The sequence below is a fragment of the Brevibacillus sp. YAE8 genome, assembly GCF_057543335.1.
The window spans coordinates 1-57,671 of record NZ_BAAIYG010000008.1 but is presented as its reverse complement, the minus strand read 5'-3'; the positions used below and the strand labels follow the sequence as shown (position 1 = coordinate 57,671).

The following is a 57,671-nucleotide window of genomic DNA, read 5'->3' as shown; positions in this document are numbered from 1 at the left end:
TTTATTTTGGGGGTATCGGGCTCCGGAAAAAGCTTTACGGCAAAAAGAGAAATCGTCAATCAAATACTGGCCAGCGGCGATGACATTATTCTGATTGACCCGGAACGTGAATATTCCGCCCTAGTAGAAGCGCTAGGCGGAGAGACCATTCATATCTCGGCCACGTCACCTAATCATATCAATGCGATGGATATAAACCGGCAATACGGTGACGGAGCAAATCCGATCATTTTAAAATCCGAATTTGTTCTTTCGTTATGCGAGCAACTGATCGGCGGTTATCAGTTGGGAGCGAAGGAAAAGTCGATTATTGACCGTTGCACGGCCAGTGTGTATCGAAAATATCTGCAAAGCAATTACAAAGGGCAACCGCCTACCTTACAGGATTTTCGAGCGGAACTGCTCAAGCAATCCGAGCCGGAGGCGCAGGACATCGCGCTGGCGATTGAACTGTTTACCGCTGGCAGCTTGAATACGTTCGCCCAGCCGACTAACGTCAACGTTCATAACCGGCTGATCTGCTATGATATTTTGGATTTGGGCAAGCAACTGTTGCCGATTGGCATGCTGGTTGTATTGGACAGCATTCTGAATCGAATTACACAAAATCGCGCCAAGGGGAAAAACACGTTTATCTTCATCGATGAAATTTATCTGCTTTTCCAACACGAGTACAGCGCCAACTTTTTGTTCACGTTATGGAAACGTGTCCGAAAGTATGGCGCTTTTTGTACGGGGATTACGCAAAACGTGGATGATTTGTTGCAAAGTCATACGGCCCGAACGATGCTGGCCAATAGCGAATTTATCGTGATGCTGAATCAGGCCAGTACGGATCGCAAGGAGTTGGCGGAACTGCTTAATATTTCGGATCTCCAGCTTTCTTATATTACAAACGTCGATGCCGGGAATGGGCTGTTAAAGGTCGGCAGTTCTCTCGTGCCATTTACAGATAGCTTTCCACGGCATACAAAACTTTACCGTTTGATGACCACGAAGCCGGGAGAATCGCTGTAAACCCTTGGCAAGCGGCTGATGAGATGCTTCATCAGCTGCTTGCCAAGGTATGTAGATTCGACTGGTCACAGCCGTCTGAGACAAGTGGTACTTGCTGGCTAATTGAGTGATGGTTAATTGGAGATGGAAGTCATTCCGGCGTGCAGAAAAAGAATTGACCAGGGCTTAATATGAAGAGTAAAGGTATATTTTACTATTCTATCGCTAGCGCACGACTACAAGACTATTTAAATTACTCTAGTCCTACGACTGTCGGGTTAGTCTGTTTCCCATTGAGAGGAGTTGTTTCATTATCGGTCTTTCAAAATACGGATGGTAGCACCTAATCTGCATACATAACTGAACAACAGGGCTTGCTTCTCATCATGGTGTTGCCATGAGAGCGGGAGTTGATATTGTTGGTTAATATCAAGTCGCGTGCAGCTCGTGCTGCCAGAGAACAGGCCCTAACTAAATTCGCTATCAGGCTCATTGAAGATGTGCCGCTGACAGGATTGCCATGCTTGCGGAATGGTGTTGCACGTTCAGTGGATCAATATTCGAACCCTTTGTGTGTACTTTCGAAGGGTCTTTTTTGTTTTCCTTTATTACGCATTAAGTTTAAAGGCGACACAGGCTGCCGTTCGCCTCCTCCTTGTTTTGGCTTGCTTGGCAATCAAAACAAGGGAGAGGGATGAGAGTGAAAAAAATCAATCTTCGCGATATGTATCCTTTCTATCAAACGGATGTCTGGATCAAGGTGGATGAGGAGATCGTACAGGAGATGCGACGTTTCGAGTTGCTTGAAAGCGCTTATAAATTGCGCGCTCATCGTCATCGGGCATATTACTCTCTGGATCGAAACGATGGCATCGAAAACGATATTCTGTTTCCTTCTCGTTCTACTGAAACAGAGTATGAAGAAATGGCCTTTCGAAGAGAGCTTTACGCAGCGATGTGTCGATTACCGAAAAAGTCGTTTCGACGTATTTACTCACATTATTTTTTAGGGATGAGTAAGGTCGCTATCGCTCGTGTAGAGCAGGTGGATGAAAAGGCTGTACGCAAGTCCATCGAAAGCGGGCTGAAGAAGTTGAAGCAAATTCTCGGGAATAAGTGATTTTGAATCATAGGGTCCGATTTTATTCCCAAAATGAAAGGGCTATTAGAGGGTGATGTTCAAGGCGACGATTGGCGGTTATATGACTAATCGTCGCCTACTATGAAAGGAGTGCCAAAGTTATGTTTCCCGGTATGTTTCGTGATGTAGAACACGAAAAGTTTTACAGCGATATGCTGAGCCGTTTTTATCGCCAAGATGTCTATCATCGTGCGTTGTTTTACACGTTAGGCTTGACGCGAGAAACGAGGACGCATGTTCAGGACTTGTTTGACTTTTCAAACGACAGCATCCGACCGAAAGGTTTAAAGGCTTCCTAGCAAACAGGTACTTCCCTTCGAGCAAGCCGCTTGGCCTTTAATCTGTGGAACGGATGGGCAGAAGAACAGCAGGAACGGGATTCCACGCCGCACGAGTTGTTTGATTGTCGTTATGCGCCTTATTTCTTTGAGGCGATTCGCTTGCGTTATCCGGAATATTGCAGGAGCCATGACCGGGTTCCCCAACGTATGAACGGTCCAACCCGTTAATGGATATGCCAGGAGGGCAACTTTGATGAAGGATATAAAGACAAGGACACGGGTGAAGAACATTAAGAAGCTGGATCGCTTCTCCAACTTGATGGCAAAAGCAAAGTCTGTCGATGTACGTTCCAAACATAAGTCATCTAATCGCCATGATTCGGAATCTACAGGTTCCTCTGTGGTGTACGCGCAAAATCAATCCGTGAGGGCGGCAAAAACCACGCTGCGCAAGGGGATGCGCATCATTCCAGGTGTGAGCAAAGGAGCAATTCGTCTTCTTCGGAAAAAACGGGAGCGCTTGATAGGGACGGCGAAGGAGAAAGAAACCATGCCTCAGCAATCGGGGGAAACGGCGAGCGGTCGGCGTTCACGTAAGCGAAGCGGCATTCAAGTGAGCAAACGTTCGGTTGTTTCTGATAAACAACAAGCGCTGTCCGCCCATTCAACAGGTGCCATACAAGGAAGAGATAATCGTCAGGCTGTACATTCATTTTCCCAAACCAAGCGTCCATTGCGTTTGCGGAAGCCTGTTGGCGGGAAATATCCTTTGTTTTCCGAAACAGTGATAGGGAAGCAACGCTATATTCATCGAATGGTGCGGGCCAGGATTGTCAGTCGGAAACAAGCTCAACAACCCCAAGCTCAAGCTAAAAGTGAAACCCAGTCAAACCCGATGTCAAAACCTGTCGAGAAGCGTGTCACGACCACGAACACCCTATTCAAGACTACCGTGCGTTCTCGTGACAAACGTTCGAGTCTACAACCCGGCGAAATGACAATCGGGAGGAAACGAAATCCCGCCCCCGTTCGTTCTTCCGCTCATAAGCTGGTGAAGCCGCATGCAGGTGTATCCGGGCGTGTCAAAACGGGCGGCAAAGTCATCAAGGTGCTTTCCCATTCAGTAAAACCGATTCATCAGTCTAGCCAAGAAAAAGGACAGGTCCATAATCCAACAGATAGGATGAAACATAAAGCCAGGGAAGCGCAAAAAGCAGCCTTTCGATTGATGACCATGCACCGTTCAAAGCAGCGGCTGCAAGCTGTTGCCAGATGGAACATTCGCATGATTCGTGTAGCGGAGAAAATGACTGCGGTACTCGCCAAAGGCATGATCGCTCTTTTAGGTGTTAGCGGTACGGTGATCATCTTGCTATGCATCATGATGGCTGTTGCTGCGGTTGTATCATCTCCTTTTGGCATCTTTGTCTCCAGTGATAATACGGATAGCGATGTATTGCCGCTTTCTGACATCGTACAAGACATCGACAACGAATTTGCTGTCCGACTGGAGGACATACGTCGGGATGCAGGCTCAGTGGATCGTGTAGAAATCCATTATCTCGGAAGCGCTGATAATACTCGCATCGATAACTGGATGGACGTCATCGCGGTCTTTGCGGTTCGTACCGTAATGGACAGCGAAAACGGCATGGACGTAGCCACACTGGACGCCACTCGGGTGGATGTGATTCGCTCCGTCTTTTGGGACATGAATCAACTGGACTCTTACGTGGAAACGATTGAACACAGGGAAACGATTACGGTGGAACATGAAGATGGGAGCACGAGTAAGGAAACGATAACCTGGTATGAATCGGTATTGCACATTACAGTTGCCAGTCATACTGCTGGGCAGCAGGCCGACATCTACGACTTTACAATCGAACAAAGAGAGATCATGCATGAAATGTTGTCGGCGGAGTTCCGCCCGCTCATGTTCGCGCTTCTCGGTAAAGATATGGATGTTGGGTTAACGACTGAGCAGCTTGAAATCGTTTATCACGATCTGCCGAAAGGGGAATGGGGCGGTGAAGCTGTCCGCTTGGCATTGACTCGCTTGGGCGATCCATACAGTCAAGTTTTGGCCGGGCAAGACCGCTATACAGATTGCAGTTATCTTGTTCAATGGGTGTACCGGCAGTTGAGCATTCAGTTGCCGCGGACGGCGGCTGAACAAGCCAGACATTGTGTCGATAACGGGTGGACAATCCGTTTTGAAGATTTGGCTCCGGGCGATTTGGTCTTTTGGAGCTATGCCAGCAATGGTCGGTTTATGGACATTACCCATGTTGGCATCTATGCCGGAAACGGCAAGGTCGTCGATGCTTCATCCACTCGCGGACAAGTGGTTTACCGGAATTTGTTTGACGCCGATCAACAGGTGCTGTATGGGCGGCCGTTTCAAATGAACGTACAAAATGTTTATAGCTAAAAACAAAGTAACCCCGGGGAAAACTCTCCCGAGGTTACTTTGACCGATGCTTTCGGATTATAATTTCATTATAAACGATTATTGTCTCTACCGCTACTATTGTCTATTTCTAATGGTTCAAATAAATAGTTAGTATTTTACTTGGGCCGAGGTGCTAGTTGCGGTTTCTAAAATTCTGTTCCTCTCTTTGATAGTGGCTGTTGTCACCACTCTGTAGGTGTTGCCCGAGGTAACGTAATATTCTTTTTCAAAACTAATGACAATGTTTGTTCTGTAACGGGCATCCAATCCGCAAAAAGCGACTTCATAAGAATCAGAAAAGATAGTAACATAATAATTTTGATCTCTTCTGTTACATATTCTGATTTCAATCGTCATCATATAGTAGACAACATGATATTGCTTCAGTATCTTTTTCTGATAGCTATGAAATTTAATGGGAGGGAAGGGTTATGTAACTCAACTTTCGCAGCATGAAATGGGCAAACAGGCCTTGATGTAGCTGGGTAAAGTTGCAATCCATTGCTGGAGTTGACGTTGAATCAGAGCCGAAAGCTTTTTTCCTGCTTTCGTAGTGATTTCGTTGATCAGATCGAGCAGTTGCTGCAAGGCGATGGCCCAGTCCAATGTGCCAACTTCGTCGCACAACACATAAAACAGACCGCCGAACGAGCGAGCATCCGTACTTTGCCGATGCTGCCAGGCCAGCAAAATATAGCGGGAGAATACAATCGTCGTATGGCTGATCAGTAAATCATAGGAGCGGCCTTGAAACTCCTTCTGCAAACGAAGCAGCGACTTGGTGCACTTGAAGAAGACCTCGATGCCCCAGCGGATCCCGTAAATACGGATCACGTCCTCCACGGAGAGGGAAAGATCCGTCGTCAGCACCGCGAGCCATTCGTTCTTCTTCGTGCGATGACGGACGAATACCACGTGAACCGGTATGCCGGAGGCAAGCTCGGTTCGAATCGAACGAAGGATGCCTCGTTTCTTGCTTTGCACCGGAGACGCTGCGGTGTATAGTTCTTTGAGCGACAGCTTCCGGCCTTGAACAAGGAAACGCTTATTGTCGTTCTTGACCATGCCGATCACGTCGAGCCCGCGGGAGGCGATCTCGCCAATGAGGGGCGCGTGCGTGAACCAACTGTCCATCAAGACATAGGAGGCCGTGGCTCCGGCGGCAAGCGCGCGATCCAACATCGATACAATCACCTGCGGAGCCGACAGGAGTGCTTCTTGACGTCGCTTATACCCGTTCGTCCGTTTGTCGATCTTCTCGTTCATGCCGTTAATGGCAGATTTGCCGGAACTGAGCAGCGCGAAGTCCAGCGGCAGGAAGGTATGGCCGTCGGACCATCCCATGGTGAGCATACGAAATCCCTTGTAATAAGCGCCGGTGGCATGATCTTTGAACCTGGCCAGCAACTCAACGGCTTTGCTGCGGTTGCGTTCGAACATGGAATCGTCGACGATGAAGACGGTGTCCGATCTGCCGACGTAAGCACGCTGACCTTCTGCACCGTCGCGACGCTGAGCGACGTCAGAAAACGACGCCAGGCAAAGCCTGCATGGTTGAGGAAACGATAGACGGCATCCTTGCCGGGAAAGGAGTCGCCCTTGCTGCTCTCGAGCAGTCGAAACCAATTCTTCTGGTGAAACAGAAGGACAAAGACGAGTTGGAATAGCCGAGCACAGCTAAAGCCAAATCGCTTACGGAATCCGGCTTGTTGAAGATGTTTCATCACTTTCAGTTCTTGAAAAGCAGGCTTTAATTCGTTTGGCAGTTGATTCAGATCGGGCTGATGGTCTATCATGATGGTTCTGTCTGGTAGTGATGGCTTGACACTCTCACTTTACCAAACGAAGTGGTGTTTTTCTATTTTGGCAAGCTGGCTATTCAACAGACCGTAAGACCGTTCTACAACTGGTTTTACATTGATTTTCTAGGTGCAAAAGTTGAGTTATGTAACATAAAAGAAAATCAAGGAACTCCGTTGCCTACTGTAATCGCTTACTCTTTTGTTAAAACAAAAAATGTTAGGAGCTATTCCTGTAATGAATTATATTGAACTTTGAAAAAGAAGAGTACCTCCAGTATTATGGGGTTCGGTCGAGTAAGCACAAGGGATTCGGGATTTGTATGTCGAAATCATATGCAAAGGAATCTTCGGAAAACAGCCCAAAATCCTTGCAGAAGGAGCGATGAAAATGTTCAAGACGACAGCACACCTCGACAATCAATTGATCCTGCCTGGCGATTTCTTTCTTCCCTTCGGCGGAAAACTGGATGAAGGGAATCGCTGGGTTCAGTTGGCTCAGTTGGTGTCGTGGGCGGCGGCTGAACAGAAATACGGTCGTTTCTTCAAAGACACCTTCCGCGGTCAGCAAACGATCAGCCTGCGGATGGGCTCGGCGCGCTGATCATTCAGGAGCGCATGCAGTTGACCGATAGAGAAACCCTGGCGTCGATCAGCGAGAATCCCTATATGCAATACTTCATCGGTTTGCCCGGATTTGTCATGAAGCCGCCGTTCCACCATTCCATGATGACGCATTTCCGCAAACGTCTGACGGACGTGCTGGCCGAGCTGAACGAGATCATCGCCACCGAGGGCGCGAAGGAAATGAGAGACGATGACAACGATCCAAGCAACGTGATCGGCGGCGCCACCGGAAGCGTCCGAACTTGAGACCGATGAGGCCATCGATTCCACCGCGGCGTCGGAAACGCCAGAACAACCGAATCAAGGGACACTGTTGGTGGACGCCACCTGCGCCCCGGCGGATGTGGCGTATCCGACCGATCTGAATTTGCTGAATGAAGCGCGGGATAAAAATCGTTCAGCAAACCCGAATCAGGGCCCCAAATCGCGAATGCTGTAGAACAGTTATTCGAGTACGAGAAAAGAGGCACGGTGTGGCGAGCGGAAGGCATTGCGCCGGTCGACTTTAATATGAGTCCAAAATCGCCCTAATCTGTACAACTTGCTGCCTCGCTTTTATGACACAACGAAAGACAAAATCATCGTTTAAAAAAGCGAGCTCCCTTTCTCTACATGGGGCTCGCTTTTCGAGATTCGCAGCTGAGCAAAGTTCAACGATCGTTATCCGTGAGGAACTTAATGCTGCTACTGTCGCCTGAATATTTGCATCTCCTCGCCCCATGCTTTATTATATTTTCATCGACAAATTTGCAGGTCTAAACAAGGAGGTTCATTCGTCCATGTGCCCCCGTACCAAAGAACAAAATGAGCTGATCCGCATGCAGCGCAGAGAACAGATCCTGGACGCCGCCGCGCACGCCTACTTCCGCACGGGAGGCAGCTTTGATATTCGCGACGTCGCCCGCGAGGCCAAACTCGGTTACGGCACGGTATACCATTATTACCCCAACCGACATTTATTAATCGAAGATGTGCTGGATAGCGGCTTCGAGCGATGCGAGCAAGCCCTGGCAGAATGGGCGAATATCAGAGGCGGAAGCCCGAATGATAGTCAACTGTTGACGTATTGCAAGGCGTTGCTCCGGCTGTGGCAGTCGGATGCCCGCGCATATCTCGTCTACAAAATGGCGGCGGAACATTATGCAGGCTTGCCTGAGAAGGATCGGCACCCCGTCAAGAGACGATTCATGGAACGCTTGTACGTCCCGCTTCAATCGATCGCCCGGCGCGAAGACGACAGCGTCGACCATATGCTTGTCGTGCTGGTCGGCTGCAGCGGGCTACGCTACTATACGGGCGCTTCCGAGTTGGACGTCGATCGAATCGCCCAGCTCGCAATGCAAGCTATTACGAAGGAGTCCTGATACGAACATGATTATCCTAAAAAGCAAGCATGAAATTGAGGCCATCCGCAAGGCATGCCAAGTGGTGGCCGAATGCCATCGCACGATCGCCCCGCTCATCAAACCGGGCATCACGACGAACGAGATTGATCGCATATTCGAGGACATTATTTTGAAGCATGGCGCCAAGCCATACGAGAAGGGCTACAAGGGCTATCCATATGCGACGTGCGCCTCCGTCAACGACGTGATCGCGCATGGATTTCCTAGCGATAAGCCACTTGAGGAAGGCGATATCGTGACGATCGACACGGTTGCGGAGCTCGACGGCTGGCTCGGCGATTCGGCCTGGAGCTATGCGGTCGGGAAGATCTCGCCTACGGCCGAGAAGCTGATGCGCGTCACGAAGGAATGCCTTGACCTCGGCATCGCGCAGGCGCAGCCCGGCAATCGGCTCGGTGACGTGACAAGCGCGATCCAGCGGCATGCGGAGTCGCACGGCTTCGGCGTCGTGCGCGACCTTCTCGCCCATGGCATCGGTCGTGACCTGCACGAGGAGCCGACTTATGTGCATATCGGCAATCCCGGCAAAGGCCCCCGCATCAAGGAAGGCATGGTGTTCACGATCGAGCCCATGATCACCGAAGGCACCTATTACATGACAATCGATCCGGACGGCTGGACCGCGCGGACGCTGGACCGTAAGCTTGCCGCCCAATACGAGCATACGATCGCCATCACGGCTGAAGGTCCACAAATCCTGACGGCGCAATAGAATGATTAGTAGTCGACCAACGGGATGGTCGGCTGCGGAGGCTGCCACAGCTTTGCCTGCCAATGGATGGGTCGAGGAGGAGGTCGAGTTCCATACGCTCGACTCCGCTTGCTCCATTGTGCTCGGTTATGGAAGACAAGCGAAAGCGCTCATGCCCGCCGAGATGAGGGACGCGGTCCGGGCGGAAGCGCAAACCATGTGCCCGTTATACGATGAATCGTGCACGTGATTGGAACCCCAGCTGATCTCCCGTCAAGATCCGGCTTCTCCGATCATCTGCAGTTCAATTTGCTTCATTTCATAACCTTTTTAAAGGTTTCCCTTTTTTCTTCAACAGACGAATGAAGGTGCTCCCACTTGTTATCCAAACGTTTTACCTCTTGGTCGATCTCATCCATCTGAAGGGAGGAGTCACGAAAGGCCTTTTTCGTTTGTTCAATTCGCGGTTTTTGCCGATTCAACCGCTCAAGCCACTCTTTGTAGTAAAAACGGGAAAATTCAATAAGATGATGCTCCTCAAGAGGCGCCCCCTCCCATGTACGACCAATAAAACGAATCATCTCCTGCGGCAGATAACTCGTGTGCAAGCGCGGTTCGACAGGAAGATCCAACGCTTCGGGCAGCCGGCTAATCGAGTGTGTAATGTAGACTAAAAGTACCCCGAAAGAGCAAAGTGAAATCCCCGGAAAAAACAAGCAGAAATCCCCCAATAAATCGTGGGGGAATAGACCGCAACAGAAGACTCCTGTATCCTATTCATAGAGAGAAGCGAAAGGTTATGGGGACGGGGAGATGCTCAAGATGGGACAGATCGAGACGATCAAAGATTTATCCGGGTTTTATTTTTATATTCGACTAATTAAAACTGCTTACCAGTATTCGTTCACACACTGCTCAAGAAAAAATGAGCTCTGCGAAATTATCCAAGCGTAAGAAATCGCCGCCCAGCTCTCGTCAACGAAAGCGAGCGGCGACAACTCGGCTGACACGAGGTCTGTCAAAGAACTGCTGGTCATCCAGGAGCTTTATCGTCATCATCGCGCTGCTGCACGCTAGACCCGTCGTGCACGGCTAAAAAGCGAAATGTTCAGCATGCCCTGCTTAAACGATACGCGCCAATCCTCACCTGTCTCATACCTGTGCCCATGGTGTCTGGGCACTCGACCTCGCCATCGATTGTGGTGAATCAGAAATACGTGGGGTGCTGCACCGTTATCGTCAGGAACAACTGTTTATGCGGTCAGGGGTGAAACTGTCGCGTCAGTCGATAGCGAACTGGCTGATCGCAGACACGAGCAGCGGGTAGTGGCTCTCACCACTGTACGGCTAAATGGACGCCGAATGACTGAAACGGGATATCATGCAGTAGTTATCTTGCCAGATTACCACTACATTGATCTGTTCATTCACTCGTCCTCGGCCAGCCGCCAGTTGTCCATGTTTTCTCCAAGTATCCGACAACCGCCCACGCCATCAGACTGCTCACAATCGTGAACGGTGTTTCCGGGTACAGACTGATCAAAGTAAAACTGACCGTATTGTTCAAGGCATGCAACACCATCACAAGCAGGATGGAGCCTGATCGTTCAAAGATAAAATTGGTGATATAGTTCATGGCGACGATGGACGCTGTAAATCCAATCAGAGAAGGCACAAGAACAGCCAGCCCCGCGTCCACATACAAAATAAAGAGCAGCGGATAGTGCCATAATGCCCAGATGAAGCCCCCCTTCCATGCAGCGTGCCAGAAATCTTGTTCCCTTGTCTTCAAATAAGGATACAGATATCCGCGCCAACCAAACTCCTCGGTTCCGCTTGTCAGCACATTTGAAATGAAATATCCGATTACGGATAACGCAACCGCTTGCCATGTTGCATCCGCCAAACTGCTGAGCAGGATGCTGAGTACGAACATCGGAATTGCGATCACGATCGGAATAGATAATGCGAAACGGATATCAGCTCGACCCGGACGTCTGAACAGTATAACTCCCTCTCGGGTACGGACCGCAAGGAATCCGAGCAAAGGACCGAACACGCCTAGTGCGAATAACAGTTGAACAATGGAAAAATTTCCGGCAAGATGAAAAATCGTCATATCCGTTCGTAAAAAATGGTCTGTCGATCTGCTCCACCGATAAGCTGAAATCCAACACCCCCATGTCCAACCGAAAGAAATGATCAGATACACAATCAATGCTGATTTCCGAATCATGTTTATTTCTCCTTTTCTGTTCATCTACAATGAAAAGCTCTCAGGATCTTTTCCCAAGAGCTTCATTGCAATGGTCGTTACCGATGGCAGGAAAATCTCAACCTTTCGGAAATGATTTGTGTTGATTAAGTTATCATAACATGAGCGGAAACTGCGTCCAAGACGGAGGCTCCATGGCTAATTGTAATTCTTTTGGTATCATGGCTTTTCAATCAGGGTATTTGAGGTATGCCTTTTATCTGCTGGCGCTATCCCACAAAGCAAAGAACTTCAGGGGATGTTTCCTTATTGTGATCAGGAAAATTGTCCAGTAACGTTCGTTCTTCGATTTTAGCCTGGGTTAGTTACAGGTATCCAACCCGTTAGCAGCGCTCCGCCTTCCGAATGGTTGCCTGCGGAGAGCTCACCTCCGTGAAGCCTTACAATTCGTTGTGAAATGGTCAGCCCTAATCCGCTACCTCCAGTTGAACGATTTCTAGATGCTTCACCACGATATAGAGGTTCAAAAACTCGATGTAGTTCTTCCGAGGAGAAGCCCGGGCCGGTATCACGGATCATAAACTTTATTTTGTTACCTTCTTTATAACATTGAACAACAATTTCACCATACGAGGGTGTGTGTCTGACGGCATTATCCAACAAATTGTTCATCGCTCGTTCCAATAAATGCACATCACCGTTAATGAAGCAGTCGTCTTCAATATGGGTCGAAATCGAGAGGTTCTTTTGGCGAGCTAGCGGACTTAAACTGTCAATCGATTTCAGGATGATGAATTTAATATCAATCTTCTGATGATGAAGATCCATCTGCACATGCTCCATCTTTGTAAATGTGAACAGGTCCTCTACCAACCGGTCCAATTGCGCCGATTTTTCCTTACAAACGGCCAAATATTTGGTTATTTTATCCGGGGATTGGGCAATGCCTTGTTCCAGACCATCCAAGTAACCTCGTAAAGCGAACAATGGGGTACGCAAATCATGAGCGACAGCTGTAATGACGAATCGGCGCTCTTCTTCCAATTCCGCTTGTTTTTGAAAAGCTTTTTGCATTCCATTCACCATCATTTCGAATGCATCGCGTACCTCAGAGATTTCGGTGATATAGGATCCAGGCAACTCTACGTCCCAATCTCCTGCAGCGACTTTTCTGGCTGCAAAGCTCATCTTTTCGAGAGGCTTAAGAAGAAACCTTCGCATTTCAACACCGACAATAAAAAAAGCTAACAATAGCCCGGTAAATATCGAAATGAACTTAGCCGCATTTGACTTCGGAAGATAAATAATGACCTTTCCGAGCAAATGCCCGTCCTCTATAATGGAGAACCGTTCGGTAGAAGGCAATATGCCATGGCTCTGTGGATTAGAACGGTAAATTTCTTGATCTGATGCAGATAGAATAGCCGCTTCCATTTTCGCTTGTTGCAACTCATGATGCAATTGGTTTTGCCAATTCGGATCCCTCCATTTGTTCGAATTGGTTTCGATCAGCTGTACGATCTTCTCGATCCATTGTCCTTGCAGAATCTCGGCTTGAGCTCCGTTTTTTGCGAAGCTGAGCGTTTTTGTCTCTATGAAGTGTGTTGTCACATAAAAGATCCACGGCACTAACATTAAGAAGAAGAAAAGCAGTATAGTAAACGAACGAATACGAAGTGTTCTCATCTTAACCTCCCTCGAAGCGATACCCTATTCCCCATACGTTGACTAGGTATTGAGGATGGTTCGGATCGGATTCAATTTTCTCGCGAAGTCGACCGATGTGCACCCGAATCGTATGCCTGTCACCTACCCCATTCCAAAATTTCGAAAGTATCTGTTCATATGAAAAAACATGCCTGGGGTGTTCGGCAAATAATCGCAATAATTCATATTCCCTCGGGGTGAGCACTACACTCTTCCCATCCACGAATACTTCTCTTGTGGATAGATTTAGCTTGATGCGGCCAAAATCCAAGATTCTCTCACTCATTTGCAGTTGGGAAACAGAACGTCGTAGTACAGCTTTTATCCTGGCTACAATTTCACCGGGTGAAGCGGTTTTGACAATATAATCATCGCCGCCGAGCGTCAGGCCGCGAATCTTGTCCACATCGTCGCTGCGTGCGCTCAAGAAAAGGATCGGAACGTTACTCTTCTCCCGAATCCGGCGACATAACTCAAACCCGTTTTGACCCGGCATCATGATGTCAAGAACAATACAATGAATGGAATTCTGCTCAAACAATGTCCAAGCTTGAACAGAATCGCAAGCGGTTATAACGCGATAATTTTCATACTCTAAAAAGTCGCTCAATAGTTCAACAATGCTTTGATCATCGTCTACAACCAGTATGGTACTGATTTCACTCATGAATATCCCACCTTTGAAAACTAGTTTATCATTTAACCCCATGCAACAAACAGAACCACCTAATTTGTGATGATTTGTTTATTGTTTTGTGACCTTTATACAACTTCATTTGAGATACTCGTTTGTTACGATACTTCTTGCCGAGTCGGACAGCAAATATCGCGAGTTAGGGCCCGTTCTACGCAAAAACGGATGAAGGAGGTTGACAAACTTGGAATACGGAAGTTTCTCATTTTTTCCATTCGGTGCTCTATTTTGTCTTACGCTTTTTTCTTTTGTCGCAATTCGAATTTATCTGATTCGTCATCGCTACAGAGATTCCAATCCAAAAGACCGTGACATCGCATTGATTCTAAAAGGTCGGATGGCGAGTGGTGAAATCGACGAGAAGGAATATCACAGGCTGAAGGATCTTCTGACAAAATAACTTTTCCCTGATACGATCCGCAGGTTCGAGGATCAATCTATTGACTTTGAATATGAGGAGGTTTATGGATGTTAACGGTTCAAGTCGTGCTTTTTGATGGCTTTGACCTTCTGGATGCCATTGCACCTTACGAAGTTTTTTGTGCCGCGGCAATGTATGCTGAACACGCGTTAAGCGTAGAATTCGTTACCGCTGAAGGGCCGAGATCCGTCACCAGCGGCATCAACGGGTTAAAAATTGAAGCGAGTGGCAGACTGAACCCGGAACGAACAGGCATCATTCTTGTACCTGGCGCGTCGGGCGACGTCGAAGGAGATGGGCCGAATTCGCCCCCAGCCATTCTGTCGCGGGCACTGAATACCGAATTGGTTGAAATGATTGAGCAAGCACTCGGGCAAAATGACATCATCGTTGCCACGGTTTGCGGCGGTTCCCTGTTACTGGCCATGGGAGGGCTCTTGGAGGGCAGACCAGCGGTAACGCATCATCTGGGCATGGATGTACTTGGAGCAACCGGAGCCATTCCCGTTCCTGCACGCGTAGTGGATAGCGGCAACCTGGTCACTGGTGGCGGCGTTACTTCGGGACTCGATGTAGCGCTGTATCTGGTGGAACGCGAGCTTGGACCGCGCATCGCGCACGCGGTAGAGCAACTGTTCGAATACGAACGGAGAGGAACGGTCTGGCGGGAAGAAGGAAGGGCGCCTGGCTCTCACAAGGCAGAGACCGACGAAGAAACGAACGCGACGAACAATATGGGGATGATTTATGATACCCCGGATATAAAATTACCCGGAGAATCTGACTTCGACGGGGATTGGGATACAACAATTGCTACGCCTGTTGGAAAACTGGAGGTCAAGCTCTCCATTTCCATAAGGAATGGGTTGGTCCAAGGCCAGGCTACACAAGGGGATGAGACGGTCGAGTTTATAAATCCCTTACTTCAGGACAATAAGCTCACCTGGTCGCTGCGCGTCACGAAACCTATGCGGTTAAATCTAAAATTCGAAGTTACCGTGCGTGGAGATGACATGATTGGATTCGCCAGGGCCGGCATACTGCCTGCATCCAAATTAACAGGCAAGCGTGTTACCTAACCCATAAATGCGATTTGGCAATTAAAATGAGGGGATGGATCGCATGAAGGAGTGGAAAATATCATACGGCTTATTGGCCTGCATCAGTATTCTATTTATCCTTTACGCTTTGGTGGCCAATTTTATTATCGATCCCGAAGCAAAGGCGTTTATAAGCCATAAAATCGGCCTGAAGCGCGAACTTAATCTTCCGGTCTGGATCAACGTTATGCACGTTCATGTTGCGTTTGCCTGCATCGCCATGGCGACAGGGTTGCTCAACTTCTCCAACCGCGTCCTTGAAAAAAGCCGCAAGTTCCACCGTATAAACGGCTACGTTTATTTAGTATCCGTCCTTCTTGTCGTGATTACTTCCGGATATATGGCTCCTTATGCTACCGGAGGAAAAATAAGCAGTATGGGGTTCAACGCTCTTAATCTAATATGGCTGTTTATCACCATTACGGCGCTTGTACAAATCAAAAAGAAACGCATCATTCGGCACCGGAACTGGATGATCCGAAGTTACGCCTTTTGTTTTACGAACATGACAATTCATCTCATCACCTCCCTTTTTTATCAGGGATTTGGTCTCAACTACGCTACCAGCTATACAATAGGGGTTTACGGCTCTATTGTGCTGCTGTTGATCATTCCTAACATCATTATCAGAAATATCAATCGATCCAGAAAGGCAGTGGTAGGATGAAAAAAATTATAGGAGTACTCATGTCGTTTGTACTAGTTCTATGTCTAGTTACCTCTGCAGCAAGTGCGAATTCAAAAAAAAATAATGATCCATTCAAAGACAAAAGGATGCATGTTCAAATCGTCTTGTTCGATGGTTTCGATCTGCTGGACGCATTAGCACCATACGAAGTATTTGCTGCTGCGGGAATGTACTCAAACGGAGCAGTTACTGTGGAATTGGTTTCCGCGGAAGGCAAGCGTTCTGTCCCGAGCGGTCTGAACGGGCCGGCTCTCGAAGCGCAAGCTGCATTAGACCCCAAGCGTCCTGGAATCATTTTGGTGCCCGGGGCTTCGGGCAAGCCAGCAGGAAATTCGGAAGATACCATTCCGAATATTTTAAAGAAGGCCATGATGACGGGCTTGTCGGAGAAATTGAAACAAGCTTTTAACAATGAGGAAGTTATTGTAGCTACAGTATGCGGTGGTACACTGCTGCCTGCGATGGGAGGTTTGTTGAAAGATAGACATGCGGTTACCAATCAAATAGGCATGGAAGCGTTAGGAGCTCTCGGTGCAATTCCGATTGAAGCAAGAGTCGTTGAAGATGGTCCTCGCTTCGTAAGCGGGGGAGGCGTGACTTCGGGTCTTGATGTGGCCTTGTATTTGGTTGATCGTGAGTTAGGTCCTCAAATCGCAAATGCTGTAGAACAGTTATTCGAGTACGAGAAAAGAGGCACGGTGTGGCGAGCGGAAGGCATTGCGCCGATCCATTTTGACGAAAACTAATACCGATCCGATAAGAGCAACAGCGGCAGACTAGGATGATGCAAAACACCCTGGCCTGTCCGCTGTTGTTGGCTCGATCACAGGCCAAAAGAATACAACTGGCCTGGGTTTGGCTAAATTTTCTTGGGACTGACTTGCATCTTATCCAAAACAAAGTTATCATAGATACATGAAGTCTTTAATTCGAATGGAGGAGTGCTATGAAAACTCACAAGCCACTGATTATGCGTTTGAGGTGATGTTCCATTTACTGGCAACAACGCCGGACAAGATTACTAGACCCATCTTATGACAAATTAAAGATATTATATATCCATAGTATATTTAATCGAAAGGAAGATCACGATGGCTATTCAACATGCGAAAGATTCTACTTTTAATGAGATGGTGCAAACGGAAGGTATAACAGTAGTGAATTTTTGGGCCGCTTGGTGCGGTCCATGCAGAATGTTTGCACCTGTATTAGAGGAGTTTGAAAGGGAAGCAAATGATTCCATTAAAGTCGTTAAAGTTAATGTAGACGAAAATCCGGTAACCTCTTCACAATTTCAGATTATGAGCATCCCGACAACCATTATATTCAAAGATGGACAGCCTCTATATAAAGAAATAGGCATATTGTCGAAAGGTGAACTGCAGCAGCTTGTTGGCTCCAAATAAATCAACAAAAAAGGGGAGATTCTTTTGATTTATGATTGTGCTATTATCGGCGGAGGCCCGGCAGGACTCAATGCGGCTCTGGTACTTGGGCGGGCCAGACGCAGTGTTGCGTTATTTGATAACAGCCAGCCCCGAAATGCGGTTACACATGCCTCTCATGGATTTATAACAAGAGACGGTGTGACACCCGCCGAGTTTAGGCGTATTGCATATGAGGAGGTTCTGGGGTATCCCTCCGTTGAACTTTTACCTTGGGAGGTAACCGAGATTCACCGGACTGATCACAGGTTCGTCGCCGTGGCGTCAACCGGAAAACGGATTGAAGCACGCAAATTACTGATCACCACTGGACTTAGGGAGATTTTCCCGGATATTCCAGGTTTGCGTGATTGTTATGGAACAAGTTTGTTCAGTTGTCCCTACTGCGATGGTTGGGAGCTTCGAGATCAGCCGCTAATTGTTGTTTCCGAGAACTCTGGAGTGTTTCATATGGCCAAGCTGCTCTATACCTGGAGTAAAGATCTTGTGGTTTGTACAAATGGGCATGCGGTTCTGGACAACGATCAAAAACAACTGTTGAAATCCAGAAACATCGAAGTGGTTGAACAAGCAGTAACGATGTTTATCGGTCATGAGGGGAAATTGCGGCAGGTGGAATTTGCAGATGGCACGCGAATCGAGAGAACGGGAGGATTCATTACACCGGAATGGAAACCGAAGGCGTCTTTTCAGGGTTCGCTTGGTTATGAGGTAAATGAGTTTGGCGGTATCGCCACAAATGAGTGGGGCAAAAGCTCGGTTCCAGGTGTGTATGCCGCCGGGGATGCAGCTTACGTCATGCCTTCCCAGTTGATTTATGCCGCAGCAGGCGGAAGCAAAGCGGCGATTGGCATCAACATGGAGCTGACCGAAGAGGATTTCGTTTAGCTCTAAGTGGACATGTCCTTCTCTTGGGGAAAAGTTTCTTAGAGAGAAGGACTTTTTTCAAAAGTCATAAGTGTAATGACTGCATCAAACAGAAAGGGATGAAGAGGATGATGACGAACGATTTTTTTAATGATGCCGTTTGGGAAGCAGCTTGGAAGAAGGATCCAGATACAGCGATTAGCAAAATGAAAAAAGTTGGAATTGATCCAGCACATACTTTTGACCATAGGGCAAAGTCATTTAACGAGCAGGCGTTTAGCGAAGAAGGCAGGCGAAGAACAAAACGGATAATGAATTGGCTGGAAAGTCAGGGTGTGACATTTAAAGATACCTCCATATTAGACATTGGAGCGGCCTCAGGCGGATTTACAGTGCCGTTTGCGGAGAGAGGGGCTAGTGTTACTTCTGTGGAGCCTAGTCTTCCATTAGTTGAGCTCTTGAAAAGTAATATAACGGGATTAAAGAACGGGAATGTAGAGATTGTGGCTGAGCCTTTTGAAGACATTGATATTCAAGCAAAGGGGTGGGAAAAAGCCTTTGATTTCGTATTTGTCTCCATGTGCCCGGTTATTGCCGACTGGGAGAGTGTGGAGAAAGTGCTGAGCTGCGCACGACAGTATTGCTATATCAGCCTGTCTGTCGGCTCCAGGGAGCACAGTCTGGTAAAAGAGATTTGGCCTTTGGTCACTGATCAGCCCATGAAAACGGAACATTTGGAAATGGCTTATTTGCTCCATTTACTGTATCTCAAAGGGTATTCCTATCAGTCGCTCGTAACCCGGGAAATGAAATCTACAGAGGTACCTAGAGACACGGCGCTCCAGGAGGTGATGGAATGGCTGAGAATCTTCGGTTTGCCTGCGGACGACCAGAACAGGAAAATCATAGCCAATTATTTGGAACGGACCTATCCGACGGATAAGGTTGTCATCCAGCAGGGTGGGCGTTTTGGCAAGGTGCTTATTCAGTTGAAGGATCAGAGCATGTACACCGGTGTCCAAGAATTTTCCCATAAGTAATTTCTTTAACTATATAATGGACAAAAAATATCTGTAATATCTACAAACTGGAGTGTCTGTAGTAAATTGAGGAACGTTATGAAAAGAAAACCTGTAATCATTGTCGCATCTCTAATCGTCGCGAATTTTTTGGCACAACTCATGCAAACCATGCTGAACACGGCTTTGCCACAAATGATGCTTGACCTTGGAATCCAGGTCAATCGGGCGCAATGGCTGATCACCGTCTATCTTCTGGTTTCTGGAATTGTCATCCCTGTGACGGGATTCCTGATCGGAAAATACTCGACGCGAACCCTGTTTTTCGCATCCGCTGGGGCCTTTACGACAGGGACGCTAATTGCCGGCTTCTCCGTCGACTTCACATTGATCCTAAGCGGACGAATTATTCAGGGGATTGGCGCCGGATTGCTGGTACCGGTGTTCCTGAATACGATTATCCTAGTGTTCCCAAAGGAAAAACTCGGGGCAGCGATGGGACTGGCCAGTCTCATTGTGGGACTCGCCCCTGCACTGGGGCCGACGATTTCCGGCTTCGTGATTCAACATCATTCTTGGAGAATCTTATTCTATGGGGTGGCGCCCATAGCGATCGCGAACCTGTTTGTCGCCTATTATTGCTTGGAAAACGTTTGGGATACGCATAAAGCGAAATTGGACTGGAGATCGATTCTTTATTCAAGTTTGGGCTTCGGCAGTCTGTTGTATGGATTTAGTATCCTTAGCGATCAGGGAAAAGGGATTCAGCTTGCGCTGACCTTCCTTATCGTGGGATTCGCACTGTCGTTTCTGTTTGTGAAGCGCCAATTCAAACTGGCCGTCCCTTTGCTTGATTTCAACGTATTTCGTTACCCGAGATTTACTTATGCATCGATTATAGGCGTAGTCCTGTTCATTGTGATGGCCGGGGTGGAACTGCTGCTCCCGATATATGCACAAAATGTCAGGGGACTACTGCCTAGAGAATCGGGGCTAATGCTGCTCCCAGGTGCATTGCTGATGGGGGTGTCCGGAGTGGTATCGGGTAAAATCTACGACCGTTATGGCGGTCGCTATTTGATTCGGATCGGCTTCTTCGGGATAGCCGCCGTAACGGCTCTATTAACGATAGCGCTATCGATTCACGCTCCGTATGGTCTGTTGGTAGGGTTATATGCGTTGCTTATGACCGGGGTCGGTTTTATGATGACCCCAATTACTGCTTTTGCCATGGCGAGCTTGCCGAATTCGATGATGAATTACGCTTCGCCGATGACCACGGCCATACGTACATTGGGCATGTCAATGGGCGGGGCACTGCTCATCACCCTGGTGACAATTACCGCAGATTATAGCTCATTCTCTTTTCCGATCAATATGCATCAAGGAATTCAAGCCGCGTTTTGGTCACTAGCCCTCGTTGCAGCGAGTGGTTTTCTTCTTACTTTCTTTGTTCCATATGGTAAAGGTTCAGTGGAATCGTAGGTCTTGGAGTGTTGCCAGTTACAACGAATAAAGGAGTAATAAGGGAGGCGATATTTGACATAAGCCAATATAAAAAGTTATTATGGGCACATAAAGTCCATAATTGAGGTGAACATCACGTTATGAAATTTTCTAAAGCGACAAACTATGCTCTTCATACGATGCTCTTTCTTGCCGCATTCCCGCCGAACAAACTTATCGGCGTACAGCAATTGGCGGAGAGACAAGAGGTTTCTCCAACGTATTTATCCAAAATCCTTACCAAGCTGGTCAAGGCAGGAATGATTGAATCGACTTCAGGAGCCAATGGTGGATATCGCTTAAAACGGAATTGGGAAGAAATCTCGTTTCTCGACGTGATTCATGCCATTGAAGGCTCCGCCTCCTTATTCGACTGTGAAATGAATCATGGATCAGAGTGTTTAGTTCAGAAGGTGATGGTATCGGCTGAAGAGAAAATGGAGGACTTTTTAAAAAACCAAAAATTATCTGAGATTGCTAAGAAAATGACGGTAGTTCTTTGAAGAAAAACTGTTTTTATGAGAATGGTTTATTTTATTAAACCGTTTGGGAAAAGCATGAAAGGAAGATATACAAACGGCATTGAACAAGATTGTGCTGCGTTAGATTGATACCATTGTCCTCTCGACCGCATCGATGTCGCGAAGAAGAGCTCTCGATATACCTTAATGGTGAATCGAGAGCTCTTCTTTTGCATATTCGGAAACTTGTCGAATGCAGGAGCCTGGAGGGTCTGGTTTAATTCGTGAAATGATGGGTCAGGAATCGGGATGATGGACTGAAAAATAAAGTATTAGACGGGAAAGCACTCGTCCCTATTCTTCCTCCGCAGGATAAATTGCCGACGTTCGGACAATATCGTTACTGGTTCAAGACTTGGAAGATACCTTAAAAAGGCGGATTAGTTTGCGTTCTCAATTGACAAATATAATAGTATTTGTTACCGTGGATTTTTCTCGGGAAGTCATCACCAGTTCAAGCACCCAACCCAAAAGGGACGAACAACCGTCAAACATCCTGACAAAGACATTCCCGTTCCTACGCTCAAAAGCATTGAACGGCGGTCGGGGTTAAAGTTTGAATAGCCCCGGCTCCCTCCCGACCATTCAAAGGAGGTATCCGACATGAAGAAGCCGGAGCGATATTTCTACCCTGCCGTTTTCACTTATGACCCCGGCAAGGAAATCGCTGTTGTTTTCCCTGATCTGGATTGCGCGACAAGCGGAACGGACGATCACGATGCGCTTTTGTCCGCGCGGGAACTGCTCGGCATTGTCCTGTACGGGCTGGAAGAAGATGGCGAACCTATTCCCGCTCCAACGCCGCTTTCCCAGATTCAAACCACGCAAGCGAACGAACGCGCTGTGCTGATTGATGTCTATATGCCATCTATCCGCAGGCGCAAGTGAACCGTTCTGTCAATCGGACGGTCACGCTTCCGGCTTGGCTGAACGCCGCCGCGCTGGAGAAGGGCATTAACTTTTCACAGGCACTGCAATCCAAGCTGATGCAGGAATTGGGCATTGATCGCGTGAACGATGCGAAGTGCTTCCTACACAGTCACATTCGCACTCCCGGCGCAACCTTTCCCGGCTTGGACGTTTTCTTGAATGTCTCGTATGGATTTCACCTCACGATAATTTGCAACAGCATAACTGCCAATGGAATAAGAATCCACCCAATAGGAAACAATGATAATGATGAGATGTGAGAATCTGGAGGTTCGTCGATGGCAGGAAAAAAACAAAATCTATTGATTAAGAATGATTTTTTCGGAGACATTCAATCAGCCCTCGGGTTCCCTCCAGACTTGGTCTGCCGATCCTTGTTTGCCCAAGGGGAACAAACCGTGCAGTGCCTGTATCTGGAATCGATGGTCAATAAAAAATCGATTGACGAATACATTTTGAAATCGTTCACGGAACATACGTTTTCCGAAGGGGAAGCGTCTCGTTCCGCCGAGAGCGGTTTTTTGCGTGAATTTTCCTTTTTCGATCCATATGAACAGTTGCGGGAACATGCCGTACAAGCTCTCCTTGCAGGCCATTGCGCACTAACCGATTTTGCAAGGGAGCGCGTTTGTCTCATCAATGTGACTGAACCCAAACAACGCTCCGTTGAAGAACCGAAGACGGAATCGACCATTCGCGGCCCGCACGAAGGGTTTACGGAAAGCATTCTGACCAATGTGGGGCTTGTCCGCAAACGAATCCGCAACCCATTCCTCCGATTTGATAAAATGAACATCGGCAATCAGACCAAGACGACTTTGCTTATGGTGTACTTGGAGAACCTCGCCCCGGAATCGCTGGTCCGGGAAGTGCGCGGCAGATTGTCAGCCATCCGGACGGACAGTGTGCTGGAAAGCGCTTATGTGGAGGAATTCATCCAGGACCGGATTTGGTCTCCTTTTCCGACGCTGACCAACACCGAACGCCCAGATATGGTAGCTGCCCAGTTACTGGATGGTAAAGTGGCCGTGATGGTGGACGGAACACCCAACGTCCTGATTGCCCCCATGACGTTTTTCGAGTTTTTCAGTTCTCCTGAAGATTATTATCAACGGGCGGACATCGCCACGTTTATTCGCTGGATTCGGCTGATTTCCTTTTTTACGGCCGTGTTCGTCCCTTCCTTGTATGTCGCGGCCACGACGTTCCATCAGGAACTGATCCCGACCCAGCTCCTGATCAGTTTGTCCGCCCAGCGGGAAGGGGTTCCCTTTCCCGCTTTCTTCGAAGTGTTGTTAATGGAAGTCGTGTTTGAAATTATCCGGGAAGCGGGGCTGCGCATGCCGCGGGCGGTCGGACAGGCGCTTTCGATCGTGGGGGCGATTGTACTGGGGCAGGCGGCGGTGGAAGCCGGTCTCATTTCCGCCGCGATTGTCATTGTTGTAGCCATAACCGGCATCACCAATTTTGTCGTTCCGGTTTACAGCTTTGGCATGTCACAACGCCTGCTTCGTTTTTCGTTCGTGCTGTTGGCCGGCTTTATGGGCCTTTTCGGCATTTTATGCGGTGCCCTGTTTCTGGTTGCCCATCTGGTGTCGCTTAAGTCCTTTGGCGTTCCTTACTTCACTCCCGCTTCCCCGTACATAGGAACCGATTGGAAAGATGTGTTGGTGCGGCTGCCCCGGCCCTGGCTGAATCCGAACGGTCTGCCCGGATATATTCGGAATATGAAGAGAAAAAGGTAATTTGGAGGATCAAACATGACCAACCGGTATGCAGCGGGTCTGTTCATCCTGATGATGTTTACCGCCCTGCTTACGGCTTGCTGGGACAGAACGGAAATGAACGAACTGGCGCTGGTCAGTATGATGGGGGTGGACAGCGATCCGGAGAGCGACAAAATAACCGTGTATTACCAGATCATCAACCCGCTCAGCGGCACTTCCGCCAAAGGTACGTCGGGAGGCGAACAAGCCCCTGTATACACTTACGAAATCAGTGGATCGTCTTTTGGAGAAATCAAATCTACGATTTACAAAATGTTGCCGCGCAAGTTATTTATGGCCCACTGCAAGGTGCTGCTCGTTTCCCAGCGGGCCGCCAAACAAGACATGCGCGATATTGTCAACTTTATCGAAATGCAACCCAACGGCCGCTCGTCGGTCCCGATGCTGATCGTCGACGGACCGTTATCTCAGGTCATGAGAACATTAACTCCCCTGGAGCGGGTGCCGTCTGACACAATCGATTCCAGGGTCGACCTGCTGATCCGGAATTCGCTCCTAGTGGGAAAACAGATCAAGGTCAGTGATGTGATTGAACGGATGGAAAAGTTGGATACGATCGTATTACCGTTGATCACCGGAATGACAGAGGCACCTTCTTCCAACAGCGGGGAAAGGTCGGCGGATATCGACGCCAATCAAAACAACTTTATCATCCGAGGCGGGGCGGTTTTCCGTGATTATCGCATGGCGGGCAAACTGAATGATACGCAGCTGGTCTGGTACCATTTGCTAAATGGCGATCGAGGTCGCCACGTGCGACAGTTTCAGGTGGAAGGAAAACAGGTATCCGTGGAATTGAGACTGGTTCGCATAAAACGTGAGGTCTTCTGGAAATCCGATCAACCTGTCGTTCGGATCCGCTTGGACCTCGAACTTTCCACTGCCTATACAATCGAGTTCGTCCCGAAGTCTCGGAACGAGGTGGAGAGACTTGAAAACAGACTGAATCAGATCATAGCAGACGAGTCGCTTGCTTTCTATCAAATGATAAGGGAGCGTGGCTGGGATCTGTTAAGCATCAACGACTTGTTGCGCAAACAAACGCCAAATCATCCGGATATCGACCAAGCGGCGAAAAATGCGCAAATTGAGATTCGTGCAAATACCCGGCTGCTCCGAACGGGAAGCATGAGTCAACCTTATGGAGGAACAGGATGAAGCCAATGATTTCCCGATTCCAGTTTTATCTGCTGACAATCAATTATATCCTCGGAACCACCCTTTTCGTGCTGATCGGGCGGCTGGTCGTACAGGCGGGACAGGATGCCTGGCTCATGCCCTTGTGGGCAGGAAGTTTTGGCATACTCGTCGGTCTGTTCTGGATTTTTCTTTTCCGATATTACCCGGGCAAAAGTCTGGTGCAAATCCCGCTGGAAGCTTGGGGACGTTCTCTGGGAACGCTTGTTTCCGTCCTGTATTTTCTTTATTTCTGTATTTTGGCTGGATGGGCTCTTCGAAATTTAAGCGATTTTTTAAATGGAACCATCATGCCGGAGACGCCGAAAACCGTTTTTCACGTCATGTTTTTGCTTGTCGCCTTTTACACGGTCGCTCAGGGGACGGAAGCCATCGGACGATTAAATCAAATCATCACTCCGTTTTTGTTCTTCCCGTTCTGGTTTGTTCTGTTGCTGGCAATGGTGAACTGGGATTGGGGAAGACTTCAGCCAGCTTTCCATTCCGACCTGGGAGCCATCCTGCAATACCATTCCTTTTTGGGCTTTCCCTATATGGAAACTATTGCGCTCACGATATTGTTTCCGCTGGTCAAACAGGGGGCAACACGCCCCTTTTTGCTTGGGTTGATGACCGCTTCCCTTTCTCTTAGCATGACCTTGTTTATGATTATCGGTTTATTAGGAGTGGAGAGGGCGTCACAACTTACCTTTCCAGTGTATACGACCGTGCAGGAAATTTCCATCGGAGAGGTGATCGTCAACATCCATTCCATTATCTCCGTTATTTTACTGATTCTGATTTTTATCAAGCTGTTGGTACTCGTTTACGGAGCTTCCGAAACGCTGCGTCAAGTATTTCGTCCAAAAACCCGGTGGCCTCATTTTCTGGGTTTGACGATTTTGTTGTCGGCGACCGCCTTGTCCATCTATGAAAACCCGATCCAAAACGAGGAATGGGATGAAAAATATACATTCATATATGACAGTTTCTTTGTTCTACTGATCCCCTTTTTGTTGCTAGTGACAACATGGGTCAAACGCACGTTCGAGAAGCGAAAAGGAGGATGAATTGAACATGTTGATGCTTCACATCCTGCTGGCGCCTTTGATAGGTTTGCCGATGTTGGGATTGCTTCGAAAGAGACTTTATCGGGATGCAGCAGTTTTTGGGGCTGTATCTGTTATTGGATACGGATTATGGATTTGTATCGTGAATCATCGTCCTTTTATCATTACGATTTTTATTGAAAGAATGATTGAAATGTTAAAATCCATTTCAACGACGATGATATGAACGCAGAAGGGGCAGTTTCGCGGGTTCTTCCCGGTTCTGTACTACTATGATCCGCCAATCCTTGTGAATAGTCAACATCATAACTTTTCCGCGTTGTGTAACCAGGGATAGCCCCGCCAAAATAAAAGATTTTTGGTAAAATGGTAAGGAAAATGTTCATTCCTGATGCTTATAGTCAAAGGGAGGGGCTAACCATGATCATAGCCACGAAACTTCATATTCCCCGATCGCGAAGCTCGCTTGTTGCGCGTTCCCGTCTCACCCGGCTTTTGCATGAAGGGTTGGATCGCACGCTTACGTTGATCACAGCTCCAGCCGGCTATGGCAAAACGACATTGCTCGGCGAGTGGGTGATGACGCTGGAAAATCCCGTCGCCTGGGTCTCGCTTGATCAAGGGGATAATGATCGCATGCGCTTCTGGGCACATACCCTTGCAGCGTTAAAACAAGCTTATCCGTCTTTTAACGAACAGGCCGTGCTTCGTCATGCCGTGGAAGATCCATCGGGAGTTTCACTGATTGCCGCGCTCGTCAACGGGCTTCATCGTATCTCGCAAACAACGGTGCTCGTTTGGGATGACTTTCATCATATCGAAGAAGAATCAATCTTGAAGGGGGTCACTTATCTGCTGGAACGTTTGCCGCCACATGTCCATCTCTATCTCGCAAGCCGAAATCCTCCAGCGCTTCCTCTTTCCAGACTACGAGCAGAAAATAGGCTGATCTCGTTGGATGCGAGCGATCTCCGGTTTGCGCCGGACGAAACGACCGAATTTTTTGCGAAGTGCGGTGGCATACAATTATCCAATGAAGACGCGGCTGTCGTACAAAAAAAGACGGAGGGATGGGCAGCTGCGATGCGACTGGCGATCTTGTCGTTACATGAACATGCTGATCCCGCGTCGCTGGTCTGGAAGATGGCGGGAACGGAACGTGATATATCGGATTACTTCTTCGATGAAGTGTTTTCCCTTCAATCCGAAACGATGCAGCATTTTTTACTCTATACATCGATTTTGGATCGGATGACGGGCGAACTTTGTCAAGCGGTAACCGGTATAGCCGAAAGTGATGCGTATCTGCAACAATTAGACAAGGAAAGCTTGTTTCTTGTCGCTTTGGACCAGCGGAGGGACTCGATCTCTTTCTCGGCCAATATTTTTTTCCATTCTTCCGAGCAGCTTTTGTCAGTGATAATCATGGACGCATCCACGAGAGGACAATAGTCTGAAGTATTCGATTTTTTCCAGCGGAGGAGGGGAAGCGATTGATGTAGCTTTGAAATGCGCCCGGTACGCGACGAAACGAAAAAAAATCGTCTCCGTCAAATTTGCTTATCACGGTCATACCGGATTGGCTGTGTCGCTGGGGAATGAGCGTTATTCCCGGCCGTTTTTGGGAGAAGGAGCGCCGGGGGAATTTATCCATGTGCCGTTTAATGATGTCCAGGCTATGGAAGCCGCGCTTTCCCGTGAAGATGTCGCCTGCGTCATTATGGAAACCATTCCGGCCACATACGGCTTCCCGCTGCCGGAAAAAGGCTATCTGTATGCGGTGAAGCAGCTCTGCGAAAAGTACGGCTCCTTGTACATAGCCGACGAGGTGCAGACGGGCTTGCTGCGTACAGGAAAGCTGTGGGGGATAGAGCACTATGGCGTAGAGCCGGATATTTTGGTCACGGCAAAAGGGTTTGGCGGCGGGATTTATCCGATTGCAGCTACGGTCGTGAGTGAAAGGGCAGGACAATGGATGAACGAAGACGGCTTTGCCCACATCTCGACATTCGGCGGCTCCGAGCTGGGCTGTATCGTAGCGATGAAAGTATTGGAAATCTCCCAACGAAAAGAAGTCATCGAAAACGTCGACTACGTATCCCGGTATTTGCGTGCAGGGCTGGAAACGATCAAAAAGCAAAATGCCGACTTTTTCGTCGGGATTCGTCAGTTGGGCGTAGTGATGGGGCTGGAGTTTGCGCAGCCTGAGGGAGCAAAACAGGTCATGCGCGCGCTCTATAACAATGGCGTATGGGCGATCTACTCGATGCTCGACACGAAAGTGCTGCAATTCAAGCCAGGGCTGCTGTGCGACCAGAACTATTGCGACGAACTATTGTCCCGTTGCGAGTTGAGCATCAGACAAGCTGCGCGTGCTTTGGTGTAAAAGGTTTGGTTTGTCCGTTATCATCCCATTTTAGGAAGGGGCAGTGCAGGAAGATGAGCCATTCAAGTGCAGAGCTGTGGAAAGAGCATGTGGAAGTTTTTCATCAGGTTGCCAAACATGCCATTCACTCCTATCCGAACTTGTCGCAAGCGACGGTCGATCTGTTGAATTACTCAGAGAACGCTACCTATTTGGTAAAAAACGTCCCCACTGCCGAAAAATACGTATTGCGCGTATGTCGCCCCGGCTACCACACGAAAGCAGAGATCGAGGGGGAGGTTCACTGGATCAGCTCGATCTATCAGGATACTTCCGTCGAGGTATCTCTGCCGATCGCAGGAAAAAACGGCGAATACATTCAGACGGTGCAACTGGACAGCGACTCCCAGGAATATTGCTGCGTGCTGTTTACCTTTCTGGAAGGCGAGGCGCCGGACGCGCATAACGAGACAGAGCTGGTCAAACAATTTGAGCTGATCGGTGAAATTTCAGCGCATTTTCATCAGCATGCGATCGACAACTGGGCTGCATTTCGCGAGATCAAGCGTCCTACGTGGGATTACGAAACAATTCTGGGAGAACGGCCGATCTGGGGCAGATGGCAGGATGGGGTAGCGATTACGCCAGAAAGACTGCACCTGTTTCAACAAGTAGCGGATATCATCAAGCCCCGGCTCGACCGTTTTGGAAAAGACGCAAACCGTTTCGGCCTGATTCATGCCGATTTGCGCAACACGAACCTGCTTGTCCTGGACGAACAAGTGAAAGTGATTGATTTTGACGACAGCGGGTTCGGGTGGTATCTTTTTGATTTGGCATCGTCCTTGACTTTTATCGAGCATAAACCGTACGTGCCTGACCTGATTCAAGCCTGGCTCAAAGGATATCGCAAAGTTCGAGCGCTGTCGAAAGAAGAAGAGCTGGAAATCCCTACGTTTATCATGATGCGCAGACTGCAACTGATCGCCTGGATCGGCAGTCGGGAAAATGAAACGACGAGGGAGCTGGGGGGTGAATACACGGAGCAGACGGACGCTTTGGCAAGACAATATTTGGAATATTCAAAAAGATTCTTTTGATTTTCGAGTCACATTAACCTTGCAACAACTTCTTGAACAAGAATGTGAGGGAGATGACGGTATGAGCAAGCAATTGGAACTGAAAAAGACGTTGTCCGCTTTTCATCTGTGGGTAATCGGGGTCGGCATCGTCATTTCCGGAAACTATTTCGGCTGGAATTTCGGTTTGGCGGCTTCGGGGTACATCGGAATGCTGATCGCGATTGGCGTGATGGCTGTGATGTATTTGTTCATGTGCTTTGGCATCTCCGAGCTGTCCACGGCTTTGCCGTATGCAGGCGGACCTTACTCGTTTGCCAGGCGGGCCATGGGGCCATTCGCCGGCTTTTTGACAGGCATCGGTGTGATTTTGGAGTATTTTATTGCCGCGCCCGTAGTGGCGATCGGGATTGGGGCTTATATCAACTTCCTGTTTCCGACGATCAATCCGATTTTGGCAGCCGCCTTCATGTACTTATTTTTTATGATCGTCCACATTATCGGAGTAAAGGAATATGCGAGTCTGGAAACGATCCTCGTCTTTATTGCGCTGGGCTTGATTGTCCTGATGTATTTTGTCGGCCTGCCGCAGATTTCTATGGAAAACTTGTTCGGCGCCGAAGGAACGCCGCTGATTCCGGGCGGGATCGAGGGAATCTGGGCGGCTTTGCCGTATGCGATGTGGCTGTTTCTCGCCATCGAAATGTTGCCGATGCTGTCTGAAGAATGCCGCGATGCCAAAAGGGATATGCCAAAAGGAATTTTGTCAGGAATCGTGACTTTGCTGATTTTGTCGGTTTTGACGACTACGGTTGCGATCGGCTTGAGCGGAATCGACCAGTTGAGCACCGCGAGTGATCCGTTGCCGACTGCTGTTGCCGCGACCTTTGGCAATACGTATTGGTTAGCGCAAATTTTAGCCTCGATTGGTTTGGTTGGATTGATCGCAAGCTTTTCCGGTGTCATTCTCGCTTATTCCCGTCAAATTTTCGCCTTATCCAGAGCAGGATATCTTCCGGCTTTTCTCTCCCACCTGCATCCTACACGCAGGACTCCGTATGCAGCGATCATTTTGCCAGGGATCATCGGTTTGCTGCTGGTCGTCTTGTTCAACCCGAATGATCTGATTCTGATTTCTACCTTCGGAGCGCTTGTGTCTTACATTTCCATGAACTTGTCTGTCATCATCTTGCGCAAAAAAGAGCCGGATCTCGTTCGTCCGTACAAAACCCCGTTGTATCCATTCATTCCGATCGTCTCGCTTGTATTGGCTGTCATTGCCTTGTTTGCCAGCTTCTTTGCGAATTTGACGTTCTTCTGGGTCAGTATCTCGGTGTTTGGCGTAGCGATCATTTACTATTTTGCCTGGGCGAAAAATCATATTAACGTCAACGCGCCGGAAGAACAGTTCAGTCAGGAGAGCAGACAACATCCGGCGAATGTGGAGCTGCAAAAATGAATAAAGAGATCGAACTCGTTTCAATCAAGGAAGGGAGGGGAGCACCGATGCCCGTTTTCGGGGAAGATATCCAGACGTTTTTGTTCGATAAAGACGGAACCTTGATCGACCTGCCGTCGATTTGGATTCCTTGGGCTTACGATATTCACCGACATCTCGCCGAGGTCATGCCCAATTGCCCGTTCAGTCTGGCGGAATTTGGAGATGCCGTAGGGATTTGGGGAGAGGATGAGGTCGACCCGAAAAGTCCGTTAGCGATTGCGAGCCTGGGGGAAATGCAGGCGGTGATCGCGTTCCTCCTGTATGAAAAGGGAGTGGCTTGGGATTCGGCCGTGCTTTTCGCCCGGGACAGCATCCAGTATGCGGACGAAAAGCAGAACAGCTCGGCGGCGATCCGACCCGTCCACGGCGTACGCGAGCTTTTGACAGAGTTGAAGAAAGCAGAGCGGGTGCTTGGCGTCGTGACGGCGGATGATACGGAAAAAGCACGGGTGCAGCTAGAACGAGTGGGCCTGGCAGAATACTTCGATTTTGTGATCGGCAGCGATCAGGTTCAGAACGGAAAGCCGTATCCGGACATGGCGTATCTGGCGAGAGATCGTCATGGCATCGCGCTTGGCCAGACGGTAATCGTAGGCGATACGAATGCCGACATGCAACTGGGCAAGAGCGCAGGCTTAAAGGCGACGATCGGAATTGCTGCGAACAGCAGAAACGAAACCGCTCATTTGGCAGAGGCGGATTTGATTGTTACCAGCTATAGCGAATTGCTGGACATGATGAGGACGAGGAGGTGAGGAGATGGATTCGGTTTTGGTAGAAAAGATCACCAGGCTCGTTCTTGCCAAGCTGGAAGAGCGCCCGACTACGCAGCCACTTACGCCGGAAGAGCTCAGACGCTGGCAGGACATCTCGGCTTCTATACAGGGAACAAAAGCGGCAAACCCTGCTGACGACGCTGCGCCTCGTCCGCTTTCGCGGGAAGAGCTCAAACGCTGGAACGAGATTACAGCATCCATGCAAGGGACAAAAGCGGGAGGACAGGTCACTTTTTACAGATACAATCAGTAGACGGATTCGCAGGTGGAAAGAAGGGAGGGTTTCCTATTCGCGCATTTGATCGTGATTTGGCGTCGATACAAGAGATGCGGGAAGCGGTGAGCCGGGCAAAGGAAGCGCACGCCAGGTTTCGCGCGTTTTCCCAGGAACAGGTTGATCGCATTGTGAAAAGCATTGCGGAGGCCGCCTACAAAGAAGCCGCGTCTTTGGCCCGGCTCGCGGTGGAAGAAACGGGAATAGGCGTTGTCGAGCATAAAAAGCTCAAAAACGAGTTAGGCTCCATGGGCGTGTACGAATCGATCAAGGATGAGAAGACGGTGGGAATCATCCGCAAAAACAGCAAAGACAAAATCGTGGAAATCGCCTATCCGTTTGGCGTCATTGCCGCGATTTGCCCGACGACCAATCCTACCTCGACCGCGATTTTTAAAACGTTGATTGCCTTAAAAGCGCAAAACGCAATCGTGGCGAGTCCCCATCCTTCAGCGGTAACGTGTACGATTGCCGCGTTGAAAATTTGTCATGACGCGGCTGTCGAGGCCGGCGCCCCGGAAGGGCTGATCGGCTGGATTCCCCAGCCATCGATTGAAACGACGCTCCAACTGATGAAGCATCGGGATGTCAGTCTGATTTTGGCAACAGGGGGAGGGGCGTTGGTCAAAGCCGCCTATAGCTCCGGTAAGCCGGCATACGGGGTAGGACCGGGAAACGGCCCCGTCTACCTGGAGAAGACGGCGAATGTGAAGCAGGCAGTCAAGCTGATTGTCGATTCCAAAACATTCGATAACGGCACGCTCTGCTCGTCGGAACAAGCCATGGTCGTTCATCGGAACATCAAGGAAATGACGATCCGGGAGCTTTTGCACAACGGCGGGTATATGTTGAACCCGGCAGAAAAAGCGAGGGTGGAGAGCGTCATTTCGCCGACAAAGGGGAAGCTGAACCCGGCGATTGTAGGGCGCTCCGCGGACGCGATTGCGGAAATGGCCGGTATTCAGGTGCCGGCGGGAACCCGGCTGCTGGTCGCAGAGGAAGATCGGGTCGGAAAGGATGTTCCCTTTTCGATTGAGAAGCTCGCCCCGATCTTGCCTCTCTATACGGCAAACAGCGAGGAAGAAGCGAAGCAGATTTGCATCCAACTGTTGAATCTGGGCGGGCGGGGCCACAGTTGTTCGATTCACACAAGCGATGAAGAGGCCAGTTACCGGTTTGGGCTGGATATGCCCGTGTCCCGTATTTTGGTGAACACGCTCGCTTCCATAGGGGCGGCAGGGGCGACGACTGGTTTGCGCCCGTCGCTGACCTTGGGATGCGGATCGTACGGCGGAAATATTTCCTCCGACAACATTACGGCTCATCATTTGTACAACATCAAACGAATTGCGTACGGAATCAAAGAGGTTGCCATCCCCGTGCCACAGCAAGCGCATAGGGGACGCACGGAGCAAGCTGACAGTAACGATGTGGAAAAGCTGGTGCGCCAGGTGCTCAAGGAAGTCGAAAAGACGGCTCATTCCTGGAATCCTGCTGACGTTTCCAAAATCGTAGAAAACATGGTCGGCCAAATCTTGACCAAACAATGAACAGGGGGAGTAGCACATGGCTGGAGCGATTAATGGCGCGCTCGGAATGATCGAAACGAGAGGATTGGTAGCTTCCCTGGAAGCGGCAGATGCGATGGTAAAGGCAGCGAGCGTTACTCTGGTAGGAAAAGTCCATGTCGGTGGCGGCATTGTCACGGTTTTGGTCACGGGCGACGTCGGTGCTGTCAAGGCGGCGACAGAAGCAGGCAGCGCAGCCGCCCAACGCGTAGGCGAGCTGCTTTCCGCCCATGTCATTCCGCGCCCCCACAATGAACTGGAAATCATTTTGCCATAGGAAATCGCGCGTTCGCAAAAACATCCGGGAGGGCATGTGGATGCTGGTTGGCAAAGTGATTGGAAGCGTTTGGGCGACGCGTAAAGAAGACGGGTTGACAGGATTGAAGCTTCTGATCGTGCAACCAGGATTAACAGAGACGGATCGGCCAGGTCAACCAGCTTTTGTTGCCGTTGATCGAATCGGGGCAGGGGTCGGCGATCACGTCATGGTGACGACGGGAAGTTCTGCCGCTTCTATCCTGGAAGGGAAGCGACTGCCGATTGATGCACTGATTATCGGCATTATTGATTCGGTCGATACAGGAAGTGGGTAATGCACGTGACCAAATCATTGGGGATGATTGAAACGCGGGGGCTGGCGACCTCGGTTGCAGTCGTGGATGCCATGCTGAAGGCGGCGGATGTTCGGCTGGTCAATCAGGAAACAGTCGATATGGCGCTGGTGACGGTTTTCATCGAAGGAGACAGCAGCGCCGTCCGCATCGCAGTCGAATCTGGCGCACAGGTGGCGAAACAAACGGGAGCGTTGATCGCGTGTTCAGTCGTTCCCCGTCCGGATAGCGGCACAAGGAAGCTGGCGGAGACACAAGTGAAAAATTGGCGGATGTCCTGATGGCGAGTGCGGCGTCAGGACATGCCGGAATGGCAGGGAGGAATAGCAGATGGCAATGGAGCTGACTGCTTTAGGAATGATTGAAACTAGGGGACTGGTCGCTTCGGTCGAGGCGGCGGATGCGATGGTCAAGGCGGCAAATGTGCATCTGGTGGGCAAAGTTCACGTCGGAGGCGGCATTGTCACGGTGTTGGTTCGCGGTGACGTGGGAGCGGTCAAGGCGGCGACAGATGCCGGAGCAGCCGCCGCCCAGCGCGTAGGGGAGCTGCTTTCCGTACACGTCATCCCGCGCCCGCATGCGGAAATCGAAAGCATTTTGCCGCAAATAAAACCGCAGCTTTAATCCGCGGTTTTTCAAGTGAGGGATGACAAAATGAATGAAAACGTGATCCAATCCATCGTGGAAGAAGTGGTCAGCCAGTTTTCGAAACAGCCGCCAGCGGAAAAAGGGATTCCGCTTGCCGTTTCTGCGCGGCATTGTCATTTGAGCAGACGCGATCTGGACGCGCTGTTTGGAAGCGGGTATGAATTAACCCCGAAAAAAGCGCTCTCCCAGCCAGGGCAATTTGCCGCTCAGGAAACCGTCATGATTGCCGGGCCAAGGGGAGGCATCGAAAACGTGCGGGTGCTTGGTCCGGCAAGAAACTTGACGCAGGTGGAAGTCAGCAAAACCGATTCCATCAAATTGGGCTTGCAGCCTCCCCTGCGGAAGTCAGGCGATATTAAAGGGTCTTCTCCGGTTACGATCATCGGCCCAAAAGGAAGTATTTATTTGCAGGAGGGACTGATTATCGCACAAGCCCATGTGCACATGAGCCCGGCGGATGCGGCTGCTTTTCATGTGAGTGACGGGGAATACGTGCGCATAACAGTGGAGAGTGGACGCGCGCTTTCTTTTGAAAATGTGCTGATCCGCGTTTCGCCTGACTATCGGCTGGAGATGCATCTGGATACCGATGAGGCAAACGCCGGTTTCATCGCAACCGGAGCAACGGGAAACTTGATAAAGTACACGGGTCTAGCATGATGGACTATGCCACAATCGAAGCGATAGTCAGAGAGATTTTGCGCAAATGGGAGCCGGAGTCTGCCAATAGACCAGACCTTCTCGTGCTGAATGCTTCCGCTGACGGCAGGCTGGACCAACTGGAAAAGCACTGGAATCTCATCAAACTGCCGTTGACGCCGACCCCGATTCCGGAAAATGTGCGCGATGCGGTCTTCCTGGATGCAACACAAGATTTGCTTGTCAAAGGCGCATTGGGCATTGCCGATACGCCGGAGAGCCAAATGTTGTCGACACTCCTTTTACGAGGCTTGCGCATCACGCTCATCCCGTCCGCTGAGTTGGAATGGATGCTGGATGTTTCCGCGGACAAGGCCGCGAATCCAGCGTATGCCCATCACCTTGGCAGCTATAAAAAGACGCTGGAGGGCTTTGGGGTGCGAATCGCTCCATTGGCTGCTCTCGCCGCGAGCGCCTCCCGCGAGCGGATCACTTTTCGGGGAAAACTGTTGACGCAAAGAGATATCGAGCAGATCAAGGAAGAAAAAATCTGGATTCGCAAAACGACGATTGTCACGCCGTTGGCCCGTGATGCCGCACGCGAAAAAGGAAAGAGCATCTGTGTGATCGATGGAACTGACGAAAAATGAGGTGAAAAGCTTGGCCAAGGCATTGGGAATGATTGAGACACGGGGACTGATCGGTTCGGTCGAAGCGGCGGATGCCATGCTGAAAGCCGCAGATGTCCGTTTGGTGAAACAGGAGAAAGCAGATGCGGCGCTGGTCACGATCTATGTGGAAGGCGATGTCGGCGCTGTGCAGGCAGCCGTCGAATCCGGGCGGGAGGCAGCAGCGCGAGTAGGGGAACTGATCGCCTCCCATGTGATTCCGCACCCGGATGACGGAATAAAAAAACTTTTGCAAACGGAAGAAAGCAAGACAAGCGCGAAACCGTCGGGCAATCCGGCCAAAGGGGAAGCCAGGGAGAAAGCTGCAGGAAAAAAGGCAACGGGCAACCAGCAAGCGATAAAGGAGCAAGAACAGTCGCCGCCGGAGTCGGGGGCATAAACCATTTCCGGCCAGAGCGGTAAGCGGGAGGAAACGGCATGGCTTTTACACGCAGAAAAATTGCGGTCATCGGGGCAGGCTTTACCGGCGCGACGACTGCTCTGATGCTGGCGCAAAAGGAGCTTGGCGATATCGTATTGGTGGATATCCCCTCCATGGAAAAGGCGACAAAAGGAAAAGCGCTTGATATGCTGCAAGCAAGTCCGGTGCAGGCGCTCAATGTCCGTATAACAGGCACCTCTGATTATGAAGAGATACGCGGCTGCGATCTGGTCATCATCACAGCCGGAATTGCCAGAAAGCCCGGCATGACAAGAGACGATTTGGTCGCGACAAACGCGGGGATCATCCGCGACGTATCCGAAAAAATCGCCCGTTATGCAGCGGATAGTTACGTCATTGTGTTGAGCAACCCGGTGGATGCCATGACGTACGTCTGCTATCAGACGACCGGTTTTCCGAAAAATCGCGTGCTCGGCCAGTCGGGAGTTTTGGATACGGCGCGCTTCCAGACGTTTGTGGCCCAGGAGCTGAACGTATCGGTTGAAGACATTTCCGCATTTGTCCTCGGGGGACACGGGGATGAGATGGTTCCGCTGATCCAGTATTCCTCGGCAGGCGGCATTCCGCTGGACAAAATCATCCCTGCCGACCGGCTGGAGGCCATCGTCGAGCGCACGCGAAAAGGCGGAGGCGAAATCGTCGAACTGCTTGGAACCGGAAGCGCCTACTACGCCCCTGCGGCTTCCGTCGTGCAAATGGCAGAAGCGATCCTCAAGGACAAAAAACGCATCCTGCCATCCATCGCCTACCTGGAAGGCGAATACGGCTATCGGGACATGTATTTGGGCGTGCCGACCATTCTCGGCGGCAATGGCGTCGAATGCGTGATCGAGTTGCCGCTTTCTGCCACAGAAAAAGCAGCTTTGGATCGCTCGGCCCAGTCGGTGAAACGGACGCTGGGCATGCTGGCGGGGGTGTGAAATAGAAGAAGCTTTGCTCAAGGCGTTGTCCTTATTTTTTAGGGCGGCGTCTTTTTTGTATTAATAAGTATTGATAAGATTCTTATCCAGTATAAGTTATCATGAACGAGGACAGCCTCTGTACGTAACTTCGTAGGTTACTCTGGCTACACGAAAGACGTGTGTACTACACCTATAGAGCGCTGTCGTCGCGGTCTGCCTTTTCTTTGCCGGCCTCAAATGGCTGCAGCTATCTTTTGAATGAAGTTTTGCTATAGAAATACATCCCGTCGACTAGACAGATAAGCGGCCTTGGTCCTGAAATGCATAGATCAAGCGTTATACACTATTTACCAAAAGTGTTATATGATTAATTTTGACATCGTTCTACAAAAAACTAGGTACAGGATGCGTTTCGGTATGGATAATCGCTGAATGATGAAGAGGAGGCGGTAATCATGAAATTCATCGCGCATATTCGTGAAAGCGACAAACAGATACAAAGTGTCGCGGAGCATTTGCTGGGAGTAAAAGCATTGGCGGAATCGATCGGCGAGAAGATAGGCGTCAAGCATATCGCAGGTCTGGCGGGTATGCTTCATGACATGGGAAAGTACACCGAGGAGTTTAAAGACTACATCATAAAAGCTGTGGAAAATCCAGGAGAACCGCCGAAAAGAGGGAGCGTCGATCATTCGACTGCGGGGGGCAGACTATTATATCAGAAATTTCATACAGGGAATCCTTCCAGGGGAAGCTGGATTTTAGCTGAGGTTGTCGGAAATGCGATCATTTCTCACCACTCCTACCTCCATGACTTTTTAAATGCGGATTTGGAATCTCCTTACTTGCATCGTGTCCGGGATAAACCGTTGAAGGAATACGACAAGTCGATCCAGCGTTTTTTTGACGAAGTAATCAGCGAGCAAGCATTTCATCAATATGTGTTACGTGCAATCGATGAACTGGAAGCCTATCTCAACAAGCCTTCTGTAGAGAATAGCGAAAGCAAATTGATGTTTCTGACCAAGTTTGTGTTTAGTGCATTAATTGATGCAGATCGTACGAACACCAGGTTGTTTGAGGAAAACAAGCACGAGGAATCCACTCCATGTCGCCAAGACCTGTTTCATACATACTATGAGAGGCTGATGAAAAAGCTTCATTCTTACCAAGAGAAGGAAGAGGCAAAAACACGGATCAACGAACTGAGAAAGGAATTGTCAGACCAGTGCGACAAGTTTGCGGAGAAGCCGTCTGGTATCTATACGCTGTCCATTCCGACTGGTGGCGGAAAGACTTTGGCGAGTTTGCGGTATGCGCTCAAGCATGCCATTCGAGAAAACAAAAAGCACATTATTTATGTAGTACCGTTTACAACGATTATCGAACAGAACGCAGAGGAAGTTCGTAAAATTCTCATGGACGACGAGCATATTCTGGAGCATCATTCCAACGTCATAGACGACATGAGCGATGACGATGAGGACCAGGATGGCATTATCAATACACGGCAAAAATGGAAGCTGGCCAAGGATAACTGGGATTCACCCATTATTTTTACAACGATGGTTCAGTTTCTGAATGTGTTCTATGCCAGGGGAAGCAGAAATATACGAAGGCTTCACAACTTATGCGAGTCGGTCATTATTTTTGACGAGGTACAGAAAATTCCGGTTTCATGTGTATCGTTGTTTAATCATGCGCTGAACTTTTTGAAATCGCATGGTCATTCCAGCCTTATTCTTTGCACGGCTACCCAGCCGGCCCTTGATTTTGTAGAGCGCCGGTTGGAAATCAGTGCTGACTCTGAAATGATTCAAAACGTGGATCACGTCATTGAAGCTTTCAAACGGGTGGAAATTGTGGATAAAGCAACGGATGAAACCTTTGACACGGACAAGCTGGCTGATTTTATTACCGAGAAAATAGAAGAGGTCCAAAGTATTTTGGTTGTTCTCAATACAAAAACGGTTGTGAAGAGATTGTATCGTCAAATGGAGACGCTCGATATTCCGCTCTACCACCTGAGTACGTCGATGTGTCCGGCGCATCGAAACCACATCCTTGGGCAAGTGCGGGATCATTTGCAGCGTGAGGAAAAAGTGATATGCATTAGTACGCAGTTAATTGAAGCGGGTGTGGATGTCAGTTTTGATTGTGTGATTCGCTCGTTGGCCGGACTGGATTCGATCGCGCAGGCTGCCGGCAGATGCAATCGCCACGGGGAGAAGGAAATACAGCAAGTGTATGTCATCGATCATGCAGAGGAGAATTTGAATCATTTGCAGGAAATCAAGGCAGGCAAAAACCTGGCGAAACGAATGCTTCTCGACCTCAAAGCAGATCCCAGCCTGCATGGCGGCAATCTCTTGTCCGTTCAGGCGATGGACAAGTATTTTCAAGAGTTTTATACGGAGTTTGCTTCCCGTTTAGATTATTTTATTCGCGGGCTGGAGAAGCACATGACAGAGTTGTTGATGGCAAACAGGAACAACAGCTCCTATAACCTCGCGTACACACAATCCAAAAGGGAGAGTTTGCCGCTATTTATCGTGAACAGCTACAGGACGGCAGCCGATTTCTTTCAGGTGATCGATGACCAGACAACAACCGTTCTTGTTCCGTACGGAGAGGAAGGAAAAGAGATGATTGCACGACTAAATGGCGATGAAACCATTGAGAACCTGTCCAGGCTACTGCGAAAGGCACAACAGTATTCGATCAACCTGTTTTCGTATGAACGAGAGCAACTGGTCAAGAATGATGGGCTAGTAAGCTTGCTGGACGGAAAAATACTGGCGTTGAAGGAATCAGCCTACAGCGGGGAGTATGGTCTGGATATCGAGAATGACAGCCAGTTTGAAATGAGTATGTTTTGAACGTTCATATAATGGATATTACCCAGACTTACTAATCTGTTACAAAAATGGTATGATTGAACTATTGAATCGGATGAGAAAGGAGGTGATGCTATGCGGAACGCGATCGAATTCGAGGTTTTCGGGCAGTATGCCTTATTTACAGACCCGTTAACAAAACTTGGTGGAGAAAAGTTATCCTACCAACTGCCTACCTACCAGGCCCTGAAGGGTGTAGTCGAGTCCATTTACTGGAAACCTACGTTGCTCATGATCGTGGATGAAGTTCGGATTATGAACCCGATTCGCATGGAGTCCAAGGGCGTTCGTCCAATTGAATACGGCGGAGGGAATACGCTTGCCAATTATACGTATTTGCGAGACGTTCGCTACCAGGTTCGGGCCCATTTCGAGTTCAATCTGAACCGTCCGGATTTGGCTTATGATCGCAACGAGCATAAGCATCACAATATTTTGAAACGCTCACTTCAGGCTGGAGGGCGAAGAGACATCTTCCTTGGCACGCGGGAATGTCAGGCATATGTCGAGCCATGCGTGTTTGGCGAGGGGGACGGGTTTTATGACAACTACGGGGAGATTCACCTGGGAACGATGGTGCATGGCATCAATTATCCGGACGAAACCGGGCGGAATCAGATGGAAGTTCGCCTATGGAATCCTGTAATGAAGAACGGGATTATCCGCTTTCCTCGACCAGAGGAGTGTCCGCAAATCCGGACGGTTGCCAGCATGAAGCCAAAGCATTTCGACTCTGCTAACCTACTCTCCGTGGATGATCTGTTTGCCGAACTGGAAGAGGTGGATAATCGATGAGCTGGCTTTTGAATTTGTACGAGACATACGAAGCGAATCTGAATGTTGTCGGCAAGGTCGAGAGAAAGTCTAACGACCAGGAGTACATGCTGCTGCCCGTTTCGCATACGACACAAAACGCCCATATCGAAGTGGACATAACGGAAGACGGACACTTTCATTCAGCGACAGTCGTTGAGAAAAGCGATGCGAGTACAGTGATCCCGTGTACAGAAGATTCTGCCAGTCGATCAGGTACAAAGATCGCTCCTTATCCCTTGCATGACAAATTAAGCTACGTAGCGGGAGATTACAGAGCCTATGGTGGAGAAATCAAAAAGGAAGAGGCTTTTCCGCACTATATCAAGCAATTGGAAGAGTGGGCAAGCTCTCCATACGCTGTCGACAAAGTGAAAAGCATCTACCACTACCTACGCAAAGGGCGGTTGATTCAAGATTTAGTCGAGCATGGAATTTTATATGTAGACGAAGATCAGCGACTGCTTAGCAAATGGGATAAAAATGCCGAAGCGCGATACGGAGCGAAGCCGCCGATCTTTTCGGTAGTTGCTGGAGAGCAGACAAGCGCGTTTGTCAGATTTAATGTCTACTCGCCCACGAAGGTACTGACGAAGGTGTGGAACGATCAGCAGGTATACGATTCTTTCATTCAATTTTACAGCAGCAAGCTAGGTGGCGAAGATTTCTGCTATGTAACGGGTAAGAAGCTGCCTGCAACAGACAAGCATGCCAACAAAATCAGAAATGCGGCAGACAAAGCCAAACTGATTTCGGCGAATGACAACAGTGGCTTTACATTCAGAGGACGGTTTGCTCAGAGTCACGAGGCGGCAAGCATCAGTTACGAGGTGTCTCAGAAAGCGCATAATGCATTGAAGTGGCTCATCCACCGTCAAGGGAAGATCATCGATCAGAGAGTGTTTCTTGTCTGGAGCAATACTGAACTCGATATTCCCGGGGTTACCGAAGATTTGTTTTCGATCGACCCTACTCCGCCCCCCGTCAAAGACAAAATCGCCTATACCAATCGGGAATTGGCTGTAGAGGTAGCGAAAGCACTAGATGGGTATCGCAACAAATTGTCAGGTTTGCGCGACAGAAAAGACAATGTGAATATTCTGGTTCTCGATTCGGCAACAACGGGGCGTATGGCGGTATTGTATTACCGCAATATGGACAAAGAGCAGTATTTCGACAAGCTGGTGAACTGGCATTCGACTTGCACATGGTTGCATACATACCGCAAAAATGACAACGGGGAATTTGTGCAGTTTATTGGAGCGCCTGCCTTGAAAGATATTGCTTTTGCCGCATACGGACCACGGGCAAGCGACAAAGTGGTCAAAGGGGTCATGGAGCGAATGTTGCCTTGTGTGCTGGATGGCCGAAACATTCCATTGGATATCATAATGAGCTCCTGCCGGCGTGCAGCCAATCCCGTTTCCATGGAAAAATGGGAGTGGGAGAAGACGTTGAGCATCACGTGTGCGCTGATTAACAAACAGGAAGAACAGGAGGGATTCAAAGTGGCGTTGGATGAAAGCATAAATGACCGTGACTATTTATTTGGCCGTCTGTTGGCCGTGGCTGATGTTTTGGAACGACGAGCGTTGGGGGCTGACGACCGCGCCAGTAATGCGGTTCGCTACATGAATGAGTTTTCAAGACATCCGGAGCGAACCTGGCGGACGATTCAGGCGTGCTTGCAGCCTTATCAGGCAAGGCTGGGCAGACAAGCGTTCTATTTCAACCGTCTGATTGACGAAATAGGATCGCGTATTCCCATTGAACAATTCAATAACAAACCATTGTCCGGCAAATTTTTGCTCGGATTCTACAGTCAAAGGCACGACCTGTATACGAAAAAAAGCACGACCGATACAGAGGAAACGGAAACAACTCATTAAAAAGGAGAGAATCATATGACAACGCTCGATCATAAAATTGATTTTGCCGTCGTTTTATCGGTGACGAAAGCCAATCCGAACGGGGACCCGCTGAATGGCAATCGGCCACGGCAAAACTATGATGGCCATGGAGAAATTTCTGATGTCGCATTGAAACGGAAGATTCGAAATCGTTTGCAGGATATGGGCGAATCCATATTTGTACAGTCCAATGATCGCAAATCAGATTCTTATGGAAGCCTTCGAGAGCGTGCGGATGCGAATGCCGAGCTGGAGAAGGTATTAAAGTCCAAAAACGTATCAAGCGATGAGTTTGCCAGAATTGCTTGCCAGGAATGGATCGATGTTCGAAGCTTTGGTCAAGTATTTGCATTCAAAGCGGAAAAAGGAGCGGGTGTATCTGTCGGCGTAAGAGGGCCTGTTTCCATTCATACGGCGACCAGTTTAGATCCGATTGACATCTCCAGCGTCCAGATTACCAAAAGCGTGAACTCGGAGCCTGGAGCCTCTCGCGGCTCAGATACGATGGGAATGAAGCATCGAGTCGACTCAGGGGTGTATGTCTTTTACGGTAGTATCAATACGCAGCTCGCCGAAAAAACGGGATTTACGAACGAAGACGCCGAGAAAATCAAGAGGGCGTTAGTGACCTTGTTTGAGAACGATGCGTCTTCTGCCCGTCCGGAAGGAAGTATGGAAGTTCACAGGGTGTATTGGTGGGAGCATCCATCCAAGTTGGGCCACTATTCCTCTGCAAAGGTACATCGATCGTTATTGATTGAAAGACTTGTAGAAGAACCCAAGAAATTTGACGACTACATGTTCTCGGTGCAACCATTGGATGGGTTGAAAGTAGAGATTTTGGATGGAATTTAGTGAAGACGATCATTATTTACTTTTGTCCGGCATTCAGCATTTTCAGTTTTGCAAACGGCAGTGGGCATTGATTCACATTGAACAGCAGTGGGAGGAGAATGTCAGAACGATAGAGGGCGTACATCTTCATCGGAAGGCAGATCAACCGTTTGCCAGAGAAAAGCGAGGAGACAAACTGATCGTTCGAGCCATGCCTGTAAAATCGGAAAGCCTCAAGATCACAGGCGTTTGTGATGTGGTAGAGTTTGTGAAAAGCGATAACGGCGTTGAAATCAATGGGGCTTCCGGCAAATACACTGCGTATCCCATTGAATATAAACGCGGGAAGCCGAAAAGCGGAGAAGAGGATGTCGTACAATTAGTTGCCCAAGCCATTTGTTTGGAGGAAATGCTGTTGTGCGACATAGACCTCGGCTATATTTTTTACCATGAGATCAAGCATCGAGTCGAGGTCCCGCTAACGGCTGATTTGAAAGATAAGGTGAAGCTGATTGTGGCTGAAATGCAAGACTACTATCATCGCAGACATACCCCTAGAGTGAAGACGGGCTCCTTCTGTCGAAGTTGTTCCCTTCAAAATATTTGTTTGCCGGAGCTCATGAACAAACGAACCGTAAAAAGTTACGTTGAAGGGAAAATCAACGAATGAAGAAACTGCTAAATACGTTGTTTATTACACAGCCCGATGTGTATTTATCGCTTGATGGCGATAATATTGTTCTCCTCAAGGATCAGGAGAAGTTGGGGAGGCTGCCATTACACAATTTGGAATCGATCATCTCATTTGGCTACACCGGCGCCAGTCCAGCTTTGATGGGATATTGCGCTGAGCGAAACATTTCATTGACATTCTTCACCATGAACGGCCGATTTCTTGCCAGAGTGATTGGGGAAAGCAAGGGGAATGTCGTCCTGAGAAAAAAACAGTATTTGGTGTCAGAGGATGAGGCTCTTTCCGCAAGAATTGCTCGTAATTTTATAGTAGGCAAGATTTACAACCATAAATGGATGATCGAAAGAATGACCAGAGACTATCCTTTGCGGATTGATGTAGACCGATTTAAGGAAGCGTCCAAGCAGTTATCTTCTTTACTTTTGGACGTGAGGAATTGCGAAAATCTGGAGAGGCTAAGAGGTCTAGAAGGTCAGGCAGCTATTTGCTACAATCGGCTATTTGACTCCATGATTTTACAACAAAAGGAAAGTTTTTACTTTCGTGCACGCTCACGAAGACCGCCGCTGGATAACGTGAATGCGATGCTGTCATTCGCATATTCTCTATTGGCGATTGATATGGCAGCGGCATTGGAAGGTGTTGGATTAGACGCCTATGTTGGTTTTTTGCATCGAGATCGGCCGGGGCGCGCTTCCCTGGCCCTAGATGTGATGGAGGAGCTGCGAGGAGTTTTTGCTGATAGATTTGTGCTGTCGTTAATTAACAAAAAGATTGTGAGCAAGGAGGATTTTTTCCAAAAAGAGAATGGTGCCGTCATTATGGGAGATGAAGCGAGAAAGAAGTTCCTAACGGCATGGCAAAATAAAAAACAGGAGAAAATTACTCATCCATTTCTTGGGGAGAAAATTTCCTGGGGCCTAGTTCCGCACGTACAAGCTTTATTGTTAGCCCGTTTTTTACGTAATGATTTGGATGAGTATCCTCCCTTTTTGTGGAAGTAGGTGAATGGTGTGCTGGTATTGATCACGTATGATGTGAGCACAGTTAGCAGTGCAGGGCAAAAAAGACTTCGCCGCGTCTCGAAAATATGCCAAAATTACGGTCAACGTGTCCAAAATTCCGTGTTTGAATGCATTGTCGATTCCACACAGCTTACTTCATTGAAGCTGGAATTGCTCTCGATCATCGATCTGGATCAGGATAGCCTCCGTATTTATCAATTAGGCAATCATTACAAGAATAAGGTAGAGCATTTGGGTGTGAAAGAATCAATTGATTTAGAGGGGCCATTGATTGTCTAGTGCGAATGTGAAGCGCACACGAATTCCCTGGGGGATTCGCACCCGAAAAACGGGTTAAAATGCCGTTTTTTGTCTGCTTTCTCTAAATTATCTTAACGTATGAATGAATTTGAGCGTATTTTGATTACAAATATGAAAATGAAAGCATATTTGGGGTGAAAATTCGCTGTCGCATCCTACGCGGATGCGTGGATTGAAATTAATGTGTCGCTATAATCAAGTTAACAGGATGCGTCGCATCCTACGCGGATGCGTGGATTGAAATAAATCCAACCCTGTCAGGTTATACTGTTGATACGTCGCATCCTACGCGGATGCGTGGATTGAAATGGATTGAGTCAGTTCTCTTTGCGCTACTGCGTTTGGTCGCATCCTACGCGGATGCGTGGATTGAAATCCTTGCTTCAGGATAAGGAGTGGGAAGAGAAAAAGTCGCATCCTACGCGGATGCGTGGATTGAAATTTGGGCGATATAAGGCCCCTCAAGGTAAAACAAAACGTCGCATCCTACGCGGATGCGTGGATTGAAATCATCCGCCAACCGCCCCGGCCCGGCACGTACGGGATGTCGCATCCTACGCGGATGCGTGGATTGAAATTCTGTACGACGTTTATCTCAATGATAAGGGCTATGTGTCGCATCCTACGCGGATGCGTGGATTGAAATCGATAAGCCAAGTCGCACCCTCTCCAAATAGTCGTCGCATCCTACGCGGATGCGTGGATTGAAATCTTGTTAGCCACATCCAGATCAGTCACGTTTTCACGTCGCATCCTACGCGGATGCGTGGATTGAAATCATACCGCGCCATCTTTTTGATCCGGGGGGCTTTTGTCGCATCCTACGCGGATGCGTGGATTGAAATTACGCAAACGCTTTATGAACCTATCCCATTCCTTGGTCGCATCCTACGCGGATGCGTGGATTGAAATTAGGCTTATCCACTTCATTTTGCTCCATTTTTAAGTCGCATCCTACGCGGATGCGTGGATTGAAATCTCCAAACTATCGACTCTATCAAGTCACAAAATCGTCGCATCCTACGCGGATGCGTGGATTGAAATCAAGCCCAAAAGAGGTATAATCACACCCCACAGGGTCGCATCCTACGCGGATGCGTGGATTGAAATCAAACTGAAAGTGGCAAAGTTATTGCAACCTTCCGTCGCATCCTACGCGGATGCGTGGATTGAAATGCAAGGGTAGCGCTCTCGTACTCTTCTCCCTTTAGTCGCATCCTACGCGGATGCGTGGATTGAAATTGTACACGGGGCTGCGTGTGAGCGAGCTAATCAATCGTCGCATCCTACGCGGATGCGTGGATTGAAATTGGACTCAAACGATCAAACGGAGCGATCACAGGAACGTCGCATCCTACGCGGATGCGTGGATTGAAATTAATGTCGAAATGTCAATTTTAAATTCGGTTTTGGTCGCATCCTACGCGGATGCGTGGATTGAAATCCATATATGTAGTCGCTGATGTTTTGCTGGCTGGTACGTCGCATCCTACGCGGATGCGTGGATTGAAATCGTATCTGGTTGCTGCTTGTAAAGCTGCTATCGGTCGCATCCTACGCGGATGCGTGGATTGAAATTCGTTTTGCTCGTCCGCTGTCGTGTAACGCTTTGGTCGTCGCATCCTACGCGGATGCGTGGATTGAAATTTATAGGGGCGGCGGTGCCTGCCATGTGGGCGTCGTCGCATCCTACGCGGATGCGTGGATTGAAATTAAAATTACTAGAATACCTGTCCCATAACCACTTGTCGCATCCTACGCGGATGCGTGGATTGAAATCTTTGGATAAGCTTTTGGACTCGGTTAAACCAGCGTCGCATCCTACGCGGATGCGTGGATTGAAATCGCCTCACCTCGTAATGCAGGTGCGAGCCGGTCGGTCGCATCCTACGCGGATGCGTGGATTGAAATTCCTGCTCGAGCTGCGCAATCTTTTCGCGGTCGGGTCGCATCCTACGCGGATGCGTGGATTGAAATCTGTTCCGCCACACTCGCAGCACCAGTCGTAGTCGTCGCATCCTACGCGGATGCGTGGATTGAAATATCTTTTCCTTCGCGACATCAAGCGCTGTCACTTTGTCGCATCCTACGCGGATGCGTGGATTGAAATATCTTTGACATGAACATGCAGCAGGACAGGGAAGTCGCATCCTACGCGGATGCGTGGATTGAAATCGTTCGATCATGCCACGGTCGAACACAAGTATTATGTCGCATCCTACGCGGATGCGTGGATTGAAATCTGATGGGGGACTGCTTGCCATTTATCACTCTGCTGGTCGCATCCTACGCGGATGCGTGGATTGAAATTTCCGCGACAACTGCTCGTTTGATCCAATGCGGCGTCGCATCCTACGCGGATGCGTGGATTGAAATTTTCCACTCGACGTTATACCCAAGATCGCGCAGGTCGCATCCTACGCGGATGCGTGGATTGAAATCTCCTTATTCGTAAGCTGCGTATGTTACTGTGACCCGTCGCATCCTACGCGGATGCGTGGATTGAAATCCCATTGGGTTTATTGATAACAGTAGAGGAAGAGAAGTCGCATCCTACGCGGATGCGTGGATTGAAATATCCCAGCCAAGACACTGGCAGGTATGCGGTACGGGGTCGCATCCTACGCGGATGCGTGGATTGAAATCGTCTACATCCCCACTGCTGGGGATCGCCACGGTTCCGTCGCATCCTACGCGGATGCGTGGATTGAAATGGGAACAGAAGTACACCCGTAAAGCAAAGCAAGCGGTCGCATCCTACGCGGATGCGTGGATTGAAATCCCTTGGATAAGCTTTTGGACTCTGTTAAACCAGCGTCGCATCCTACGCGGATGCGTGGATTGAAATGCCTCAAAGTAGGCTGCAAGTCCGAGTCTACGAGTCGCATCCTACGCGGATGCGTGGATTGAAATCATGCCAAAAGTACACCCATCACAGTGACAGCAGTCGCATCCTACGCGGATGCGTGGATTGAAATCGGTGCCTCGTGTTGACGTTGGGACTGGTGAGGTTGTGTCGCATCCTACGCGGATGCGTGGATTGAAATGTTGGTATCCAGTGGTACGGGTCTTGTGCTGTTTTGTCGCATCCTACGCGGATGCGTGGATTGAAATGAGTTACGGATGCGGAAAAGGACTTGGTTGAGTTGTCGCATCCTACGCGGATGCGTGGATTGAAATCCCTTGACAAGCTCTTGGACTCTGTCAAGCCGGCGTCGCATCCTACGCGGATGCGTGGATTGAAATCGGTACCTCGCGTTGACGTTGGCACGGGTGAGGTTGTCGCATCCTACGCGGATGCGTGGATTGAAATGCCTTATGTTTTTGTTGATAGTGTGTCAGGGTCTGGTCGCATCCTACGCGGATGCGTGGATTGAAATCGGATAGCCCGTTTCGCACCGCCCCTACGGTGCCCGTCGCATCCTACGCGGATGCGTGGATTGAAATCGCCATTGCATACTCATCCAATTCGGGCTTACGGTCGCATCCTACGCGGATGCGTGGATTGAAATAGCATAATCCAAACCCATCAAAGAGATTATTTCCGTCGCATCCTACGCGGATGCGTGGATTGAAATTCCACCCGCAGACGCTGCTCTTCGGTAGCCAGCCCCGTCGCATCCTACGCGGATGCGTGGATTGAAATTGACCGAGGAAAGTATGCCCAAACTCACGAGATTGTCGCATCCTACGCGGATGCGTGGATTGAAATCATCCGCCACCTGTTGCCATCCACGTATCACTCCTGTCGCATCCTACGCGGATGCGTGGATTGAAATATTTACGCCTTCATGAAAGTCGTACCACTCCGCGTATGTCGCATCCTACGCGGATGCGTGGATTGAAATTTTCGTCAGCATAGCGTCTCCACCTCGCCTTTCCAGTCGCATCCTACGCGGATGCGTGGATTGAAATAAAGTCATGCTGGATGATAATATTGCCTTCGCGTATCGTCGCATCCTACGCGGATGCGTGGATTGAAATCATCTACTTTCTAACGAAATAGGACGGGAGGGAGCGGTCGCATCCTACGCGGATGCGTGGATTGAAATGCCGTGCCCGCGAGAATGTCCGATGCTTGCGCTGCCGTCGCATCCTACGCGGATGCGTGGATTGAAATCGTCGATGAACGCACGGATCGGCGCACGGTGCGCTGTCGCATCCTACGCGGATGCGTGGATTGAAATATGGCACCCTTCGTATCCGTCGCGGTAAATACGACAGTCGCATCCTACGCGGATGCGTGGATTGAAATCATGTCGGATATACGCGCACGTCCCGGACGCCAACGTCGCATCCTACGCGGATGCGTGGATTGAAATCGCACGTCCTCCGCCTCGGCCGCCACGCCGCGCTTGTCGCATCCTACGCGGATGCGTGGATTGAAATTTCAATTCCTCCAGGTCTACCCCAGAGCTTTTAAGTCGCATCCTACGCGGATGCGTGGATTGAAATGGGCGGACGGGGAACACAGCGTGATAGGGTCCCGTCGCATCCTACGCGGATGCGTGGATTGAAATCAAAACTTTTGCAAGGGCGACGCCGCCTGGTCAGGGTCGCATCCTACGCGGATGCGTGGATTGAAATATCATCGCACTGTGGCGCAGCAGGATTTGCTTCGTCGCATCCTACGCGGATGCGTGGATTGAAATTCCGCCGTTTTCGTACTCTGCCCTGATCTTTTCCGTCGCATCCTACGCGGATGCGTGGATTGAAATCGTCGATGAACGCACGGATCGGCGCACGGTGCGCTGTCGCATCCTACGCGGATGCGTGGATTGAAATATGGCACCCTTCGTATCCGTCGCGGTAAATACGACAGTCGCATCCTACGCGGATGCGTGGATTGAAATCATGTCGGATATACGCGCACGTCCCGGACGCCAACGTCGCATCCTACGCGGATGCGTGGATTGAAATCGCACGTCCTCCGCCTCGGCCGCCACGCCGCGCTTGTCGCATCCTACGCGGATGCGTGGATTGAAATTTCAATTCCTCCAGGTCTACCCCAGAGCTTTTAAGTCGCATCCTACGCGGATGCGTGGATTGAAATGGGCGGACGGGGAACACAGCGTGATAGGGTCCCGTCGCATCCTACGCGGATGCGTGGATTGAAATCAAAACTTTTGCAAGGGCGACGCCGCCTGGTCAGGGTCGCATCCTACGCGGATGCGTGGATTGAAATATCATCGCACTGTGGCGCAGCAGGATTTGCTTCGTCGCATCCTACGCGGATGCGTGGATTGAAATTCCGCCGTTTTCGTACTCTGCCCTGATCTTTTCCGTCGCATCCTACGCGGATGCGTGGATTGAAATGTCAGCAGTTCGAATGTTTCTGCGATCTCAGGATTGTCGCATCCTACGCGGATGCGTGGATTGAAATAAAGGGTCAAGGAGGAGCTTGAACCGACGGGCGCTGGTCGCATCCTACGCGGATGCGTGGATTGAAATTCCGTACGCCATTGTATCACCACCTTATGACTCCAGTCGCATCCTACGCGGATGCGTGGATTGAAATCTTGTGTATCGAGTGTGAAGCTGCGAATTCCCTTGGTCGCATCCTACGCGGATGCGTGGATTGAAATCGGCTGCTGCGCCAGTAAGGTTGTGATGACCATGTCGCATCCTACGCGGATGCGTGGATTGAAATGTTCTCACGTTCGCGGGATACGCCAGCGATGCGGTCGCATCCTACGCGGATGCGTGGATTGAAATCAGTTTGCTCGTTTCAAGCTGTTCGAGCAACAGATGTCGCATCCTACGCGGATGCGTGGATTGAAATATTTGCACGTCAGCAGCGATTAGCAAAGAGGTGGAGTCGCATCCTACGCGGATGCGTGGATTGAAATCTTTAGAAAGGAGGGGCCAATGAACGAGATTGTTTGTCGCATCCTACGCGGATGCGTGGATTGAAATAAGCAAGGGCGGAACAAGCCCGTTTGATGGCTTGTCGCATCCTACGCGGATGCGTGGATTGAAATATTTGATTACTTTATTTACAAAGTGTAATATTACTTGTCGCATCCTACGCGGATGCGTGGATTGAAATTAAAGCGCGAGAAAAGCCTTGTAGGGGCGATGTCAGGTCGCATCCTACGCGGATGCGTGGATTGAAATTAAACTAGGAGTTGAGGAAATGTGTTTGGTATCGTGTCGCATCCTACGCGGATGCGTGGATTGAAATACGATTGTACCAAATGTGTCGAGATTACACTGTAGAGTCGCATCCTACGCGGATGCGTGGATTGAAATACGCAAAAAGGATATCAAGTCCTTTTCCGCATCGTCGCATCCTACGCGGATGCGTGGATTGAAATAGCCTCTCAGGCTTGCTTTGGCAGCACCTGATCGCACGTCGCATCCTACGCGGATGCGTGGATTGAAATTGTCTTTGCACGACCTCGACAGCTACATCAACACGGTCGCATCCTACGCGGATGCGTGGATTGAAATTCCGGACGTGGCATGCCCGGATTTTCCGCCGCGTCGCATCCTACGCGGATGCGTGGATTGAAATACACAATCGCCCGGGTCAGATGCGCCATATTTACGGTCGCATCCTACGCGGATGCGTGGATTGAAATACGCGTCTACTCTCCTTTTCACAAGTAATGGTAGTCGCATCCTACGCGGATGCGTGGATTGAAATTCATAGGTCACATGAGCAGGATACTGAGTAGTAACAGTCGCATCCTACGCGGATGCGTGGATTGAAATAGCAACAGGATTTGGTCCACTACGGACTCGCGTTTGTCGCATCCTACGCGGATGCGTGGATTGAAATATCCAACGCTCGATCATTTCGACGGCGAACCAAGGCGGTCGCATCCTACGCGGATGCGTGGATTGAAATGCAGTTGCACCTCCGTCCTGTTCCACACCTCAACGTCGCATCCTACGCGGATGCGTGGATTGAAATAAGCATTTCGATGAGCCAGTCCAGTCGACCATCGTGTCGCATCCTACGCGGATGCGTGGATTGAAATGTATACCCTGACTTGCAGACGACTCTGAGGCGACCCGTCGCATCCTACGCGGATGCGTGGATTGAAATGCCGGGCCTCAAAATATAGACATGTGCCCACTTTGTCGCATCCTACGCGGATGCGTGGATTGAAATTGGTGAGGTCGCCAAACTCTACAACCAGATCGCGGGTCGCATCCTACGCGGATGCGTGGATTGAAATACACACTGAACCTATACATCAATAGCCCAGGCGGTTCGTCGCATCCTACGCGGATGCGTGGATTGAAATCGCGAGAATGCTACGATCACCATGCGTTATGCTGACGTCGCATCCTACGCGGATGCGTGGATTGAAATGCCGAGACTGAGTGTGAGCTTGCTGAAAGTGGTGTCGCGTCGCATCCTACGCGGATGCGTGGATTGAAATATCTACGCCAAGAGCCTTTGTACTGCGGCCGAGTCGCATCCTACGCGGATGCGTGGATTGAAATCGCATCGCAAAAGTTGTGCCGACTCCATAGTGCGTCGCATCCTACGCGGATGCGTGGATTGAAATTTCCCACTCCTGACATTTGAATACTCGGAACCGAATGGTCGCATCCTACGCGGATGCGTGGATTGAAATCGCAAGCACCCGCACCAACACCGATACCGGACACCGTCGCATCCTACGCGGATGCGTGGATTGAAATGCGGGTGCTGCGGGAGAGGAATCCACCAACATGCGTCGCATCCTACGCGGATGCGTGGATTGAAATCAAACTAAAGGAGGAACCAATCCATGTTGTTTACCGTCGCATCCTACGCGGATGCGTGGATTGAAATTTGCGGAGACACGGACGCGTACTACCCCGAGCAGGTGTCGCATCCTACGCGGATGCGTGGATTGAAATATCGACGACACGAGCACGCGGTCGCCCGGCTTGAGTCGCATCCTACGCGGATGCGTGGATTGAAATATCCAGCGCTCGACCATCTGTACCGCGTCCCACGGGTCGCATCCTACGCGGATGCGTGGATTGAAATGAGGGGTACGAAATCCTCGACCGAATTGCAGAGCGTCGCATCCTACGCGGATGCGTGGATTGAAATAAGACGCATGCTACCGTACATAAACCGCTTCCAACGTCGCATCCTACGCGGATGCGTGGATTGAAATAAGAACACTTGTCGCGGAGCGCTATCCTCGAAAGTCGCATCCTACGCGGATGCGTGGATTGAAATTCGTGGGGTAGGTCGTTATTCGATCAGGAACAAGGACGTCGCATCCTACGCGGATGCGTGGATTGAAATTTACGGTTGCTGGTGTCTATGTAGATCGGGTTGAGTCGCATCCTACGCGGATGCGTGGATTGAAATTTATCCCGGTCGCGCCCGGTGATGAACTTGCCCAGTCGCATCCTACGCGGATGCGTGGATTGAAATAACACCAAGCGTATCGGCCAAGACCTTCAAGGTATCGTCGCATCCTACGCGGATGCGTGGATTGAAATCCTCTTTTTTTCCGCGAGAGCGCGGACGGTCTCTCGGTCGCATCCTACGCGGATGCGTGGATTGAAATCTCCCCGCCGCCGCCAGCAGCACAATTACCCCAACGTCGCATCCTACGCGGATGCGTGGATTGAAATCAGGGCATGGTAGGACTTACCACTGCCAATAGTAGTCGCATCCTACGCGGATGCGTGGATTGAAATTCTTGGTATGCCTGGGCGGCTGTCTTGGCTATCCCGGTCGCATCCTACGCGGATGCGTGGATTGAAATGCGATCAGCGCGTCCACAACCGCCTTCACACCGTCGTCGCATCCTACGCGGATGCGTGGATTGAAATCTAGCGAATTTGTCCCACTCAACCCATCCAACCGTCGCATCCTACGCGGATGCGTGGATTGAAATCCCTAGCTTAAAATCCATGCGTTACCCCTCCTTACGTCGCATCCTACGCGGATGCGTGGATTGAAATCGCTCACCTCCTAGAAATGAAGGATGACAAGCAGGAGTCGCATCCTACGCGGATGCGTGGATTGAAATAATGACGGCCACGTTACCACCCTCCTAATCCGCTAGTCGCATCCTACGCGGATGCGTGGATTGAAATTACACCAAAGATGGTTGCCAGATAAGCTGCTCGGTCGCATCCTACGCGGATGCGTGGATTGAAATCGCCGCCGCTATCCGTGCCAGGCTTTGGCTTGAGGTCGCATCCTACGCGGATGCGTGGATTGAAATTGCTTTTGGTAGGGTAGGGGGGAGTTTATGCATAGGTCGCATCCTACGCGGATGCGTGGATTGAAATGCGCGATTGGAGTTGAGGTTATCGGACATCCACGTCGCATCCTACGCGGATGCGTGGATTGAAATGGCTCGTCTACCTGGACAAGCTCCGACAAGCGCGTGTCGCATCCTACGCGGATGCGTGGATTGAAATCACTGTTGCCAGAAGACTAGGAGGGTTTTTGCCAGTCGCATCCTACGCGGATGCGTGGATTGAAATCCTTAACCTCTTGATAATCCGTATTACTTCATTAGGTCGCATCCTACGCGGATGCGTGGATTGAAATTGGCATACTCGTTCAAAAAAGACTGGTAGGAACGGTCGCATCCTACGCGGATGCGTGGATTGAAATCTGAGTGGCTGGTTCGGAAGATTGTTTTGCAAGTGGTCGCATCCTACGCGGATGCGTGGATTGAAATGTGTCTTCGAAGGACATGCCAACGCCCGCAGCTACGTCGCATCCTACGCGGATGCGTGGATTGAAATTCCGTCTAAGCAGTCTGACGTGTGGATACAGTCGGTACGTCGCATCCTACGCGGATGCGTGGATTGAAATTTCTGAGCCGCCGATCCGGATACGAATCCAATTAAGTCGCATCCTACGCGGATGCGTGGATTGAAATTTCTGACGCAGGAGTTTTTAGAGCTGACCGAAGCGTCGCATCCTACGCGGATGCGTGGATTGAAATGCCACGAACACATGGACGCAGGAGCCCCCGATGCGTCGCATCCTACGCGGATGCGTGGATTGAAATCCGAAAAACAAGGTGGCGCTGCTCGACCGCAATATGTCGCATCCTACGCGGATGCGTGGATTGAAATAGAGAGGATGCGGACGACTTCGGCGAGGGCGGCCGTCGCATCCTACGCGGATGCGTGGATTGAAATTCTGCAACGGAAAGGACCTATAAAACGATAGCTAGTGTCGCATCCTACGCGGATGCGTGGATTGAAATGGTCAAGTTAAGTCGGCTCATGGGTAAGTTGGACGTCGCATCCTACGCGGATGCGTGGATTGAAATATCTGTTAGCGTGTCAACAGTAACACTATCAACTGGTCGCATCCTACGCGGATGCGTGGATTGAAATCGGGTTGGCAAAACAATCAATGTAGGTGGGGATAAAGTCGCATCCTACGCGGATGCGTGGATTGAAATTGGAGTGAAACGACAATCAAACGGACAATTACGAGCGTCGCATCCTACGCGGATGCGTGGATTGAAATTAAAGCATATTTTTGTTGCCTACAGGGAACGCTTGTCGCATCCTACGCGGATGCGTGGATTGAAATAGATGGCCGTCATGTTGACATCGCCATGATATGCAGTCGCATCCTACGCGGATGCGTGGATTGAAATTTTGCCGGGGACAAGCCGGCCACTCCGACGATCCTCGTCGCATCCTACGCGGATGCGTGGATTGAAATCCTTGCTCAAGTTTGGCGATCAGATCGCCACGCTCACGTCGCATCCTACGCGGATGCGTGGATTGAAATTCCATACCTTTGAACCCGAACGCACGACCGGATATGTCGCATCCTACGCGGATGCGTGGATTGAAATTGCATGTGCGACGGCTGCTCAGCCAGCTCTTTGTGTCGCATTGATGCTAGACTTTACATTGGACACGGAGAATCGAGAGTGCGACAATAAAAGCGTTCATAATCGAGGTGTCCAACATGACGAAAAAGTACGACAGGGAATTCAAACTTCAAACCGTACGACTCATCCAAGAAGAAGGGAAATCGGTGGCGCAGGTAGCCCGGGAAATGGGGCTTCATGAAAATACCATCTACCGGTGGGTCGCTGAATTCAAGCAAGACGGCAATCAAGCCTTTCCAGGCAGTGGACAACTGAAGCCGGAAGACAAAGCCCTACGCGACCTTCAAAAGCGAATTCGTGATCTGGAAGAGGAGAACGAAA

At 49.6% G+C, this 57,671-nt stretch carries 48 protein-coding genes, 5 pseudogenes and 1 CRISPR repeat array (1 of these 54 running past the window's edge); of the genes and pseudogenes, 48 read left to right on the top strand and 5 right to left on the bottom strand.

Annotated features, from left to right (window positions below):
* The 4 genes and pseudogenes from AC27IT_RS13205 to AC27IT_RS13190 form a co-directional block, all read left to right on the top strand.
* Nucleotides 1–1,017 carry the end of a VirB4-like conjugal transfer ATPase, CD1110 family gene (locus AC27IT_RS13205; RefSeq protein WP_036623477.1) on the top strand. Its footprint begins 1,314 nt before the window's first position, so only the last 1,017 of its 2,331 coding nucleotides appear in the window; the start codon falls outside the window, past its left edge; it ends in the stop codon at nucleotides 1,015–1,017.
* A 679-nt stretch (nucleotides 1,018–1,696) separates the two neighbouring features.
* Complete coding sequence (locus tag AC27IT_RS13200; RefSeq protein ID WP_036623475.1) at nucleotides 1,697–2,116, top strand: RNA polymerase sigma factor; 420 nt, start codon at nucleotides 1,697–1,699, stop codon at nucleotides 2,114–2,116.
* Nucleotides 2,117–2,238: 122 nt separating this feature from the next.
* A pseudogene (locus tag AC27IT_RS13195) lies at nucleotides 2,239–2,646 on the top strand (DUF6075 family protein).
* Nucleotides 2,647–2,671: 25 nt separating this feature from the next.
* Nucleotides 2,672–4,852, top strand: coding sequence for a C40 family peptidase (locus AC27IT_RS13190; protein WP_213509926.1), 2,181 nt, complete (start codon nucleotides 2,672–2,674; stop codon nucleotides 4,850–4,852).
* Between the two features lie 459 nt (nucleotides 4,853–5,311).
* Here the strand turns inward: AC27IT_RS13190 and AC27IT_RS13185 are convergent.
* Nucleotides 5,312–6,669 (bottom strand): annotated as a pseudogene (locus AC27IT_RS13185) (IS4 family transposase).
* Between the two features lie 394 nt (nucleotides 6,670–7,063).
* On the opposite strand from AC27IT_RS13185, the pseudogene AC27IT_RS13180 reads away from it, so the two are divergent.
* From AC27IT_RS13180 to AC27IT_RS13155, 6 genes and pseudogenes are all read left to right on the top strand, one after another.
* A pseudogene (locus AC27IT_RS13180) lies at nucleotides 7,064–7,494 on the top strand (transposase); the annotation flags it as partial.
* Nucleotides 7,495–7,521: 27 nt separating this feature from the next.
* A pseudogene (locus AC27IT_RS13175) lies at nucleotides 7,522–7,690 on the top strand (IS5/IS1182 family transposase); the annotation flags it as partial.
* Between the two features lie 17 nt (nucleotides 7,691–7,707).
* A pseudogene (locus AC27IT_RS13170) lies at nucleotides 7,708–7,830 on the top strand (DJ-1/PfpI family protein); the annotation flags it as partial.
* Between the two features lie 248 nt (nucleotides 7,831–8,078).
* Entirely contained in the window at nucleotides 8,079–8,663 is a 585-nt protein-coding gene (locus tag AC27IT_RS13165) for a TetR/AcrR family transcriptional regulator (RefSeq protein ID WP_036623471.1), read from the top strand.
* A 7-nt stretch (nucleotides 8,664–8,670) separates the two neighbouring features.
* Complete coding sequence (gene map, locus AC27IT_RS13160; RefSeq protein ID WP_036623469.1) at nucleotides 8,671–9,417, top strand: type I methionyl aminopeptidase; 747 nt, start codon at nucleotides 8,671–8,673, stop codon at nucleotides 9,415–9,417.
* 52 nt (nucleotides 9,418–9,469) lie between these two features.
* Nucleotides 9,470–9,646: a WCX domain-containing protein gene (locus tag AC27IT_RS13155; protein WP_240534143.1), complete on the top strand. Its 177-nt coding sequence runs from the start codon at nucleotides 9,470–9,472 to the stop codon at nucleotides 9,644–9,646.
* Nucleotides 9,647–9,710: 64 nt separating this feature from the next.
* Here AC27IT_RS13155 and AC27IT_RS13150 read toward each other — a convergent pair whose 3' ends face one another.
* The 4 genes from AC27IT_RS13150 to AC27IT_RS13135 form a co-directional block, all read right to left on the bottom strand.
* Nucleotides 9,711–10,112, bottom strand: a complete 402-nt coding sequence (locus tag AC27IT_RS13150; RefSeq protein ID WP_036623467.1) for a hypothetical protein — start codon at nucleotides 10,110–10,112, stop codon at nucleotides 9,711–9,713.
* Between the two features lie 707 nt (nucleotides 10,113–10,819).
* The gene (locus tag AC27IT_RS13145; RefSeq protein WP_036623465.1) at nucleotides 10,820–11,632 is read right to left on the bottom strand and encodes a CPBP family intramembrane glutamic endopeptidase; all 813 of its coding nucleotides are present in this window, start codon (nucleotides 11,630–11,632) and stop codon (nucleotides 10,820–10,822) included.
* A 330-nt stretch (nucleotides 11,633–11,962) separates the two neighbouring features.
* Nucleotides 11,963–13,297 (bottom strand): sensor histidine kinase, encoded by a 1,335-nt coding sequence (locus AC27IT_RS13140; protein ID WP_036623462.1) that lies wholly within the window; start codon nucleotides 13,295–13,297, stop codon nucleotides 11,963–11,965.
* 1 nt (nucleotide 13,298) lies between these two features.
* Nucleotides 13,299–13,985 (bottom strand): response regulator transcription factor, encoded by a 687-nt coding sequence (locus AC27IT_RS13135; protein WP_036628261.1) that lies wholly within the window; start codon nucleotides 13,983–13,985, stop codon nucleotides 13,299–13,301.
* A 211-nt stretch (nucleotides 13,986–14,196) separates the two neighbouring features.
* On the opposite strand from AC27IT_RS13135, the gene AC27IT_RS13130 reads away from it, so the two are divergent.
* The 38 genes from AC27IT_RS13130 to AC27IT_RS12945 all read left to right on the top strand — a co-directional run.
* On the top strand, nucleotides 14,197–14,412 hold the full coding sequence (locus AC27IT_RS13130) for an SHOCT domain-containing protein (protein WP_115311194.1): 216 nt from the start codon (nucleotides 14,197–14,199) through the stop codon (nucleotides 14,410–14,412).
* Nucleotides 14,413–14,480: 68 nt separating this feature from the next.
* Nucleotides 14,481–15,512 carry a DJ-1/PfpI family protein gene (locus AC27IT_RS13125; RefSeq protein ID WP_036623458.1) on the top strand — a complete coding sequence of 344 codons (1,032 nt, stop codon included), beginning with the start codon at nucleotides 14,481–14,483 and terminating at the stop codon, nucleotides 15,510–15,512.
* A 43-nt stretch (nucleotides 15,513–15,555) separates the two neighbouring features.
* Entirely contained in the window at nucleotides 15,556–16,200 is a 645-nt protein-coding gene (locus AC27IT_RS13120; RefSeq protein ID WP_036623456.1) for a DUF2306 domain-containing protein, read from the top strand.
* On the top strand, nucleotides 16,197–16,967 hold the full coding sequence (locus AC27IT_RS13115; RefSeq protein WP_051985478.1) for a DJ-1/PfpI family protein: 771 nt from the start codon (nucleotides 16,197–16,199) through the stop codon (nucleotides 16,965–16,967). Before AC27IT_RS13120 ends, AC27IT_RS13115 begins: the two co-directional genes overlap by 4 nt.
* Nucleotides 16,968–17,312: 345 nt before the next feature.
* Nucleotides 17,313–17,627 (top strand): thioredoxin, encoded by a 315-nt coding sequence (trxA, locus tag AC27IT_RS13110; protein ID WP_036623452.1) that lies wholly within the window; start codon nucleotides 17,313–17,315, stop codon nucleotides 17,625–17,627.
* Between the two features lie 24 nt (nucleotides 17,628–17,651).
* Nucleotides 17,652–18,554, top strand: coding sequence for an NAD(P)/FAD-dependent oxidoreductase (locus tag AC27IT_RS13105; protein WP_036623451.1), 903 nt, complete (start codon nucleotides 17,652–17,654; stop codon nucleotides 18,552–18,554).
* Between the two features lie 110 nt (nucleotides 18,555–18,664).
* The gene (locus tag AC27IT_RS13100) at nucleotides 18,665–19,573 is read left to right on the top strand and encodes a class I SAM-dependent methyltransferase (protein ID WP_036628257.1); all 909 of its coding nucleotides are present in this window, start codon (nucleotides 18,665–18,667) and stop codon (nucleotides 19,571–19,573) included.
* A 78-nt stretch (nucleotides 19,574–19,651) separates the two neighbouring features.
* Nucleotides 19,652–21,037 (top strand): DHA2 family efflux MFS transporter permease subunit, encoded by a 1,386-nt coding sequence (locus tag AC27IT_RS13095; RefSeq protein ID WP_036628256.1) that lies wholly within the window; start codon nucleotides 19,652–19,654, stop codon nucleotides 21,035–21,037.
* Nucleotides 21,038–21,159: 122 nt separating this feature from the next.
* Nucleotides 21,160–21,561, top strand: a complete 402-nt coding sequence (locus tag AC27IT_RS13090; protein WP_036623450.1) for an Rrf2 family transcriptional regulator — start codon at nucleotides 21,160–21,162, stop codon at nucleotides 21,559–21,561.
* Nucleotides 21,562–21,975: 414 nt separating this feature from the next.
* A complete protein-coding gene (locus tag AC27IT_RS13085) occupies nucleotides 21,976–22,143 on the top strand; it encodes a type II toxin-antitoxin system HicA family toxin (RefSeq protein ID WP_074048767.1) in 168 nt (55 codons plus the stop codon).
* Nucleotides 22,144–22,182: 39 nt separating this feature from the next.
* The gene (locus AC27IT_RS13080; RefSeq protein ID WP_213509925.1) at nucleotides 22,183–22,467 is read left to right on the top strand and encodes a type II toxin-antitoxin system HicB family antitoxin; all 285 of its coding nucleotides are present in this window, start codon (nucleotides 22,183–22,185) and stop codon (nucleotides 22,465–22,467) included.
* 320 nt (nucleotides 22,468–22,787) lie between these two features.
* Entirely contained in the window at nucleotides 22,788–24,254 is a 1,467-nt protein-coding gene (locus AC27IT_RS13075; RefSeq protein WP_283858649.1) for a spore germination protein, read from the top strand.
* A gap of 15 nt (nucleotides 24,255–24,269) precedes the next feature.
* Nucleotides 24,270–25,454, top strand: a complete 1,185-nt coding sequence (locus AC27IT_RS13070) for a Ger(x)C family spore germination protein (protein WP_124331894.1) — start codon at nucleotides 24,270–24,272, stop codon at nucleotides 25,452–25,454.
* Nucleotides 25,451–26,542 carry a GerAB/ArcD/ProY family transporter gene (locus AC27IT_RS13065; protein ID WP_036623439.1) on the top strand — a complete coding sequence of 364 codons (1,092 nt, stop codon included), beginning with the start codon at nucleotides 25,451–25,453 and terminating at the stop codon, nucleotides 26,540–26,542. The genes AC27IT_RS13070 and AC27IT_RS13065 overlap by 4 nt, the downstream gene beginning before the upstream one ends.
* A gap of 7 nt (nucleotides 26,543–26,549) precedes the next feature.
* Entirely contained in the window at nucleotides 26,550–26,768 is a 219-nt protein-coding gene (locus tag AC27IT_RS13060) for a hypothetical protein (protein WP_007130946.1), read from the top strand.
* A gap of 194 nt (nucleotides 26,769–26,962) precedes the next feature.
* A complete protein-coding gene (locus AC27IT_RS13055) occupies nucleotides 26,963–27,994 on the top strand; it encodes a winged helix-turn-helix domain-containing protein (protein WP_283858650.1) in 1,032 nt (343 codons plus the stop codon).
* Between the two features lies 1 nt (nucleotide 27,995).
* A complete protein-coding gene (locus tag AC27IT_RS13050; RefSeq protein WP_423781981.1) occupies nucleotides 27,996–28,928 on the top strand; it encodes a class-III pyridoxal-phosphate-dependent aminotransferase in 933 nt (310 codons plus the stop codon).
* A gap of 53 nt (nucleotides 28,929–28,981) precedes the next feature.
* Entirely contained in the window at nucleotides 28,982–30,007 is a 1,026-nt protein-coding gene (locus AC27IT_RS13045) for a phosphotransferase enzyme family protein (protein WP_007786252.1), read from the top strand.
* Nucleotides 30,008–30,068: 61 nt separating this feature from the next.
* Nucleotides 30,069–31,445: an ethanolamine permease gene (gene eat / locus AC27IT_RS13040; RefSeq protein ID WP_283858652.1), complete on the top strand. Its 1,377-nt coding sequence runs from the start codon at nucleotides 30,069–30,071 to the stop codon at nucleotides 31,443–31,445.
* Complete coding sequence (locus tag AC27IT_RS13035) at nucleotides 31,442–32,242, top strand: HAD family hydrolase (RefSeq protein WP_235694736.1); 801 nt, start codon at nucleotides 31,442–31,444, stop codon at nucleotides 32,240–32,242. Before eat ends, AC27IT_RS13035 begins: the two co-directional genes overlap by 4 nt.
* Nucleotides 32,243–32,246: 4 nt before the next feature.
* Complete coding sequence (locus AC27IT_RS13030) at nucleotides 32,247–32,516, top strand: hypothetical protein (protein WP_025847344.1); 270 nt, start codon at nucleotides 32,247–32,249, stop codon at nucleotides 32,514–32,516.
* A gap of 74 nt (nucleotides 32,517–32,590) precedes the next feature.
* Nucleotides 32,591–34,087, top strand: coding sequence for an aldehyde dehydrogenase family protein (locus tag AC27IT_RS13025; protein ID WP_081414812.1), 1,497 nt, complete (start codon nucleotides 32,591–32,593; stop codon nucleotides 34,085–34,087).
* A 16-nt stretch (nucleotides 34,088–34,103) separates the two neighbouring features.
* Entirely contained in the window at nucleotides 34,104–34,382 is a 279-nt protein-coding gene (locus AC27IT_RS13020; RefSeq protein ID WP_005829009.1) for a BMC domain-containing protein, read from the top strand.
* Between the two features lie 40 nt (nucleotides 34,383–34,422).
* On the top strand, nucleotides 34,423–34,698 hold the full coding sequence (locus tag AC27IT_RS13015) for a EutN/CcmL family microcompartment protein (protein WP_122953008.1): 276 nt from the start codon (nucleotides 34,423–34,425) through the stop codon (nucleotides 34,696–34,698).
* A gap of 5 nt (nucleotides 34,699–34,703) precedes the next feature.
* Nucleotides 34,704–34,997, top strand: coding sequence for a BMC domain-containing protein (locus AC27IT_RS13010; RefSeq protein ID WP_487091830.1), 294 nt, complete (start codon nucleotides 34,704–34,706; stop codon nucleotides 34,995–34,997).
* 49 nt (nucleotides 34,998–35,046) lie between these two features.
* On the top strand, nucleotides 35,047–35,340 hold the full coding sequence (eutM, locus tag AC27IT_RS13005) for an ethanolamine utilization microcompartment protein EutM (protein ID WP_007786265.1): 294 nt from the start codon (nucleotides 35,047–35,049) through the stop codon (nucleotides 35,338–35,340).
* Between the two features lie 30 nt (nucleotides 35,341–35,370).
* Nucleotides 35,371–36,024: a phosphate propanoyltransferase gene (locus AC27IT_RS13000; RefSeq protein ID WP_487091829.1), complete on the top strand. Its 654-nt coding sequence runs from the start codon at nucleotides 35,371–35,373 to the stop codon at nucleotides 36,022–36,024.
* On the top strand, nucleotides 36,024–36,653 hold the full coding sequence (locus tag AC27IT_RS12995) for a hypothetical protein (RefSeq protein WP_241752853.1): 630 nt from the start codon (nucleotides 36,024–36,026) through the stop codon (nucleotides 36,651–36,653). The genes AC27IT_RS13000 and AC27IT_RS12995 overlap by 1 nt, the downstream gene beginning before the upstream one ends.
* 10 nt (nucleotides 36,654–36,663) lie before the next feature.
* Nucleotides 36,664–37,071 (top strand): BMC domain-containing protein, encoded by a 408-nt coding sequence (locus AC27IT_RS12990; RefSeq protein ID WP_025847357.1) that lies wholly within the window; start codon nucleotides 36,664–36,666, stop codon nucleotides 37,069–37,071.
* Nucleotides 37,072–37,109: 38 nt separating this feature from the next.
* Nucleotides 37,110–38,054: a malate dehydrogenase gene (gene mdh / locus AC27IT_RS12985; protein ID WP_026558517.1), complete on the top strand. Its 945-nt coding sequence runs from the start codon at nucleotides 37,110–37,112 to the stop codon at nucleotides 38,052–38,054.
* A gap of 437 nt (nucleotides 38,055–38,491) precedes the next feature.
* Nucleotides 38,492–40,915, top strand: a complete 2,424-nt coding sequence (cas3, locus tag AC27IT_RS12980; RefSeq protein WP_340673049.1) for a CRISPR-associated helicase Cas3' — start codon at nucleotides 38,492–38,494, stop codon at nucleotides 40,913–40,915.
* 93 nt (nucleotides 40,916–41,008) lie between these two features.
* Nucleotides 41,009–41,728 carry a type I-C CRISPR-associated protein Cas5c gene (gene cas5c / locus AC27IT_RS12975; protein ID WP_005835703.1) on the top strand — a complete coding sequence of 240 codons (720 nt, stop codon included), beginning with the start codon at nucleotides 41,009–41,011 and terminating at the stop codon, nucleotides 41,726–41,728.
* Nucleotides 41,725–43,635 carry a type I-C CRISPR-associated protein Cas8c/Csd1 gene (gene cas8c / locus AC27IT_RS12970; protein ID WP_327944457.1) on the top strand — a complete coding sequence of 637 codons (1,911 nt, stop codon included), beginning with the start codon at nucleotides 41,725–41,727 and terminating at the stop codon, nucleotides 43,633–43,635. The genes cas5c and cas8c overlap by 4 nt, the downstream gene beginning before the upstream one ends.
* A gap of 15 nt (nucleotides 43,636–43,650) precedes the next feature.
* Nucleotides 43,651–44,511 carry a type I-C CRISPR-associated protein Cas7/Csd2 gene (gene cas7c / locus AC27IT_RS12965; protein WP_005835706.1) on the top strand — a complete coding sequence of 287 codons (861 nt, stop codon included), beginning with the start codon at nucleotides 43,651–43,653 and terminating at the stop codon, nucleotides 44,509–44,511.
* The gene (gene cas4, locus AC27IT_RS12960) at nucleotides 44,501–45,160 is read left to right on the top strand and encodes a CRISPR-associated protein Cas4 (protein WP_005835707.1); all 660 of its coding nucleotides are present in this window, start codon (nucleotides 44,501–44,503) and stop codon (nucleotides 45,158–45,160) included. The genes cas7c and cas4 overlap by 11 nt, the downstream gene beginning before the upstream one ends.
* Nucleotides 45,157–46,188, top strand: a complete 1,032-nt coding sequence (gene cas1c, locus AC27IT_RS12955; RefSeq protein WP_025847368.1) for a type I-C CRISPR-associated endonuclease Cas1c — start codon at nucleotides 45,157–45,159, stop codon at nucleotides 46,186–46,188. Before cas4 ends, cas1c begins: the two co-directional genes overlap by 4 nt.
* A gap of 9 nt (nucleotides 46,189–46,197) precedes the next feature.
* Entirely contained in the window at nucleotides 46,198–46,488 is a 291-nt protein-coding gene (cas2, locus tag AC27IT_RS12950) for a CRISPR-associated endonuclease Cas2 (protein ID WP_025847370.1), read from the top strand.
* Nucleotides 46,489–46,656: 168 nt separating this feature from the next.
* A CRISPR array of direct repeats spans nucleotides 46,657–57,311; the repeat unit is 32 nt; unit sequence GTCGCATCCTACGCGGATGCGTGGATTGAAAT.
* A gap of 116 nt (nucleotides 57,312–57,427) precedes the next feature.
* Nucleotides 57,428–57,671 (top strand): transposase (locus AC27IT_RS12945; RefSeq protein WP_487091828.1); only part of this gene is annotated, 244 nt, incomplete at its 3' end.

Excerpts from the sequence above, each read along its gene's own strand:
- AC27IT_RS13190 (WP_213509926.1), top strand. The coding sequence starts at position 2,672 with ATGAAGGATATAAAGACAAGGACACGGGTGAAGAACATTAAGAAGCTG.
- AC27IT_RS13165 (WP_036623471.1), top strand. The coding sequence starts at position 8,079 with ATGTGCCCCCGTACCAAAGAACAAAATGAGCTGATCCGCATGCAGCGC.
- map (WP_036623469.1), top strand. The coding sequence starts at position 8,671 with ATGATTATCCTAAAAAGCAAGCATGAAATTGAGGCCATCCGCAAGGCA.
- AC27IT_RS13145 (WP_036623465.1), bottom strand. The coding sequence starts at position 11,632 with ATGATTCGGAAATCAGCATTGATTGTGTATCTGATCATTTCTTTCGGT.
- AC27IT_RS13140 (WP_036623462.1), bottom strand. The coding sequence starts at position 13,297 with ATGAGAACACTTCGTATTCGTTCGTTTACTATACTGCTTTTCTTCTTC.
- AC27IT_RS13135 (WP_036628261.1), bottom strand. The coding sequence starts at position 13,985 with ATGAGTGAAATCAGTACCATACTGGTTGTAGACGATGATCAAAGCATT.
- AC27IT_RS13125 (WP_036623458.1), top strand. The coding sequence starts at position 14,481 with ATGTTAACGGTTCAAGTCGTGCTTTTTGATGGCTTTGACCTTCTGGAT.
- AC27IT_RS13120 (WP_036623456.1), top strand. The coding sequence starts at position 15,556 with ATGAAGGAGTGGAAAATATCATACGGCTTATTGGCCTGCATCAGTATT.
- AC27IT_RS13115 (WP_051985478.1), top strand. The coding sequence starts at position 16,197 with ATGAAAAAAATTATAGGAGTACTCATGTCGTTTGTACTAGTTCTATGT.
- trxA (WP_036623452.1), top strand. The coding sequence starts at position 17,313 with ATGGCTATTCAACATGCGAAAGATTCTACTTTTAATGAGATGGTGCAA.
- AC27IT_RS13100 (WP_036628257.1), top strand. The coding sequence starts at position 18,665 with ATGACGAACGATTTTTTTAATGATGCCGTTTGGGAAGCAGCTTGGAAG.
- AC27IT_RS13095 (WP_036628256.1), top strand. The coding sequence starts at position 19,652 with ATGAAAAGAAAACCTGTAATCATTGTCGCATCTCTAATCGTCGCGAAT.
- AC27IT_RS13090 (WP_036623450.1), top strand. The coding sequence starts at position 21,160 with ATGAAATTTTCTAAAGCGACAAACTATGCTCTTCATACGATGCTCTTT.
- AC27IT_RS13080 (WP_213509925.1), top strand. The coding sequence starts at position 22,183 with ATGAAGAAGCCGGAGCGATATTTCTACCCTGCCGTTTTCACTTATGAC.
- AC27IT_RS13075 (WP_283858649.1), top strand. The coding sequence starts at position 22,788 with ATGGCAGGAAAAAAACAAAATCTATTGATTAAGAATGATTTTTTCGGA.
- AC27IT_RS13070 (WP_124331894.1), top strand. The coding sequence starts at position 24,270 with ATGACCAACCGGTATGCAGCGGGTCTGTTCATCCTGATGATGTTTACC.
- AC27IT_RS13065 (WP_036623439.1), top strand. The coding sequence starts at position 25,451 with ATGAAGCCAATGATTTCCCGATTCCAGTTTTATCTGCTGACAATCAAT.
- AC27IT_RS13060 (WP_007130946.1), top strand. The coding sequence starts at position 26,550 with ATGTTGATGCTTCACATCCTGCTGGCGCCTTTGATAGGTTTGCCGATG.
- AC27IT_RS13055 (WP_283858650.1), top strand. The coding sequence starts at position 26,963 with ATGATCATAGCCACGAAACTTCATATTCCCCGATCGCGAAGCTCGCTT.
- AC27IT_RS13045 (WP_007786252.1), top strand. The coding sequence starts at position 28,982 with ATGAGCCATTCAAGTGCAGAGCTGTGGAAAGAGCATGTGGAAGTTTTT.
- eat (WP_283858652.1), top strand. The coding sequence starts at position 30,069 with ATGAGCAAGCAATTGGAACTGAAAAAGACGTTGTCCGCTTTTCATCTG.
- AC27IT_RS13035 (WP_235694736.1), top strand. The coding sequence starts at position 31,442 with ATGAATAAAGAGATCGAACTCGTTTCAATCAAGGAAGGGAGGGGAGCA.
- AC27IT_RS13030 (WP_025847344.1), top strand. The coding sequence starts at position 32,247 with ATGGATTCGGTTTTGGTAGAAAAGATCACCAGGCTCGTTCTTGCCAAG.
- AC27IT_RS13025 (WP_081414812.1), top strand. The coding sequence starts at position 32,591 with ATGCGGGAAGCGGTGAGCCGGGCAAAGGAAGCGCACGCCAGGTTTCGC.
- AC27IT_RS13020 (WP_005829009.1), top strand. The coding sequence starts at position 34,104 with ATGGCTGGAGCGATTAATGGCGCGCTCGGAATGATCGAAACGAGAGGA.
- AC27IT_RS13015 (WP_122953008.1), top strand. The coding sequence starts at position 34,423 with ATGCTGGTTGGCAAAGTGATTGGAAGCGTTTGGGCGACGCGTAAAGAA.
- eutM (WP_007786265.1), top strand. The coding sequence starts at position 35,047 with ATGGCAATGGAGCTGACTGCTTTAGGAATGATTGAAACTAGGGGACTG.
- AC27IT_RS13000 (WP_487091829.1), top strand. The coding sequence starts at position 35,371 with ATGAATGAAAACGTGATCCAATCCATCGTGGAAGAAGTGGTCAGCCAG.
- AC27IT_RS12995 (WP_241752853.1), top strand. The coding sequence starts at position 36,024 with ATGGACTATGCCACAATCGAAGCGATAGTCAGAGAGATTTTGCGCAAA.
- mdh (WP_026558517.1), top strand. The coding sequence starts at position 37,110 with ATGGCTTTTACACGCAGAAAAATTGCGGTCATCGGGGCAGGCTTTACC.
- cas3 (WP_340673049.1), top strand. The coding sequence starts at position 38,492 with ATGAAATTCATCGCGCATATTCGTGAAAGCGACAAACAGATACAAAGT.
- cas5c (WP_005835703.1), top strand. The coding sequence starts at position 41,009 with ATGCGGAACGCGATCGAATTCGAGGTTTTCGGGCAGTATGCCTTATTT.
- cas8c (WP_327944457.1), top strand. The coding sequence starts at position 41,725 with ATGAGCTGGCTTTTGAATTTGTACGAGACATACGAAGCGAATCTGAAT.
- cas7c (WP_005835706.1), top strand. The coding sequence starts at position 43,651 with ATGACAACGCTCGATCATAAAATTGATTTTGCCGTCGTTTTATCGGTG.
- cas4 (WP_005835707.1), top strand. The coding sequence starts at position 44,501 with ATGGAATTTAGTGAAGACGATCATTATTTACTTTTGTCCGGCATTCAG.
- cas1c (WP_025847368.1), top strand. The coding sequence starts at position 45,157 with ATGAAGAAACTGCTAAATACGTTGTTTATTACACAGCCCGATGTGTAT.